We start from the raw sequence: 42,418 nt of genomic DNA, 5'->3' as shown, positions 1-42,418 counted from the left end.
GCGTTTTTAGGAAAGTTTTTTTGGCTGTTGCAGGGGTGGATCGTTGGGACAAGGGAAACAGCCTTAAAAGGCTGGGTGCGCAGGGCCAGTGTGCGGTGGATTCGGGGTTGGGTGTCGGGATTGTGCAGGAAGACCTTGGAGATGGGGCTGGACAGGCTTTCCTTTTGAAGAAATGTGACACTATATATAGAATGTTGGCATTAATGCGGTCAGAGACCGCCAGCACCCAGTCGTAGTCTGGAGACTACGACCAACAACACCGACCAACAAACACCCAACAACGCACTATAGCCCAACAAACAGTATAGCACCCAACAACAACACACTATAGCCCAACAAACACTCTAATGCGCAACGATACCAAACAATATGTGCAGGATTCCCGGATAAGTCGCTACTAACTCCTAGTCAGCCTCAGAATCATGAACCATTACCAATACTAGAAACAGGGAGATACTAATGAAGCAAGCGAAATGTAAAGCTGGATCTCGGATACCAATCCTATTGACAGTACCAGGGAAATACATTATGAAAGAACACAAACTAATTTAAACACCCGCCTCCGAATCTTTCTGCCGTTTAGCCAGCATGCGTTTACTTATATAATGATCTGCAACCATCACAATGAAAAGCATTAATCCAACTCCAAGGATATTTTTACTATCCGACCAGTTTTGATACGAGCTAAGCGCTCCAAGTAGTAAAAGGGAGATCGTCACAAGCATGAGTACTGCACGAAGAACGGTTTTATATGTTTTCATTGGCCTGTTATCTGTTTATTCAACAATCTAATTTCCTTGCTGCTTAATATATTGTAAATCTTATAACGATCGGAGACCGATGACGCCGGGACGTAGTCTGGAGACTACGCCCAACAAATCTGGAGACTACCCTCCAGCAAAAAATCAATCCCCAACAAAAAACAATTCTACGCCCAGCAAGATTAATCCCAGTAAAAATCAATCCCAACAAAGGATTACACCCAACCGAACTACACCTGGTTGAACAAAACATCCAAAAATCATTCCATGTGTACAAATTAACTACACGATATTTCAACAACGAATTAGGTTAATATCAGATTATGTTCAATACCCCCAATCTTAAACATTTATCTATACATAAGCCTCCCCAAACGAAAACAGGCTCCAACTTAAAAAGCTGAAGCCTGTTTTTATTCTTACCACCGGTTCAAATCAAGACCCGCATGCTTCACATCCTTCCGGATCATCCAATGAGCACTGCATATCCGAGCGGCTGTCACGAGGTGCAACCGGTTTCGTATGATCTTCGGCATATTGTACATAATTCAGTTCCTTTTCTGCAACCACTTCGGTAGCCGGCTCGATTTGCGCCTCAGCTTGTTTGCCCAATGTAAACTGAACCGGGGCAGACGCGGCACGTGTACGTAGATAATACATACCCGTTTTCAGTCCTTTTTTCCAGGCGTGGAAATGCATAGAGGTCAATTTTCCGAAATTCGGTTCTTCCAGGAAGATATTCAGAGACTGCGACTGGCAAATGTAAGCGCCGCGGTCAGCAGACATATCAAGGATGCTGCGCTGCTTAATTTCCCATGCAGTTTTATAAAGATCTTTGATGTTCTGCGGAATATTTGGAATGGCCTGAACCGAGCCGCTGGCACGAACCAGGTTGTTTTTCATTTCTTCATTCCATAAACCAAGCTTCACAAGGTCTTTCAACAAATACTTATTCACCACAACAAATTCTCCCGAAAGAACACGTCTTACATATATATTGGATGTAAATGGTTCAAAACATTCATTGTTCCCTAAAATCTGACTTGTAGAAGCTGTTGGCATCGGCGCAAGCAATAATGAGTTACGCACACCATTCTGAATAACTTCTTTGCGCAGCTTATCCCAATTCCAATTCTGGCTTTCAGGTGTTACATTCCACATGTCAAACTGGAATATCCCCTCTGAAATCGGGCTGCCTTCCCAGCTTTCATAAGGACCGTGAAGTTTGGCCAGCTCCATGGACGCTTCCATCGCTCCATAATAAATGGTTTCGAAGATATCTTTATTTAATTGACGCGCTTCGTCAGAATCAAATGGCATACGCATCATGCAGAAAGCATCCGCCAATCCCTGTATCCCGATACCGATCGGACGGTGTCTTTTGTTACTTTTCTCAGCTTCCGGAACAGGATAATAATTAAGATCAATAATCTTGTTCAGATTGCGGGTGATCACTTTCGTAATCTCATATAATTTCTGGTGATCGAAACGGTAATAACCGTCTTCTTTCATCTCCACAAATTTTGGCAATGCAATCGAGGCCAGGTTACACACGGCTACTTCATCAGGAGCAGTGTACTCCATAATTTCAGTACAAAGGTTCGACGACTTGATTGTCCCCAGATTCTTCTGGTTTGACTTAGAGTTCGCATGATCCTTATACAACATATAAGGTGTACCTGTTTCAATCTGCGATTCAAGAATGGCAAACCAGAGATCCTGCGCTTTTATCGTCTTACGGGCTCTGCCTTCCAGTTCATACTGCTCATACAGTTTTTCAAATTCCGCACTGTGCGTATCAGCCAGTCCCGGACACTCATGCGGACAGAATAACGACCATGTGTCATTTGCCTCCACGCGCTTCATAAACAAATCCGGAATCCACATCGCATAGAAAAGATCCCGTGCGCGCTGTTCCTCTTTGCCATGATTTTTTCTCAAATCAAGGAAATCAAAGACATCGGCATGCCAGGGTTCCATATATATAGCAAAAGAACCTTTACGTTTTCCGCCGCCCTGGTCCACATAACGGGCTGTATCATTAAATACGCGAAGCATCGGAACAATACCATTGGACATTCCATTGGTACCTTTAATATAAGAGCCGGTTGCCCGCACGTTATGTATACTCAGACCAATACCACCAGCCGACTGTGAGATCAGCGCACATTGTTTCAATGTATCATAAATACCATTGATGCTATCCTCTTTCATCGTTAATAAGAAACAGGACGACATCTGCGGTTTCGGTGTACCCGCGTTAAATAAGGTTGGCGTAGCGTGCGTGAACCATTTCTCAGAAAGTAAATGGTACGTTTCAACCGCTGCCTGCACATCGTCCTGGTGGATACCAATCGCAACACGCATCAGCATTTGTTGAGGACGCTCTACAATTTTTCCGTCAACTTTAAGTAGATAAGATTTTTCCAGGGTTTTGTAGCCAAAGTAATCGTAGGCGTAATCCCTGTCATATATAATGGTAGAATCAAGCAAAGACGCATGCTGACGAATAACCTCGTAAACTTCCTTGGAAATCAACGAAGCATTTTCGCCGGTTTTATCATCTATATAAGTATAAAGACGTTTCATTGTAGCCGAAAACGACTTCAATGTGTTTTTATGGAGATTTGAGATTGCTATCCGGGCCGCCAAAATAGCGTAATCAGGATGCTTGGTAGTCATCGAAGCTGCTGTTTCAGCAGCAAGGTTATCCAGTTCGGCGGTGGTTACCCCGTCATAGATACCGGATACGACCTTTTTGGCTACCTCTATGGGCTGGACGTAATTGTTATCCAGGCCGTAGCTCAGTTTCTCAATACGGGCAGTCACTTTGTCGAATTTTACCGACTCACGGCGACCGTCACGCTTTATAACGTACATAGACATGTCAATTTTTTTCTGAGGTGAAAGAGATTTAAAGTTGTTAATGATTTAAGGGGAGGGAGAAATAAATTTCCATGAAATAACTGAAAATAAATCAAAAGTGCAACTGGTAATTTAACCTAAAAAATCACTTTGTAAGGATAGTGCAAATTATCAAATTGTTAATATTCTTAAAACAAGTCGATTACCAATGCGGAGGTATATTTGGTTTATAGAAAAATTATTTTTCATATTTCTATAAAAAATATTTGTACACTTTTTTTTCGCAGGAGTCTAGGAAATACCAAAAGTTCAATGTAATAATATCTGATATTCAATATATTACCGTATAATAATTTATCGATAAAATTTCAAATTTGTAAACTTTTTTCTATCACCCCTATTTTTTATATACATATTGTCCTGATTCTTCCTTTTTAATAATACATATACTTTTAAAAAATAACCGATATGGATCAGCCATTTGAGTCTCAGTCAAGAAGGACATTTTTGAAACAATCTGCCGGGATCTGCGCTGGTTTGTCCCTGGGCGCAGAAAGCCTTGTGCGGGCAGCTTCTCAGGACGATTTCGGAGCTAAATTTTCCCTGCCGCTGGGTGTTTATGCATCCTATGAAAAAGCGGCACTGTTAAAAAATTATGGATGTTCTTACATTGAGGAATCTGTCGGCGGATTCCTGATCCCGAAAAACGGGGATATGCAGTATGCAAAAAATCTTCAGCAGCTGCAATCCGACCAGTTCCCTATCCGCTCTTATGTAATCCTGCTGCCTGGCGATCTGAAGACACTCGGACCTGACGCCAACCATGAAGCGATTTTACAACGCACGGATCTGGCTTTAAAAAGAGCAAAAGAATGTGGCTCCAAGTACATTGTTTTTGGAAGCGGCGCATCCCGGGTTATTCCTGAGGGTTTTGATCGCAACAAAGCAAAAGCGCAGCATATAGAACTGAGTAAAAGAATGGCTCCATTGGCAGAAAAGCACGGTGTGACGATTGCACTGGAACCTCTGAACCGCGGAGAAACCAATTTTATTAACAGCTTATCGGAAGGAGTGGAAATTATCAATGAGGTGAATAGTCCGTCTTTTCAGCTGCTTTGTGATATATACCATATGTTAAAGGAGGACGAACAGGCCGATCAGATCGTCAAATTTGGAAAACATATCGTGCATTGTCATATTGCCGAAAAACAAAACCGGACTCCGCCAGGCGTGGCAGGCGACGATTTCAGACCTTATCTTTCCGCCTTGAAAAAAATAAAATACAAAGGCGGACTTTCTATTGAATGTTTCGTGTATCAGGATTTTGATAGTCAGTCTAAAAAAGGAATAGAAGTACTTCAAAAACAGATCAGTGAAGTGTAGAAATGATCTGACGGTTATCTTTTTTATGAAAAAGCCGTTATTATCCGGATACTTGATACGGATAATAACGGCTTTCTGATATCGTTATTATTGTTCTGACGGTGGTGCTGTTTTACCCCGGTTTTCGTTCGGCTGATTCCCCATGACCATCACCAGCTTTCCGCCTTTCATCAACTCATCCCGATAAAGCCAGCAGTTGTCCAGAACTTTATCGTTAAACCTGGCCGACTGGACATATACATTTTCCTTTGTGTTATTCTGTGTTTCAATCACCAGAATCTTGCCATTGCCCAACCGGATCGACGCTTTATCAAAAACAGGGCTACCCAGTTGAATCACCGGTCGCAGATCGGTAAGACCTTTCACATCAAACAGCCCGAGAGACGCCATGACATACCACGCGCCCAGCTGCCCCTGATCCTCATCCTGCCCGTAACCATAACCATGAATACTTTCCGTTCCATAAAACTCATCGCAGATTGCCCGGGTCCATTTTTGCGTCAGCCATGGTTTACCGGAGAAATTGAACAGCCAGCTCACATGAAGATTAGGCTGGTTACCATGATTGTACAACGACTTAATCCCCGCAAACGCGTCAATTTCCTTGCCTCCTCCGAAACTGTTCTTTTGAGCTGTCTCAAAAATACTGTTCAATTTTTCATTGAAAGCTGATTTCCCCGTCGCCGTTATTAACCCAGCCGGATTGTGCGGGACATAAAAGGTATACTGTATCGCATTACCTTCCTGAAACCCTATCCATGGCTCCATCGCATCAAATTTATCGATGAATTTCCCCGCAGCATCTTTCGGATGTATCACTTTTTCAATCGGGTCAAAAAGTAATTTCCAGCCCTCCGAATATTTTATCAGCTTTTGATAATCATCCTTTTTACCAAGTGATTTAGCCATTTGTGCAGCGGCAAACGAGCTGAAACTGTATTCCAGCGTATGTGACGCGGAAAAATGCGACCCGGTCGAGTCCGTTACATTTTTTACCAGATAAGGTGAATATCCATACTTAATAAATGCCGACAAATCCATTTTCCCCGAGCCTTCCAACCTGTTTCTGTACGATAGTTCGTTATTTTTTACCGCCTCATAAGCCAGTTTTGTATCATAATCTCTGATTCCCGAGGCGTAAGCGCCCGCGATCGCAAGCCCGACCATATTGGTACCAACGCCGGAAACAAAGTTCCCATTGACAACACCATCTGCAAACCATCCTCTTGCCTTATAAATTTCAAGCTGAGACTGAACATAGTTATTGTAGTGCTGCGGATAGGAAAGCGCCCACAACTGGGTAATGTTCCAATAGGCGCCCCAGATGGCATCCGTATTATAAATGCTGTAACTGAAATTCCCGTTTTTATCCCTGGGCAGTTTCCCGATCGAACCATCATGTTTTGGAAATGACCCATTCACATCACTGGACGTGCCCCTTCCCAGCAACGCATGATACAAACCTGTATAAAATTTAACCTTATCTTTTTGATTGCTCCCTTCTACATACAACTTGCCCAACTCAGCCTCCCAGGTATTCCGGGCATTGATTTTTGCCTTTTCGAAAGAGAGGTTTTTAGCCTCGGCCATTAGATTTTCCCTGGCATTGGCAACAGAAGTATAAGACTGGCCAACCTTTATTTCAATCACTTCTCCGACTGTTGTTTGATATTCAAGATACAAACCCGCACCTTTTCCCTTCGCCGCATTCGATTTCGGCTGAATACCATTGGCTGTAAAAGCGCCTACGTTAACCGGTTTTTTACTGATTTCTCCGTAGATATACATGGAAACCTGCCCTTTCGGGTCGTACGTTTTTACATATTTGGGATAAGTTATCACAAATCCCTCAAAATGCGTGGCGTCCGTCATCCTGATTTCCGCGTTCCGTACCTCACCGCTTTCACCCTGCTCATTTCCGATATCCAGCAAAATCCTCGACTCCTTATTTTGCGGAAATGTATAACGGTGAAATCCCACGTGTTTGGTTGCCGTAAGTTCGGCGGTAATCTGATAATCTTCCAGCAAAACTTTGTAATAACCCGGCTGTGCAATTTCATTTCTTTTATCAAACCCCGACCGATAGCCCTCTTCTTTTCTTTCCAGATCACCAGGTTTTACCCTCAAAGGACCGGTCGCTGGCATAAAACTGATACCGCCGACCTGCCATTCGTGAAAATGGACAAAACCTTCAATGGAGTTGTGGCGCGTATCATAACCCACAGCCTCCCAACCGGATGGATTGCCATAATGTCCATTCGTGGAAGGTGCCAGTTTGGCCATTCCATAAGGCACAGCAGCAGGTGTATAGAAAAACCATCTGCTATGCGCTGTCCCGATTTTAGGGTCAACATATTTAAATACACCGTCTCTTTCATTACCTGCAAAAGCAGTCGTCAATACCGACAGCCCAATAACCACGCTGTTAAGCAGCTTTCTCGATCGTTTCATTTATATGAATTCTGGATAATTGATTCCGTTATATTTCATCATGTATTATTGTTTACACATATCTGATTACATCTTTACAATTTCTGCCTTCATGGGCATTGCAAGGTATATTTCATCAATATGTTGTAATGTACAAACATATTAACATTTAAGATATTTTCTAATATTTAATTTGATTATTTATTCAAAAAACATAAAGTTTTGTATTTATTGCTGATCTAAAACCATATGTATCGACAAGTCAAACGGGAAAATTTCTTACTATTGTACCAATAACCGCTCTCAAAGTTAGATGAAGTACTCTATTGACCACAAAAGTCCGATACCGTTGCATGCCCAGGCCGAAACACTCCTGAGACAATTAATTGCCGAGGAGCAATTCCAAAACGGCATGGTATTACCCAATGAAGTTGACCTTGCGAAACAGCTGGCCATATCCCGGACAACGTTAAGACAGGCTATAAATAAACTGGTATTTGAAGGCCTGCTGGTGCGCAAAAAGCGAACCGGTACAAAGGTTTCCAATGCAGCAGTAAGCTCAAAATCCAACAACTGGCTTAGTTTTTCTCAGGAAATGAAACTGAGAGGGATACCGATCAAAAACTTCGAACTGCACGTAACCTGGGTTTTCCCGGATGAATATCTTGCCAACTTTTTCGAAATAAAAACAGACCGGAAAGTGTTAAAAATGGAAAGGGTGAGAGGAAAACCTGACGAACCCTTTGTCTATTTTGCTTCTTATTTCCACCCAAGAGTTGGTTTAACAGGTGATGAAGATTTTAAGCGTCCATTGTACGAGTTGCTGGAAAATGATTATTCTGTGATTGCAACGTTATCCAAAGAGGAAATCAGCGCTAAAGCAGCGGATTCTTTCATTGCGTCAAAGCTCAAAATACCGGACGGAAGCCCGGTTTTACTAAGAAAAAGATTCGTTTTTGATCAGGGCGAAAGACCGATCGAATACAATGTGGGTTATTACAAGGCTGACAGCTTCATTTATACCGTTGAAAGTACGCGATAACTTATTGTTTCCGGCGAATTTGACGGATTGAAAAAAGATCCGGAGACGGGTCGCTGTTTTTTGCCAATTCGTCCAATGTTGTGGTATCTAAAACACATTGACAATCAATTTCTTAAAATATTGTATAAGATTATTTGCTCCGTCAGTTTATAATAATTACTTTTGCAATCCTTTTTGAGAATTGTATCGAAACACATAATTGCATATACAAATGAAAAATGATATTCATCCCAATTACAGAGAAGTAGTATTCTGGGATTTATCCAGCGATTTTAAATTTATTACACGCTCGACAATCGAAACCAGCGAAAACATTACCTGGGAAGATGGAACAGTTTATCCTGTATACAAAGTCGAGGTTTCTTCTAAATCACACCCATTCTACACAGGTAAAAATGTACTTGTAGATACGGCTGGACGTGTTGATAAATTTAGAAAACGTTACGGAACGAAAGAAGCTTAATCTTATTTTTAGGTTAACCGTCGTAAGGAAAGCAGTCTCAAAGCGAAAGCGATCACGAGACTGCTTTCTTTTTTTGTCCGAACCAAAAAAATGGCCGAACTTTGACGATACATACTTAAACACGATATGCGTAGTATCATCCTATTCGACGATCAAGAACTTCGATTACAATTATTACCTTTTACATACACACGTCCCATTGCCGGAATCCGCTGCGGAATCCGGACCATCGCTGAGAAATGGAATGATTGGCTGGCATCTCCGGTTTCTTATCAAACGGAGGCATATCTGAGCCCGCGATTTCCTTCGATACATTCAGAAGATCAGATTTATATCAACGGCGCAGTTTGCCCTGATGTTTTGCTGGTGAAGGCTATCGAAAACCTGGCCACTGAATCAGTTCTTATTTCAACTGGAAACGAAATACTGGCTGTCAGGACTTCCACTCACGACTGGACACCTGCACAGGCTTCCACCCATTACAAAAACATAATCCATGCCGAACCAGTTGTTGTGATCCGGAACATCTGGGATATTTTCACCAACAACGGCGCGCAGATCAAACTGGATTTTGAGAGAATCAAAGGCTCACGGCGATCCCAAAAACTCACAGATCCGCTTACACACTGTTATAACCCTGAAAATATTTTTATTGAAGAAGGTGCAGTCATCAAAGCATCGGTTTTAAATGCTGAGAACGGCCCAATTTATATCGGCCGTAATGCTTTGATACAGGAAGGCTCCATGGTTCAGGGACCGTTTGCGATTGGCGACAATTCTGTTTTGGCGCAGGGCACAAAAATCCGCCCCAATACCACGGTTGGGCCTTTTTGCAAATTAGGCGGAGAAGTAAGCAACAGTATCTTGTTCGGATATAGTAATAAGGGACACGATGGTTATCTGGGCAATTCCGTGTTGGGTGAATGGTGTAACCTTGGCGCTAATACCAACAACTCAAATCTTAAAAATGACCATACGCCGGTGAAACTGCACAGTTATGTGACAGAGCAGCTGGAAAGTACGGGTTTACTTTTCTGCGGATTGTTTATGGGCGATTATTCCAAAGCAGGAATTTCCACCATGTTCAATACCGGGACGGTAGTCGGTGTTAATGTCAATGTTTTTGGCGCGGGTTTTCAATCCAAACATATCCCCTCCTACTCATGGGGCGGCAATGCCGAAGGATTTACAGAGTACCGGTTTGAAAAAGCCATGGCAGTAGCACAGGATACGGTAAGCCGCCGTGGTGTGACCTTTGATGAAACCGACAAAAAAATACTTCGCGAGGTATTTGAACAAACTCAAGACCAGCGGAAATTATCATAAATTAAGAATTCAGATTAACCCAAACCACCGTGCTTTTCAGAGATATTCCGGGACTGGAACATATAAAATCAACACTGAGACGATCCGTGCAAACGAGCCATCTGGCGCATGCACTGCTTTTCGACGGTGCCAGCGGAGGCGGAGGTCTGGCTTTGGCGCTGGCATTTTCCACCTATATCAACTGTGAAAACCGAAGCGAAGAAGATGCCTGTGGTGTGTGCGCCTCCTGCGCGAAAATGAATAAATTAATCCACCCGGATTTTCATTCGATTTTTCCTATCGCGACTTCCAAAAAGATAAGCGGCAATACCAGCGAAGCTTTTTTGCCACTTTGGCGTACCTTTTTACTGGACACGCCCTACCGGGTTCTCCCCGAATGGCTGGACTTTATTAACGCAGAAAACAAGCAAGGGAACATATCCGTGGAGGAAGCTCGGGGTATCCTAAGAAAACTTTCTGTTAAATCTTATGAGGGTGAATATAAAATTCTGTTAATATGGAAACCCGAAATCATGAATGCCTCTTCCGCCAATGCGCTGTTAAAAATACTGGAAGAGCCGCCTTATAAAACACTTTTTTTACTGGTAAGCGATCAATCCGACCGCCTGCTGACTACCATCATTTCCCGCACACAACGCGTGGCCGTACCTGCTTTTTCTGACGAAGACGTGCGTGCATTTTTAAAACAACAATCTGTAAGCGAGAGCATTGCGAATCAGGTTGCCTATCTTTGTGACGGAAACCTGTCAGAAGCACTCAGGCTGGTGCATGAAACGTCGGATGACCGCTCCGCCTGGTTTGCCGAGTGGATGCGGTATTGTTACAAATACGATGTGGCTAGTCTGGTTAAACTGGCGGACGCGTTTGATGGGATGAACAAGGAAAAACAAAAAGGTCTTTTTGAATATGCGCTGAGACTTTTCCGCGATATGCTGGTTTGGAGTCAGGGCGCGGCGGAGCTGTTGCGGGTTCCGCAGGAAGAACTTACATTCGTACAAAATTTTTCCAAAGCAGTTAATTTCGACGCTTTGGAAAATATGGTTCAGGAAGTAAACGTTGCTTATTACCATATCGAAAGAAACGTAAGAGCAAAAATGGTGTTTCTTGACCTTTCCTTAACTATTGCACCATTTTTTCAACGTAGATGAAAAAAAAGATTGAGCTCATCGGGGCGACCGACATCGTGGATTTACCGGAACTTGCCTGGTACAACGTCCCTGTGCGTGTCGACTCGGGTGCTACCACATCTTCCATACATTGCGCACGTGTCCGGCTCATTAAAGATGGCGATGAAACCAGGTTATGTTTTTATCTGGATGCTAAAAAAGGGGCGCCGCAGCAATCATTTTCCGTCAGTGAATTCAAGGAAACCGTTGTCAGGAATTCTTCCGGTAAAGAAGAAAAAAGATACGTTATAAAAACACAGATTATCATTTTCGGCAGAAAGATACGTACCGAGTTTTCGCTGGCTAACCGTAAAAAAATGAGTTACCCGATTCTCCTGGGACGTAAGTTATTAAAAGGCCGTTTCCTGATCGATGTGTCACAAAAAGACCTTTCCGCCAAGCATAATGCTGAAAAAGCCAGACATAAGAGCCATGATCCGGAGGCCAGCCCTACTCTTTTAATCCACTAGATTTATATGAAAATCGCCATATTATCCACCAATCCTGACCTTTACTCAACGAGGCGTCTGGTGGAGGCAATCAAACAGAAAGGTCACCAGGCTGTGGTTATTGACCACGTCAAGTGCTTTGTCATGATTGAAGGAGGAAAACCAACTGTCATTTATAAAGGGAAGCCTATAAAGGGTATTGATGCCGTGATCCCGAGAATCGGTACGTCCGTCAACGCTTTCGGCTGTGCGGTAGTAAGGCAGTTCGAACTAATGAAAATTTTCACGACTGTGAAGTCGCAGGCCATATTACGTTCACGGGACAAACTGCGCAGCATGCAGGTTCTGGCGAAGTCCGGCGTGGATATCCCTAAAACTGTTTTTGCAAAAAATCCTGCGCAGGTTAATGAGCTTATCCATATGGTTGGCGGTCCGCCGGTGATCATCAAATTGCTGGAAGGCACACAGGGGGTTGGCGTTGTTTTGGCTGAAACAACAAAAGCCGCGAAATCCACGATTGAAGCATTTTACGGCTTGCGAGCCAATTTCCTTATTCAGGAATTCATTGCCGAATCCAAAGGAGCTGATATCCGCGCATTTGTTATCGGCAACAAAGTAGTGGCCGCTATGAAGCGCCAGGGGCATGAAGGAGACTTCCGTTCCAACCTGCATCGCGGCGGCGAGGGATCTCTGGTTGAACTGACTCCGGAAGAAGAACATACGGCCATTGCTGCGGCGAAAGCACTGGGTGTGAGAATTGCCGGCGTTGATCTCTTACAATCCGAAAGAGGCCCTTTGGTTATGGAAGTGAATTCTTCCCCAGGCTTAAAAGGAATAGAAGAAATCAGCGGGATCGATATTGCTTCTTTGATTGTTGCTTATATTGAGGAGAAAATCGTTACGGATGAAGGGGATACGGTTGGGGTTTAAGCTTAGAAACAAATTCTTAAATTTGTACTCCACATACCTCAAAGCAAAGAATTAAGTAATAAGTGCTAATGGCCTTTAACCATTAGCTGAAAGATAAAAACATGCATATTAAAATAGGAACACGCGGTAGTAAACTTGCTTTATGGCAGGCATATTATGTTGAAGAACTTCTTAAAAAAGGAGGCGTTACCACAGAAATCGTTATCATAGAAACCAAGGGGGATAAAATCCTGGACCGGTCGTTATCCAAAATCGGCAGTAAAGGTGTATTTACCCAGGAATTGGAGGATCAGCTGAGAAGCGGCGATATCGATATCGCGGTACACAGCGCCAAAGACCTGCAATCACATCTGGACGATGATTTTGAAATCATCGCTTTTACCGAACGTGAGCATGCAAACGACGTACTGGTTAGCCACAACACTAATCTCTCGTTAAACAGCGGGGAAGTGTTCGTGGTGGGCACCTCATCAACGCGCCGGATCGCCGTGCTGAAACATTATTATCCCCATATCAAAACGGTGGATATGCGTGGTAATTTGCAAACCCGTTTGCGCAAACTGGAAGAAGGCCAGTGTGACGCGTTGCTTCTGGCTTATGCAGGCGTGCACCGTATGGAATATGACGACAAAATCGCCGAACACTTATTGCTGGACGAATTTACACCGGCAGTCGGTCAGGGCAGTGTTGCGATTGAAAATGTAGTTTCACTTTCGGATGAAAAGAAAGCGATCCTTAAAAAATTGCTTAACCACGAGCCAACGGAAACTTGTCTGCGTGCAGAACGCGCTTTCCTGAAACGTCTTCAGGGCGGATGCAGCATTCCGGTATTTGCACTGGCCATATTAAACCACGACGAAATAAATATCTCAGGCGGTATCATCAGTCTGGATGGGAAAGAAATCATCCGCCATTCGGAAAGTGGTTCCATAGCATTCCCTGACGAACTTGGTACTTCTCTGGCCAATGAACTGTTATCAGCCGGAGCTGACAGAATTCTCAAAGATATTCGCGCTCAGAACGCAGCGGTATAAGTTTTACCTGATAAAAGAAAATCCCCACATGCCAGGCATATGGGGATTTTTTCATAAATAACCGATTCTGATTTTTAATCGGAGGAATAGTATCAGGGTTTCTTTGAAGTACTATCGGCAGGAGTTTGAGGGATAACTGCCGGTATTTTTTTAGTGCTGTCCGGAAGAACAGCAGGCACAGCCGTTTCCGGCTTTCTTCCCGTGCTGTCCGCAGGCACTCTTTGTGTGCTATCAGGTCTCTGCGGCATATTCATGCCAGGCTGTCTGCGGGAAGTACTGTCGGTTGCGCTTTTCTGAGGAGGCGTAAATCCACCTTCTCCCTGTGGCCTGTTACCTGCGCCAGCCGGACGGCCAGTGCCCGCTCCGCCTTGCGGTGTCACGGTTGGTGTAACGGCCGGAGCCGCCTGCTGCATTTGTCCGCCGCCATCATTTCCGCCTCCATCACTTTTCTGATCATCGTTACTTACTGATTTTCTTCTGCGGGTTTTCTGTTCAACAAAGGTCATTTTACCAAGACGGTACGAGAAGTTGATACGGAAACCACGGTTGTAACGATAGGTTGTACTTACCTGATCAAACGTTGATGAAGAAAGGTTGGTTTTCATTTTAAGCGCATCGGTGAAGAAGTTCTCCATCGCCAGACCTATGCTTCCTCTCTTATTCTTGAAATCTTTTTTAACACCAAGGTCATACATTCTGAATCCGCCTTGTGAACCTTGCAGCTGAATTTCTTTACCACGTGCAAATCCACCACCCTGGATTCCCCAGCCACCTTTCAGCGTAAGACCAGTACGGAAACGACCGCTGATTACAACACCATCATTGTGGGATTGAAGTGCCAGTACAGGGCTATTGTTTTTCAGATTTACATAATAGGCATCAATACCTCCGCCAACAGACCAGATTTTGAACAAAGTAAGGTTTCCAAAAATGTTGGCACCATAATTCTGTTTTGCTCCGATGTTACCGTAAGTCGTCGTGATTACGCCTTCCGCACTTGTTGTACGAATACTTTCGATCGAATTGTTTGTAAAACGAGCGAACGTAGCCACGTTGATGTATAAACTATTCTTGAAGAAACTTGTTCCCAATTCAACCTGGTCTGTAAGTTCAGGATCCAGATTAGGATTTCCTTTCGTAATATTCTGAGGGTTTGATGTATTCACGTTCGGATTCAGGAACTGGATACCCGGGCGTTGCAGACGACGGTTATAACCCAGCTTGATCGTTTGACCTTTGCCAAAAGTTTTAGACAGGTTCAAACTTGGAACCAGATTACCATAGGCAGGCAGATTAAGCTCAACCTCACCCTGTTTTGCATTGATACCCGTATATTCATAACGCGCACCCGCCTTCAAAGTGAATTTATTTTTTGTAGTAACGGTGTAAGAAAGATATCCCGCTGCAACATTCTGATCATAGTCAAGACTGCTTGATGGATCCGGCGTGCTGACCGTGTTGTAATAGTCATAACGGCTAAGCACCTGGCGGAATATCCCCTTACCCCCCATTTCCAGTAACTGATTATTTTTAATCGGGGTCTGGTAGTCAATCTGTAATGTAGTTTCCTGATTGGAGCTCTTATTGTTATTACCCGATTGACCGAGCAACTCCGAGACGCCGCTTTTGTAATTGTACAAGTCAGCGTCAAAATCGTTGGTACGGTTATTCCGGCTGTATTGACCAAGAATACTTAACTCCTGCTGTGGTTTGTTTAATGTTTTGATATAATCCACGTTAACATCCCAGGTTCCGGATAAGTCCTTCACATCCACATCACGGTACGAAGTTGTCGTTACGCCGGCTTTTGTATTTTCTGTTAAAATAGACTGAGGTGTTTTTTGGTTTCTCAACCCATAACGGATACCCGCAGAAATTGACGTGTTCTTATCAATTTCATAATCCGTACCAAAGTTATACGATCCGAAGGCACCTTTATTTTTTGAAGTCGTTGTTTGTTTTACAGAGAAATCCTCCACCTTACCCGTTTGCAGGTTATCCGTGCGACCCGGCTGGTGATAGTTGAATCTTCCAAAACCACCCAGACTAAACCCAAGTTTACCCGTACGGTAGTTTCCTCTCAGACCCAGGTTTGATCCTCTGTTTCCTACACCCGTATCGAGGTTTAAAGTTCCACCCTGAATGGTACTCTTTTTAGTAATAATATTGATGATACCGCCAGAACCTTCCGCATCATATTTGGCAGAAGGCGAAGTGATCACCTCAACCGACTTGATCATATCGGCCGGGATTTGCTTCAACGCATCCGCAACGCTGGTTGCCACCATCGTCGACGGTTTGTTATTGATCAAAACCCGTACATTGGAGTTTCCTCTTAAGGACACGTTTCCATCAAGGTCAACCGAAAGCATTGGCACTTTCCGCATCACATCACTGGCGTCACCACCTTTACTGGTGATATCTTTTTCAGCGTTAAAAACCAGACGGTCAACTTTTTCTTCAATCAGCTGTGCCATCCCCACCACCTGAACTTCATTCAACTGAACTACATCAGGAGACAAAACGACAGAACCCAGATCTAGCTCGGTTTTCTTATCAATTTTAATACCTTTTAACGTTTTCGTTTTATATCCGATAAAAGAGATCAAAATCTTGAAATTTCCCGAAGCCACCTTGGTCATATTAAAAGCACCTTTTTCATCCGTGGTTGTTCCATCCACCGGCGTATTTGTTTTATCGTCAACCAAAGCCAGGGCAGCAAACTCCACAGGTTTGTTAGAAACTGAATCAACCAGAATACCTTTTATTCTTCCGTTACCTTTTGGTGCATCATCCACAGTTCCCGGAATGACAGCCTGTCTTTGTCTGTCTCCTCCGCGCTGAAAATCTCCACCTCCGCCACCCATGCGGCCACCGCCTCCTCCGCCACCGCCGCCAAACTGTGCGAACGCCGTGGTTGTCAATCCAAGGATAAGTCCTAATAATGTAAATCGTTTTATCATGTTCATGGTGAATCGGGCAATAATTATGTATAAATCAAGTTCAAAATAAGTATCAATTCTACGGTTAAAAAAAGGCAATAGATGGAAAGGTAGGTTCTACCGATCAATGGGCATTTCTGAACGATGAGAAGGCAAAAAGAATTGATGAAATCAGCGGGCTAAAATTTGGCAAATGCCTGCTTTTCAATATGAATACAAGAATTGTTCCTGCAAAATATTTCCTATTTTCGCCGAATACGCTCATAGAGCCTCAACGCCGATCTGTCGATTATTAGCTTACTTTGATCGAATCGGCTAGGCTGTTAAGATTTTTCCCTGTATGATTGTATTGTGATTAAAAGGTTTAATGGCATTGAAATAAAATTTTTCATGAACAACCAGACAGTTCGAAAGTATCCTCCCTTTTTCCTGCATCTTTTAGGCTGGAGCTTTCTGGCATTATTTCTGATGTGGCAGCCTCTGAGCTGGCAAATCCAGTTTCCGATCACTTTCTGGATCAAGCAGGCCGTGTTGTTCTCGATGCTTATCACCGTTTTTTATCTCAATTTTTATTTCTGGTTCCCACGTTACCTGGCCAGGAACAAATACTGGCGTTTTATCATCTTCAATATTGTGTCGGTTGTGGCATTGGCCGTTCTGATGGAGCAGGTGAAAATTGCCATTAACCATGGTGAGCAGATGGACAAGGCCTTCAAAATGGCGCGGGAAGCCAATGGGGATAAAAAACATCAGGATCGTTTAGATTATTTCGCGTTACTTACTGCGCTTATTATTATTGGGATAAGCACCAGCGTCGCAGCCGTTCAAAACGCCCAGCGCGACAAACAATACCGGCAAAATCTTGAACAGGAAAAGATCAATTCGGAGCTCTCGTTTTTGAAAGCACAGATTAATCCACACTTCTTTTTCAATACGCTCAACAATATTTATGCATTAACCATCATCGATGTGGAAGCTGCGCGTGAAGCACTGCACAAGCTTTCCAGGATGATGCGTTATGTGTTGTATGAAACACAGCATGGCACCGTTTTACTGAGCCAGGAAATTGCCTTTGCGCAGGATTACATTCAACTGATGCAACTCCGGTTAACAGATAAAGTAACCGTCAATCTGCAACCTCCTTTGCCATTACATGATGTTTCCATTGCCCCGATGCTGTTTTTACCTTTTATCGAAAATGCGTTCAAACATGGTGTAAGTGCGGTACAACCAAGCCATATCGACATCAGAATCTGGCAGAAAGGTCCGAAAGTTTATATTGAGGTAAAAAATACGCTGTTCACTGAAAAAAGGACAGTGCTCGACGAAAGCAATGGTATTGGGCTGACCAATACCCAAAGGAGACTGGATTTGCTGTATCCGGGAAAATATCAGCTGGATGTCAGCGAAAATACGGACGAAAAAGAATTTGAAGTACACCTGGAATTGCAACTCGCATGAATGTATTACAATGCATAGCCGTAGACGACGAGCCTCTGGCACTCGGGCTTGTTTGTGCTTTTATTGATAAAACGCCTTTTTTAAATCTGGCTGGACGTTATTCCAGCGCCGTTGAAGCTTTGGAAGGGATTCATCAGCAATCAGTCGATTTGATCTTTCTGGATATTCAAATGCCTGATCTGACCGGGATTGAGCTTGCCAGGATTATTGAAAAATCGGGCAATCAAGGTCCGAGAATTATTTTCACAACGGCTTTTAACCAGTTTGCTCTCGACGGGTTTCGTGTTGACGCGCTGGATTATTTACTGAAACCGTTCAATTATGAAGAGTTCCTGAGAGCGGCGTCCAAGGGAAAAGCATATGTGGAACTTGTGCAACGGGCTGCAAGTGGCCCCGCCGCTCCGGAACAAAAGGAAGATTACTTATTCCTGAAAGTAGAATATCAGCTTGTTCGTATCGCATACGACGATATTCTTTATGTGGAGGGGCTGAAAGATTATGTAAAGGTTATTTTAAAATCGGATACCAAACCCGTTCTTTCACTGACCAGCCTGAAAGCTTTGGAAGAGAAACTGCCTTCCGCCAAGTTCATGCGTGTGCACCGTTCTTTTATTGTTAATCTGGATAAGATTGGCGCAGTGACCAGAAATACGATTCAAATTGGCGCGGTAACCATTCCGGTGAGTGACCAGTATAAGGAGAATTTTAGTCAGTTTTTGAGTAAATGGATGTGAAGAAATTATCTTTTGCCGAAATTTAAAGCATTCACTTCGTCCTCATTATCAAAAATTCTTCCGCTGTCATTATTGGCAAGCTTGATTCTTTAAAGTCTTTGGCGTTTCTTGTTATAATAATTTTGCAGTTTGATTTTAACGCGCTAAAATATTGCACCGCGTCTTCAAAATCGGAGAAATTCGAATTGAGTGCCTTCTCAATTATTTCCTCGTCAAGACTGGCCACTTCTGAAATAATCCGAAACTTTCTAAGTTTATCTTTAATTGTTTCCGGCGGATCTATTTTTGTCAATAAGTAATTGACCGTAGTATATGATAGTGCTGAAACGATCAATTCAAGTTTTCCCTTATCCGCCAGGGAGGCGATTTTTGCTATGAAATTATAAAAAGGCGGTCTTTCGGATAGCAAATCCATCATAGCATTTGTATCAAGAAATATTCTGGTTCTCACCTATATTTTTCTTCTAAATGATCACGATATTCTTTTTTATAATCGAAACCATCCGGAAGTTTCGATCCTGAAGATATACTTTTTATAAATGGCGTTATCTCAATATCGTCCATATCCTTAGATTCATCAAGACCGGTGAGAGATTGCAAATAAGACTCTATAATACCTGACAAACTTCGTTTATGAGCAGAAGCATATTCTTTTGCTCGTTCAATAATATCTTTATCGAGTTTTAATGTAAGTTTCGTATCCATGTCAGCCGAATTAAGTACGTGCAAATATATAAAATAGGTACGTAAAAAAAAGAAGAGTCAAGTAATGAAACTTGACTCTAAGTGAATAATTTAAAGAAGTCAAGTTTTGAAAACTTGACTTCTTTAACACGCCAAGACTCCCTACCCCTTCAACTCCTCTTTCAGGAAAAATCCGGTATAACTGCCTTTTACTTTCGAAACTTTTTCAGGCGTTCCTTCCGCGATAATCTTTCCACCCAGTGCGCCGCCTTCCGGCCCAAGATCAATTACATGGTCTGACACTTTCACCACATCCAGGTTGTGCTCAATGATCAGGACGGTGTTACCTTTTTCAACCAGCTTGTCCAACACGACCAGCAGGTGTTTTATATCCTGAAAATGCAATCCGGTTGTCGGCTCATCCAGAATATACAAGGTTTTACCCGTATCACGTTTTGACAATTCTTCCGATAATTTCACCCGCTGTGCCTCTCCACCCGAAAGTGTCGTCGCATGCTGTCCAAGGGTAATATAACCCAGACCTACATCAAAAAGCGTTTGCACCTTTCTCAAAATACGGGGCTGGTTTTCAAAAAATTCCAGTGCCGTTTCAACCGTCATATCCAGAATATCCGCCACGGATTTGCCTTTGAAGCGTACTTCCAGCGTCTCGCGGTTAAACCTTTTTCCTTTGCAGGTTTCACAGTTCACGTGTACGTCTGGCAGGAAATCCATTTCAATTCTTTTCATCCCCGCTCCCTCACAATCCTCGCATCTTCCACCTTTTACATTAAACGAAAAACGCCCCGGCTTGTATCCACGAATTTTCGCCTCTGGCAATTCAGCAAAAAGTGTGCGGATATCGGTAAAGAGATTCGTATAAGTTGCCGGATTTGAACGTGGTGTACGTCCGATCGGTGATTGATCCACCTCGATCACCTTATCAATATGTTCTAAACCCTCAATGGATTTATAAGCAAGCGGCTCTCTTCTGGATTTATAAAAATGATGGTTTAACAACGGGAAAAGCGTTTCGTGAATCAACGACGATTTTCCGCTGCCACTCACCCCCGTAACCGAGATCATCGTCCCCAAAGGAAATGCCATTGTAACGTTTTTAAGGTTATGACCGGTACATCCTTTCAGCGAAAGATAGTTGCCGTTTCCTTTTCTCCGCACCTTTGGAATTTCTATTTTCTGACGCCCGCTGAGGAAATCCGCTGTGGAAGAACCATTGGCCAGAAACTGTTCCGGCGTTCCTGCCCCAACAACATGTCCGCCATGGCGACCAGCACCCGGGCCGATATCTACGATATAATCCGAAGCAAGCATCATATCCTTGTCATGCTCAACTACCAGAACTGTATTACCAAGGTCACGCAGGCTTTTCAGAGAATTGATCAGTCTGACGTTATCCCGCTGATGAAGCCCGATACTTGGCTCATCCATAATATACAATACGCCGGTAAGCTGTGTTCCTATTTGGGTAGCAAGCCTGATACGCTGGGCCTCTCCGCCCGAGAGTGTCCGCAACGAACGGTTCAGCGTCAGATAGTCCAGCCCGACATCCAGCAAAAAGCCAACCCTTTTACGGATTTCCTTTAACACCTCATGCCCGATAACGCGCTGTCTCTCTTCCAGGCGATCTTCCAGATCAACCAGCCAGTTGGCAAGTTCCCGAACATCGCGGTTGGAAAGGTCTGCAATATCTTTTCCGTCGACTTTAAAATGCAGCGATTCTTTCCTCAAACGCTTGCCGTTACATTCCGGGCAAACGTTGGTGGTCATGAAATCTTTCAGCCAATCCTGAATTTTATCATTCCCTGATTCCTGCTGACGTTTTAAGAAATTGATAATCCCGTCGAATTTCGTATCCCATTCCGTTCCCGGATATTTTTTCGAAGGCACCGCCACCGGTTCTTCGCTTCCAAACAAAACAATTTTAATGGCCTCTTCCGGAAATTTGTCCAGCGGGGTATTAAGATTAACCTTGAAAGGTTTTAACAAAACCTCCATTTGTTTGAAAATCCACGAGTCGCGGTATTCGCCCATGGGCGCAATTCCGCCCTTACTAACCGACAAAGAACGATCCGGCATGATTGAATCCTCCGTGATCTCATCGATCATACCCAATCCCTGGCAAGTAGGACACCAGCCGTAGGGTGAGTTAAACGAAAAGTTGTTTGGGGAAGGATCGTCATAACTGATCCCCGATTCCGGGTCCATCAGGTTTTGTGAAAAATAGTAGGTCTCCCCTTTTTCATCCAAAACCATCAGCGCACCTTTCCCCTGTTTGATGGCCGTCGCAACGGATTGGCTCAAACGGTAACGTGACTGCGGATCGTCGGATTCTTTTTTAGGGACCACCCGGTCAATCACAATTTCAATATCGTGTACCTTATAGCGGTCCAGCTGCATTTTAGGAACGATGTCCTGAACCTCTCCATCCACACGCACTTTGGTATAACCCAAACGGGCAATCTGTACGAAAAGCTCACGGTAATGCCCCTTTCTGCCTTTTACAGCAGGTGCAAGCAGAATCGTTTTCTGCCCTAGAAACTGGGTCATCAACTGGTTTACAATCTGGTCCTGCGACTGTTTCACCATTCTTCTGCCCGTCACATAGGAATATGCCTCCCCCGCTCTTGCGTATAACAACCTCAGAAAGTCATAAATCTCGGTGACCGTACCAACGGTTGACCGCGGATTACGGGAAGTCGTTTTCTGTTCAATGCTGATCACGGGCGATAACCCGCTGATCTTATCCACATCGGGCCTTTCCATTTCACCGATAAAACCACGCGCATAAGCAGAAAAACTCTCCATATAACGTCGTTGTCCCTCTGCATAAATTGTATCAAAAGCCAGAGAAGATTTTCCACTGCCGCTTATACCCGTTACCACCACCAGCTTGTTGCGGGGGATACTCACATCAATATTTTTCAGATTATGCTCACGGGCTCCCTGCACTTCGATCAGGTCCTGCTCAGCAACTTCAATTCCATTCAAATGTTCCAAAATGATCCTATTGATTTATAACCGTGTAAGGCACTATTTAGAATAACCACAAAAGTACGTGTTGAGTTGCAAATTTTTTCTGTGATTTTCCTTCAAATGGCGTATTCAGTGTCTGCTGATCCAGGCAAATTCCTCCTACCAGATACAAACATATCCAAATCAATATAGCACCCGCTCATTCACTTTTGCAACCATTAGTATATTTATATTTTTTCTTATTAAAAGAATGAAATATTAAAATAAATCCAGACTAATGTTTAGCTTTGATACTAAATTGACATTAAGTAATATTTTTTTAACATCTCATCCCTTTCATATCTATGAAGCAAAATTTACGATTCGTAATGTTTGCTGCTGCGCTATTGCTTACAGCAATATTTTGTGGCACAGCAAAAGCCCAAGACAAAACGATTACAGGAGGTGTAACTTCCTCGGCGGATGGTAACGCAATTCCCGGTGTCAGCGTGACCTTAAAAGGATCTACAACCGGGACCGTCACAGACAGTGACGGCAAGTATTCCATCAATGTAAAAGCAGAAAGTGTCACCCTGGTATTTTCTTCAATTGGATTTATCAAGCAGGAAATAGTCGTTCCTGGCGCCCAGTCAGTAGTTAATCTTGTTCTTGTTGATGATGTTAAAGCATTGACTGAGGTCGTTGTTACCGGTTACGCCTCTCAGCGCAAACAGGACATTACCGGTGCGGTCACTGTGATAAGCCCAAAAGAACTTACTGCACTGCCAGCGGCCAGCGTGACACAGATGCTTCAGGGTCGCGCCGCAGGTGTTACTGTTGGAAATGATAATTCTCCGGGCGGTGGAACCATGGTACGTATAAGGGGGTTCGGATCAATCAATAACAATAGTCCTTTGTATGTCATTGACGGAGTTCCGACTCAGGGGACCCTCAACCAGCTCAATCCGAATGATATTGAATCCATGCAGGTACTTAAAGATGCGTCTGCTGCATCCATTTACGGCGCCCGTGCTGCCAATGGTGTGGTGATCATTACCACCAAGAAAGGTAAACCCGGAGCTCCAAGCATCACATTTGACTTTTATACCGGAACACAGCGCCCTGGTAAAATGCTGGATTTGCTGAACACCAGAGAGCTGGGAGAATATCTGTATCAATCCGATCTTGGTGCAGGTAAAAATCCTTCTGTTACTTCTCCTTCGGTTCAATACAAGTTTGATGAAAACGGTAACCAGACCGTCGCAGACTACATTTACCCAAATGTATTTGGAGCGCTTCCGGCTAACTACACCTATACCAACGACATTGCAGATCCGAACCTGGGAAAAACAGCTTTTAATATTACCAAAGCCAACAAGGAAGGTACCGACTGGCAGGATGCTATTTTTGATCCGGCTCCCATTTCAAATTATCAACTCGGAGCAAGCGGAGGTTCAAATACCGCGAAATATGCTATTTCTGCAAATTATTTTAAACAGAATGGTATTTTGAAGTATACGAATTACAAAAGATATTCCATCAGGGCCAATACGGAATTCAAAAAAGGAAAGGTAACTGTGGGAGAAAACCTTACTTTTTCTTACGATGAACGCCAGGGTATCACGAATAATGATGAGAGTAACCCGATCATGTTCGCCATCCGTGTTCATCCTATTATTCCGGTCTTTGATATTACAAATGGCCCCCAGGCACTGGGAGGAACTAACACATCCCCATACAACGGTTTCGCCGGCAGTCGGGGAAGTAACCTTGGAAATGCGCCTAATCCATTAGCGCGCTTGTACCGTGAAAAAGATAACATCACAAAAGGAACCCACGTATTTGGAAACGCTTATGCACAGATTGATATCTTACCCGGGTTAACCGGCCGCAGCAGCTTTGGTCTGGAATATAATCAGTCGAACCGTTCTGAGTATTTTCACAGAGATATCGAGGCGGCCGAAGCAAGAAATGCGAACAGTTTGAATGTTATCAATAACCTCGATCGCTCATTTACCTGGTTTAACACATTGAATTATGCCAAAATATTTGGGTCGCATAATGTGAATGTGCTGATAGGAACAGAAGCAGTTAAAACGTACGCAGCAGGTTTTCAGGCTAGTAGAAGTGGATTTGCGTTTGATGATGTAGACTACCGTTATCTGGATGCAGGTGCAGCAGCCGGATTAGCCAACGCAGGTGCCGGCGCAACAAGAAGTGCACTCTTCTCTCAGTTCGGTAAAATTAACTATGGCTATAAAGATCTCTTTCTGGCAGATTTCACACTGCGCCGTGATGGGTCTTCACGCTTCTCTGAAGCATATCGTTATGGTATTTTTCCTGCATTTTCAGTTGGAATGCGTATGACAGAGCTGAATTTCATGAAACCAACACGAAAAGTACTGGACGATTTGAAACTACGTTTTGGATGGGGAAAAACGGGCAACCAGCTGATACCCAACGTTTACAATGCCTATACACTCTATGCCGCTGATCCTCAGAACAATGGTTATGACATCAATGGTACAGGCTCGTCCATTGTTGGAGGATTTGACCTTGTACAATTCGGTAATGCCAATGGTAAATGGGAAACAAATACTTCTACAAACATAGGTATAGATGCCGTTTTGTTTAACAGTAAGCTTGAAGTTGTGGTGGATTTATACAGCCGTAAAACAACAGATATGTTGACTCAGATCGCTATTCCTCGTACTGCCGGTACAGGAACGATCCCTTATACAAATATTGGAGAGGTCACAAACAAAGGTTTCGACATTGGTCTTAATTTCAGGGATAGAAAGAATGACTTCTATTATGCCTTAGGGGTTAATTTCGGACATTATAAAAACAATGTTGTTAAGTTGAACAATGATCCCAATTCAACAATTTTTGGATTTGCAACCCGTCTTCCTGCGATGTCAGCTACAAGGGCTGGCTATCCAATTGCCAGCTATTATGGCTATTTTGTTGATGGCGTTATTAAAGACCAGACCGAAGCGGATGCTGCTCCGAAATTTGGTTCGTATACACGTGAAGGCGTTTTCAAATTCAGGGATGTAAATGGCGATGGTATCATTACTGCTGCTGATCGAACGATCATAGGCAGTCCACACCCGGATTTCAACTACGGTGTTAACCTGAATGTTGGATATAAAGCATTTGACCTTACCGTATTTGGGCAAGGAGTATATGGTAACGAAATCTTTAACTATACAAGATACTGGACTGATTTCAACGTTTTCCAAGGGAACAGATCAAAAGACATGCTCTATAATTCCTGGAAAAAATCAGGCGATGATGCAAAATTACCGAGGTTAAATTCAGGAGATGCCACAAGCCAGCAAGTCTCTTCATACTTTTTGGAAGACGGATCTTATTTCCGCATCAAAAATGTACAGTTGACTTATACACTTCCTTCTGCACTGCTGAAAAAGATAAAGATCGCATCTGCACAGGTTTATCTGCAAGGACAAAATTTATTCACGTTTACCAAGTACACCGGACTTGATCCTGATATTAACCTCAGAAGATCGGGTAATGATAATGAGGATAAGCATTTAGGTGTGGACGAAGGCGCCTATCCTGTGGCTAAATCATATCTCGTAGGTGTGCGCTTCGGTTTCTAATATTCTGGTATTAACAAAAATTTCATATACTAAAATGAAAAAAATAGCTTTAATAATTTTCATGACCGCGATCAGCTTCGCTTGTTCAGACAGCTTTTTTGATCTAAAACCGCAAGGCCGCGCTTCGGTTGAACAGTTGAGTAATAAAAATGGTGTCAATGCATTGTTAATCGGAGCCTACTCGCTTGTGGATGGTGTCGGATCAGGCAATACGGGCCGCCAGTCGACTGTTTCAAATTATGTTTTTGGTGGAATTGCCAGCGATGATGCCGTAAAAGGTACCGACGCAGGCGACCAGCCTGAACAGTCGTTTATCGAGCAATACAACTGGCTATCTGACAACACGTATTTTTTAGGAAAATGGTGGCATCAATATGATGGTGTTGCCCGGTGTAATGAAGTCATCCAGGTCGTGAACGGAGAATTGGTTAAGGACATGACTGATGCTGAAAAATTACAGGTAATTGCCGAAGCACGTTTTCTAAGAGGATTCTTTCATTTTGAAGCGAAGAAAATGTGGAACAAAATCCCTTACATTGATGATAAAGTCTATGTTTCGTCAGATGCAAATTCGACTAAAATACCTAATACACAGGACATTTGGTCTAAAATTGAAGAAGACTTCGATTTTGCAGCTAAAAATTTGCCTGCGACGCAGTCTCAAAAAGGAAGAGCTACACAATGGGCTGCAAAATCTTTCCTTGCGAAAACATACTTGTTTCAGAAAAAATGGGCACCTGCAAAGGCATTACTTGATGATGTATTAACTAATTCAGGAAAGAAACTTGTGGCTAACTATCATGACAATTACCGAACTACCGGAAATAATAATAGTGAATCTATTTTTGAAGTGCAGTTTTCGGTAAATGACGGAACGAATGGTAACAATGGTAATGCGGGAGATAACCTAAACTGGCCCTATTCAGCAGGTGCCCCCGGACGTGGCTGCTGCGGGTTTTACCAGGCATCACATAACCTTGTGAACGCATTCAAGACGGAAAGTGGATTGCCCTTAATTGGCGATGCAGCCGATGGTACACTTGATACATATAATAAAGTAGATCTACCGAACGATCAGGGAATAGCGGCATCTGCACCATTTACACTGGACAAAACAATTCCTGTCGATCCTCGTCTTGACTGGACAGTAGGCCGTCGTGGTGTAAATTTCCTGGATTGGGGACCTATGCCAGGCTCTTCCTGGATTCGCGATCAAACTTATGCAGGACCATTCACCGGCAAAAAGTGGATGTACTACCTTGGTGAAGAAAACAGTACAACGCATTCGACCAGCAAACGGAACGTTAACAACAATTTCAGGATGATCAAACTTTCTCACGTATTGTTATGGTTGGCAGAATGTGAAATTGAGCTTGGAAATCTGGCTGTTGCAGAAGGTTATGTAAACCAGATCCGTAATCGGGCAAAAACAGGATCTGTGCAAGATGCATCCATTACCTACAAGGTGGAACCTTATCCGGCAGGAACCTTTGCAAGTAAAGGTGCAGACTTTGCCCGAAACGCAACACGTATGGAACAGCGCCTTGAGTTTGCGATGGAAGGTCACCGTTTCTTTGACCTGGTACGCTGGGGAATTGCAGTAAAAGTGTTAAACAAATATGCAGCGGAAGAGGCAGTAGCTGGTAAAGAGCCATCAGGACGGACATTTAGCAAAAGAGGATATATGGCAGGAAAAACATTTACTGACAAAAATCTTTACTTTCCGTTACCTCAGGATGAAATCCTGAACAGCCAGTTGGATGGAAAGCCAACATTAACACAGAATCCAGGATACTAATTGAAGATTTATTACCTAAACTGAATCCAAGAGCCGGCCTTCGGGCCGGCTTTTTGTCTTTGTTACCAATAAAATTATATTTGTAAAATATTAGAAAAGAATCAGACATGGTATTAAAAAACGAAAGTGACTACGAAAAAGCTTCTGAAAGAATTGATGAAATTTATGGAGCAAAAGCAGGCACTCCCGAGAAGAAAGAACTGGATGAATTATTGAAAGCGGTAAAAGATTATGAGGATGATTTCATCAAATTCCTGAAAGATAACGGTTAAACCAGTTCAACTTTCAGTTCCTCCACTTTTTCAACGCGTGTCATAAATCGTTCGAGTAAGGTGGTCCTTACTTCCACAATCAGAGAGCACTCCATTTCGAAAAGCTGTTCACTGACCGGCAACTCCAATTCTTTCACGATCCGCATGACATCGTTCATTTGAACATAAGAAAAGCTGAGCTTATACAAGCTGAAAAGGTGTTTCACAACAATCTCGGCATTTTCCAGCGCATCTTCGGTTGCAGATCTGTACGCGTTAATCAAGCCGGGAATTCCCAACAATGTTCCTCCAAAATAACGTACAACGATAACCAGCACATTGGTGATCTCTTTGGAATAAAGTGTGTTGAGAATCGGCCGGCCGGAAGAACCTGATGGTTCGCCATCATCACTTAACCGATATTGCATCCGATCCATACCCAGCCGGTACGCATATACATGATGATTGGCTCTGGGATGTATTTCCCGCAATTCCAGCAAGTGTGCCTTAGCCTCATTTTCTGACGAGACGGGAAAGACGAAAGAAATAAATTTACTCCCTTTATCTTTAAAAAACCCCTCAACGGGTTCTGCAACGGTACGGTAAGTATCCTCAAATAACACGGCTGGCTCTTTTTTTATGTCTGTATAAAAGAATCGAATAAATTAAAGCGCCAGCGGCAAACGCGGCCATATATAAAAACACGACGGGAAGGTTTTCTCTTTTATTGGCAAAAAGTGCAGCAGAAAGAAATGCCCCCAACCCTATTCCCGCTTCCAGAGAAATATACATGGTTGCAATGGCTCTTCCACGATTATGATCACTGCTTAAATCCACAGTCCATGCGGAAAGCACTGGCGATAATATTCCCATCGAAACCCCGAAAAAGGCCGCGCCGGTAAGGAAAGAGGTAACGGAATCGGCATAACCGGTGATGAACATCGAAAGAATTAGAATGCTGCAACCCGCTATCGTAACCGGGATCCTCCCCTTTCTGTCCGAGATTTTCCCTGCTACAAAACGGATCAGTATGGAGAACAAAGTGAACACCATAAAATACATCCCTCTGTTTGAGATACCAAGATAACCGCTGAAATCGGGAGTCAGGGTCGCGATCGCACCAAAACTAAAATAAGCCAGAAATGTAACAAAAGCCGGACTGAAAACATCAGGCTCGAAAATATCCCGCCACGTAATTTTGAACGCATTAGCTGAAAGCCTCTCTTTTTCCACGAGCGTTTCCTTCATATTGAAAAGGATGACAATTGACAGCAACGCAAAAAATGACGAAGTATAAAACAACGCATTCATCGAAAATGCCTGGCTGATCATACTGCCAATAGCAGGCCCAAAGGCAGAACCAACACCCATGCACATACCATGAATCCCCAAAGCTTCGCCCCTGCGGTTGGCCGGAATAATGTCTGCGATATAGGCCGCTGTTCCCGTTGGTTTAAAGCCTGTTGAAAATCCATGGACCAATCTTAATAACAAAAACGGCATTACCGTTGTGAAGATCGGATAGAGAAATCCGCACAGAAAACATACCAAAGAGCCGAAAGCCATTACCGGGACACGCCCCACACGGTCTGTCAAACGCCCGCTGAAAGGCCTGGATATGCCTGCCGTTAAAGTGAAGAGTCCGATGATAAATCCTTTATATTCGGCACCACCCATTGCTGACAAATAACCGGGCAGCTCGGGGATAAGCATATTAAAACTGGAAGAGAATAAGAAGGAACTCATACCCAGCAACCAAAATTGCAGTGTAAATATTCCGGGAGAAGCCGTATTTTGCATCCCACAAAATTACAACTATCTTGGAGAAAAGTTGAAAGTGGAGAGTGGAAAGTTGAGAGTAGCCTGGCTTACTTATGATCACTTTCACCCGTGCGGCCACTCTCAACGCTCAACTTTCAATTTTGAACTAGACTAATGGTTAGAATATTTTATAAAGAAGGACGATCAATCAAGCGCGAGAATGATATCCGCGAGCTGGGCAAGGTGGAAAACCTGGTCTGGGTTGATCTGCAATCCCCTTCGGCAGAAGAAGAAGAATGGGTTGAAAATAAATGTGATATCAGTTTTCAGACGCCTCAGGAAATCGTAGAAATTGAAAGCAGTTCGCGTTTTTTCGAGCAGAATGAAACGATAAACGCCAACTCCAACTTTTTAAGTATTGACCGGGATGGTTATAAAACCTATCCTGTTTCATTTATTTTACACAAAAATATTCTTTTTACTTACCGTCGCGGCGACTCAAAAACTTTCGCCGACACGGTAAAGAAAATGAAGGTAAGTCCGGATACTTTTCAAACCGGGGTCGATTTTATGCTAATGCTTCTTGAAACAAGAATCGAGGCAGACGCTGACTCCCTGGAAGCTATTTCACGTGACATTTCGGTGATCAGTAAAGACCTGGCGCATGAGCAGAAAGCCCGGCAGGAAGTCTTGCTCCGGATCAGTGCCCTGCAGGAAACCACCATGATGCTTCGGGAAACCAGTATTGATAAGCAACGTGTACTTTCGGGTATTTTACGCAGCCAGTATTTCCCGGAAGATCGTAAAGAACATTTACGGATCATCTTAAAAGATATAAACTCACTGCTGGAATATACCACGTTCAACTTCGAGCGGCTGGAATATTTACAGAATACCTTTATGGGTTTGATCAACCTTGAACAAAGTCAGGTGATCAAGATATTCACGGTTGTAACCATCATCTTTATGCCTCCGACATTGATTGCAGGTATTTTCGGGATGAATTACAGCCACATTCCTTCGACGGAAGAGCCCTGGGGTTTCTGGGTATCACTGCTCCTGATGGTGTTATCTTCGCTTGTCGTTTTATGGTTTTTCAGAAGAAAGCGATGGATTTAGATCCGTCGGAATGAACAAATTGAAGTTAAAAAAGCAGGCATGAATAACAATAACACTTTTCAAATAGAATTTTCATATGCTAAAACTGATCGGGATATTGAACAGATTTTAGCTCTGCAACAACTTAACCTTAAGACCAATATTTCTCAGGACACCAAAGAGCAACAAGGTTTCCTGACCGTTTGTCACACAAAGGAGCAACTGGAATTGATGCGTGATACGACGCCACAGATCATTGCCACTGTGGACGGGAACGTTGTTGGTTTTGCCCTGGCCATGTTACCTGCCATGGGCGAGCTGATCCCGGATCTTCAACCCATGTTTGAGATCTGTGATAATATCCCGTGGAACGGCAAGCTGATCGGGCAATATAAATATTACGTGATGGGACAAATATGCGTTGGTGAACCTTTTCGCGGCCAGGGTGTGTTTGACAAACTATATCAGACACATAAAACCTTGTACAGTCCGCAATATGACCTTTGCGTTACAGAAATTTCAACCTCGAATAAAAGATCGCAGCGCGCACATGAACGTGTCGGATTTGAAACAATCCATGTTCACCTGGATCATGTCGACGAATGGAATGTGGTAGCCTGGAAATTACGGGATTAAATAAATATCTTTTCACACTATAAACTGACAAAATTTTGGAATCATTTAGTATAAAATATTACTTTCCGAACAATACGAAAAAATTTTATTACGTATAATGTATTATTTTTTAATATTGTGAAAATCAAGACTTTCTTTTAGCTTATTCTGTAAAATGTTCAATTCATATCTGGAATATCAATATGGTTTTACACTAAGTTAATTTTTAGAATTTTTCCCTCTTCCAACCCTTTTTAATAAACCAGTGTCTTAACATTATTGGCATAAAACTTGCAACAGATTCCTGTAAAATCTGGTATGGATTATTATGAGTTCGATAATTCTTAACAGATGGGGATCAAAGGTTTATGTGTAATGAACTGTGGCTGCATTCGATATGGCTCAAAGTAATTGATGAGCTTTATTAATTCAGATACAATGATTCTTGTAGAAAAGGCGTTTCAATCCCAGCGTGAGAATCATCTGCCATAGGCTGTTTTAGTAAAAAACCACAATGCGGAACGTCAATAACGGCAGTTCGTCCGCTTGGGTTATTAAAAATTAGTTTAACTAAATAACCGATTGAATGAAAAGCATCTCAGTAATCATTCCAAATTATAACGGAAAACATTTATTTGAAAAGTATTTCAAACATAATTTCCAGGTGCTTACCTCTATTAAAACAGAGGTGGAAATCATTGTTATTGACGATGCATCAACAGATGGTTCTGTGGAATATTTGGAACAACATTATGGGGATACCATCACACTTCTAAAAAAAGAAAGCAATTCGGGATTTTCCGAAACGTGTAACCTGGGTATTAAACAGGCAAATATGGATCTCATATTTTTGCTGAATACCGACGTAACACTGGAACCGGGATACCTTGAAAAGTTATATAAATTTTTTGAAAAGGAAGATACATTCGGCGTCATGGGTCGCATCATCGGGATGGATGACGACCTGATCAGGGAAGCCGCCAGAGAGCCGAAGATCATGGGGCGGAAGATAAAATCGTCCGATTTGTTCCATCTTCAAAACATGGACGCTTTTACACCAACATTTTATTTGTCAGGATGTAACGCACTGCTCGACACAAAAAAGCTGAAAACGATCAACGGTTTTAACGAAATGTTCAATCCGTACTACGGTGAGGATCAGGAGCTTTCGATACGTGCATGGAGAATGGGCTGGAAATGTTATTATGAACACAATGCCGTTTGCCGCCACGAAGTTATGGCCAGCACCAAAAACCATAATCACAAACGCGCCATCAAAAGAATCCATTTCCGTAACCGGTATTATGTACATTACCTGCATCTCCAGGGAGCAGATCTTGCCTTATGGCATTTACAGATCCTGCTTTGCGATGTGTTCGTAGGACTTTTCACCTGCCAGTTTTACAAAATCGAAGCTTACCGGGATTTTCTGAACAACCGGAAAGGGTTACGCATTAAAAAGAGTGCTTTCAACCGTCAGATGAAGAAAAACCATTCCAATATTGGTATTCTTGACGTGATCGAAAACATTAAAATGATGATCAAGTATCAGCACGTGATTAAGCTTTAAACACCAATCTGTTTTATCTCAATATAAACTCCGGTATAAGGCAAGATACTTGTCTGCCGCCTCCTTCCAGGAAAATGATCTGCCACGTGCCTTGATCTTTTCCGCAGGTTGGGTTTTGTTATAATCTTCCAGACTTGCTGTGAGGACTTTCTGCATATTTTCAGGCTCAAAATCCTCAAAATAATAGGCACAATCTCCCCCAATTTCGGGCAGGGAAGTACATTTTGACAGGATCACAGGTTTGCCATAATACATGGCCTCTATCACAGGTAGGCCAAAACCTTCGGCGGTGGAAGGGAACAAAAATGCCAGGCAATTTTCCAGATGCCATTTTTTGTCATTTTCCGAGATCGCACCCGTAAAGATAACCCTGTCCAAAACGCCCCACTTACGCGCCACTTCTTCTATTACCTGTCTGAAATTTGACTTGCCTTCAATACCGGCAATCACCAGCAACAAATCATTATTGGCCAGCAGTGGTGGTAATACCTGAAAATTCTTATGCTCGGTAATAGTCCCGATGGTGAATAAGAATGGCTTATCATAAACCTTTTCCGGCACTGCAATTGGTTCATTGTCATTAACATTACACCCATTGTAAATAATAGAACTGGCCTTTCCCGCCAGAGACAGATTTCTCCTCACATCTTCCATCACATAATTGGATATCGCGACAATATGACTCGCATGATCAATTTTGCGCTGAAGTCGCGCCAGGTACTTTTTCTTTTTTGTTTCAGGTAAATTTAAGTCATACAGGAAATTCAGATCGTGAATTGTGAGGATAACAGGGATATGCTTATCAAACGGATAATAATTTGTCCCCTGATAAGTACAATGCCAGAGACTGACATGACTAACCCTTGGGAATAAATGTTTATGTATAAAGTGCTGATGAATTTCGTCAGCATCTTTGCCGAATATCCCCTTCTCCGTTTTGGGGAGGTAAAATCCGATCTCTTCGTTTTTATCGTCAGCCCTATGCTGCAATGCTCTGCCCAATTGCAAACAGAAATGATACAAACCGGTATTTGTATACCGCATTCGTTCACAATCAACAATTATTTTTTTAGACATTAGTCTTGTCTCGGCGACGGTAAGTTCTTTGTAAAATGAAAAAATATAGTAACAATGCGAGTTTTAGCATTAACTAACTTTATGACAGACTGTTCTAAATATAAAACAGAACATTGTTAAAAATTAGTAAATTTGAGATTACAAAAAAATCAATATTTGCCACTTCGACAGATATCTTAAACACAGCGAAATTAGTTGAAATTTATATTGCTTGTGATGATTTTGTGAAATTCTTAGCACAGTATCAACTTCATCATGCGTATAGCTTAGAAGCAATGAGACTCACTCATCATTCCGGTTTCAAGTGTTTTAAATATTTATACGACTATATAGTGCAGGAAATAGTACCTTTCTATTTTTCAGAATCTTATAGTTATTACAGGTTTGTTGATTTAGGAAAGACTCCATAATGTTGCAAAAAGTATATTAAAATTGATATGATATTTCACAAAATCGTCTTAGAAATTAAAAGAAACAAACTACCATACTACATAAAAAACTATGTAAGAAAGCTTATTCCTTCTATTCTGTTTCAAAAATCGCTACGTAGAAAAATCCTATCTCAAAACGAATATGATATTGATTATTTAACTAGCCGGTTGAATTATTATAATAAGTTGAGTTCCCCAAAAGAGATCGGAGAAAATGCCGTACTATTGGGAGAAATGAATAAAATTAAAGGTTCGAGTGTGTACTATTTTGACACATATGAACATACGAGATATTTTAAAAAATCTTTACAGGCAAATTGCCTGTTTAAAGATGTCATTCATATTCCCAATGTTCCAACTCTACAAAAAAGTAGGCCAATTGGAGACAATAACGAAAATGCCGTGATTCTTAAACTGGAAAAAAAGAGACATTTTTTCTTCGTGAAAGATCCCTATCAATATTCGCAAAAAAAAGACATGTTGATAGGACGTGGTTCCATAAACGCCCCAAACTCCCCTCAGCCGCACCGTGTTCGTTTTATGGAGACCTATTTCGATCACCCATTATGTGATCTGGGGCAGGTAAACAAAGTAGGCGGAAATCCTGCTTGGCTGAAGCCTAAAATTTCCATTATTGACCATTTAAAATACAAGTTCGTACTTAGTTTGGAAGGTAACGATGTTGCTACCAATCTAAAATGGATCATGTCCTCCAATTCAATCGCCGTGATGCCTAAGCCAAAATATGAAACCTGGTTTATGGAAGGCACGCTAATTCCTGATTTCCATTTTATTCTGATCAACGAAGATTATTCTGATCTGGGTAAAAAACTCCAGTATTACATAGATCATCCGATTGAAGCGCAGCGCATTGTAAAAAATGCTAATGCTTATGTTAAGCAATTTTTGGATGACAAATTAGAAGATCTTATCTCTTTTTTAGTGTTGCAGAAATATTTTTATTACACCAACCAAATAAGTGATGAGGAATATATTCAACTCAAATCTTAAAACAGGGTTAGCATGTGCAAATGAATGCCTAATCGGGGTATTTCGGCAGTACTTTTTCTAGATGCCGCAGCTATAAATAAGAATTGCATTTGCTCAAATCTTCTTGAAATTCCGAACCAAAGCGTGTAGATTTGTTTTTGGCAGCAACTACCCTCAAAAATTTCTGCTATGCTGCAATTGATATCTGGTCTGTATTCATAAATAATTAACTATGTCACAAGAAATTGTAAAACAGGAACCCCTGTTGATAGAGGATCCATTGCGTTTTGTCTTATTTCCGATCAAACACATGGATATCTGGGAAATGTATAAGCGCCATGAAGCATCCTTCTGGACTGCCGAAGAAATAGATTTGTCGCAGGATCAAAAAGACTGGGATAATCTGAGCGACGGCGAGCGCCATTTCATTTCTCATATTCTTGCATTTTTTGCTGCTTCGGATGGTATTGTAAATGAAAACCTGGCGGTGAATTTTCTTAGCGAAGTACAATATGCCGAAGCAAAATGTTTTTATGGTTTTCAGATTGCCATGGAGAACATTCACTCCGAAACCTACTCTCTGCTGATCGATACTTATATTAAAGATCCTGCCGAAAAAGACCACCTTTTGCGTGCCATCGATACAGTTCCTTGTGTGCAGAAAAAGGCGGAATGGGCATTAAAATGGATCAACAGTCCGGTTTTTGCAGAGAGAATTATTGCATTCGCCGCTGTCGAAGGGATTTTCTTTTCGGGATCATTCTGCTCTATATTCTGGCTAAAAAAACGTGGTTTAATGCCGGGACTATCTTTTTCAAACGAATTGATTTCCCGCGACGAAGGACTGCACTGTGAATTTGCATGTTTGCTTTACACGCAGCACATTGTCAACCAATTGCCGCAAGAACGTGTAATCGAGATCATGCTCGATGCAGTAAAAATCGAACAGGAATTTGTAACGGATGCACTTCCGGTTTCGTTGATCGGTATGAATGCGGACCTGATGAATCAGTACATCGAATATATCGCCGATTTCTGGCTGGAACGTCTGGGATGTCCAAAACAATTCGGCTCGACAAATCCATTTGACTTCATGGAATTGATATCACTTCCAGGAAAAACGAATTTCTTCGAAAAACGTGTAGGCGATTATCAAAAAGCAGGCGTTATGAGTGGTTTGCAGGATAAAGATTCAGGGCACAAAATCTCTTTTGATTCAGATTTCTGATCAGCAAAATATACAAAAGCGAAAGCGGGGCGCAGTTTCAACTACGCCCCGCTTTCGCTTTTGTATCATCACGATTTTGAAAATTATGGTAAAATCTTCACCACAAGATCAGCACTTTTCTCCCACTTCCGGATGACAGACGCTACTTCTTTTGGGGAAATCTGGTTCATACACTCACACTTGGATATGTCCTCCTGGCATTTATTACAATCCGTTTTTCCAACCAGAAAAGAAGCCTTTGGGCCGATTGGCGCCCATCTTTGCGGAAATATGGGCCGCATAGGCGGGTACAAACCCAGCGCATTATTCCCCAAAGCAGCCGCAATGTGCAACGGTCCGGTGCTTGCAGCGATAAGGCCATTGGAATGATATATAAAGGAAATAAATTCTTTCAGCGTCATCATGCCTGTTACATCCACCACGTGTTCGGGCAGCTGATGCAGCCAGTCTCTCATCAAAGCCCCTTCTGCCTTCGTTCCCGAAATAAAAATCCGGTATTTCTCCCTTGGTAAAAGATTGATAAGGTCTGCAAAATTCTGTAAGCCCCACTCCCTGGCACTCTTATTGGATTTTGGGTGAAGAATAATATTTAGCCTGTCCTTTTGAAGATAAGCATACAAGCGCTGAGGAAGCGGAGCAATCCTGCTCATTTTAAAATGTTGAAAAATGCTTTCCAGCGAAAATTCCTTCTCGATTTCCAGCGCTTTCAGCAATTTTAAATTCAGTTGCGCTTCGTGCAAATCAGATTTTTTTCTGCTTAACTGCACGAGCCGGTTGCAGGTCATCCAGTGAAACCAGCGGTTGGTTGTCCCGATCCTGATTGGGATTTTCGCATCCTTTGCCAGCCGCGCGATTTTTATATTGGGCAAAACATGAATGATTGCATCGTAATTCTCGTCTTTCAAAGACTGAACCTGTGCAGCATAATCCAGTTTTTCAAGCAGATCAATATTTACAAATTTGTCAATGACTGAGCAGGTCTGAATAACATCCTCGGTATAGGAACGTCCTAAAAAGTGCAGCTCAGAAACCTCAATATTCTCCTTTAAAATATCACAAATAGGGATCGTCAAAATAACATCTCCGATGGCATCTGTTCTGCTAACAAGAATTTTAAGCTTCTTTCCTAACATTTTTTAATTGTCATTCATGAGTTGCCTTCAGACAACATTTCCCAGTGGCTTTATTTACTATGTACTATAATAACCAATATCAGCCGATTTTCTTTTAAAAACCTGATTTATTTTTCCTTTCAACTTAAATTCTAATCCCAATTTAACTCAAAAAAACTTATTCATTTAAATTCTCCACAGTTTTCCAGACCAGCTCGCTTTCATATCCTTTACCCAGCGCAAAGCGAACGAGTTTTTGTTTAAGCTTGAATTTGTCAGGTTCAGTTCGCAGAAGCTGTGTCTTTTTTTTCATCAGAACTTCCTTCAAACCTGTCAGATACGATTCCTCGGGGATTTCCTTCATGCCTTGCTGAATACTGTATTCCGAAAGGCCGCGGCGATGAAGTTCCTGTTTGATCTTCATTTTACCCCAGTTTTTCATCCGGAATTTCCCTCCCGCATAAGTTTTCGCAAAGCGTTCCTCGCTAAGATAGTTTTGCGAAATGAGTTCTGCAATAATTTCGTCAGCCTCGTCGCCCCAGACTTCCCATTTTTGCAAACGCTTCCGCACCTCATCCTGAGTTCGTTCCTGATATGCGCAATATGAGGCGGCTTTTTGAAGAATAAGGCGATCCATGCGGCAATATTAACTAATATTTATATTTGATATGCTGTCACAAGATTAAAGATAAATTATCAACTCTGAATAACTATTTTTGATAAAACATCTGGTACCAACAATACGCCCCATTCCAAACGATTAACCCATATGATTTTTGAAAGACGCTCCTTTTTGAAATTTTTGCCTGCCATGTCGGGACTATCCTTTCTCAATTTCCCGGAACAAAACACCAAAGCAGGGAAACTTGCGCTGCGTTTCATCGTGGCTTCTGATGGACATTTTGGACAGCCTAATACTGAATACAAAACTTTTCACAGCGATTTGATCAGCTGGATCAATCAGGAAAAATTACAAAAAGGTGTAGACTTCACAGTAATCAACGGAGACCTTATCCATGATGATCCTACCCTTTTGTATGACGTAAAATCAACTTTTGAAAATTTACGCGTACCTTTTTATGTAACCCGCGGCAACCACGATAAAGTTGGGCTGGATGTATGGCAAAGCACATGGGGATATCCTACCAATCATAGTTTTGCGAAAGGGGAATATGCTTTCATTCTTGGAGACACGTCCAACGAAAAAGGTGAATATATCTGTCCGGACATCAACTGGTTACGCACTGAAATAGCTAAGTATTCCACTGCGAAAGGCATTTATATCTTTTTGCATATCACACCTGAAAAATGGACCGACAATGGAATTAACTGTAAAGAAATAACCGACCTCTTTTCAAAAACACCCAATGTAAAAGCCATTTTTCACGGCCACGACCATGATCAGGATAGCCAGAAAACCCTTGGACAAAAACCTTATTTCTTCGACGGACACTTTGGTGGAAGCTGGGGTACAGCTTATAAGGGATACAGGGTCGTGGAAATCTATCAGGATGAAACCTGGCAGACGTATCAATATAATCCAACTGCGTCGCCTGTGTTAAATTCTTTTAACGGCAAGAAGTAACCGGGAACGGTTTTTGTAATATCATGATCTGGTATACAATAAACCTTCCTTATGGACTTACTTAGTGGTCAGCCTTATTGGTTTTACAAAAATGGCGTATTAGAATCCTTTCCGGCTTTGGGAGAGGATCTGCAAACGGATGTTGCCATCATGGGTGGAGGCATTACCGGCGCGCTACTCGCATGGACTCTTACGGAAGCCGGCATTCCAGTCGTGGTCATTGAAAAACGGCATATTGCGCTCGGCAGCACTTCCGGAAGCACGGCACTTTTGCAATATGAAATTGACACTCCGCTTACTGAGTTAATTGAACTCGTAGGAAAAAAGGATGCGGTCAGAAGTTATAAGTTATGTGTGGAGGCCATTTACAAGGTTCAGGAAATCATAAAATTGCTGGGCAGGAACGTTGATTTTTCCCTCAAAGACAGTATTTATTACGCTTCAAAAAAAGATGATCTCCCGGATCTGAAAAAGGAATATCAGGAGCGAAAAAATCAGGGAATTGATGTGGAATGGTGGGAACAGGACGAACTCAGAGGCCACTTTCCTGCCTTGAAGAAAAGCGGAGCGATTCTCTCCCATGACGCCGCACAGCTGGATCCTTACAAAATGGCCCATGCGCTTTTAAACGCATGCGTGTTAAAAGGTGCAAAAGTTTATGATACGGTAAAAGTTGAAGTGATCAATCACCACAAAAAAGGTGTCACCCTGCATCTTGACAATGGTTCGCAGATTAAAGCTGGCAAACTCATTATCGCCAGCGGATACGAATCTCAGGATTATATTTCCAAAAAAGTCACCCGGCTTCATTCCACTTATGCTATTGTCAGCAAGCCAGTCGTCCAGGACGAGCCGTTATGGTATAAAAATGCACTTTTATGGGAAAGTGCCCGTCCTTATCTCTATGTCAGAACAACGGAAGATAACCGTGTTTTGATCGGTGGGAAAGACGAAACTTTCCAAAGTGCCGGAAAACGAGACCGGCTGCTTCATTCCAAAAGTAAACAACTGGCGTCCGCGGCGGCGAAGATGTTTCCGAATCTGCCTTTTGTGATCGACTATGAATGGTGTGGTACTTTCGCTGAAACAGAAGATGGTTTGCCTTTTATAGGAGGAGTCAAAGAACATCCGAATACTTACTTCGCGCTGGGTTTTGGCGGAAACGGCATATTATTCAGCGTGATCGCAGCAGATATTATCAGAGACGCTATTATTGGCAAGAAAAATCCCGACGCCTCGATCTTTCGTTTCGAACGGGTGTAAAGCAAATGGGACGGTTCTGAAAAGCTCACCTATTTGATCCGGCAAAACGGCAACCGAAATATTTTAAATTTGAGTATAGATTTAGGTAATAAATGGTTACAATATTTAGGGAAATATCTATCTTTCGCGTTGAATAGTGATAAAAATCCTATCCCGTAAATACCTCTATCAAAAGACCCTTAATTTGAAATTATTTTTTACCTGTACTTTCTTTTTAGTACTGCTCAGTATACTGTCCCACGCGCAAGAGCGTGTTGACATCACAACCTGTGACGGAACAGGAACCGGTATTGTTTGTGTAGCACCCAGCGACTCACTTTACAGCTTATGTGTAAAGGTCACACCCGGTCCGTGTGCCAGTAAATCGTACACAATTGATTGGGGTGATGGAACTATCGAGCCAATAACGCTTAACGCCGCGCTTACTTTAAATCATAAATACGACTTAAAGAATTTCGTAAGAAACTGCTCCAATGGCGAATTCAAGGTTAGCATTTTTGTAGAAAATGCAACCTGCCCTAACGACAACAAAGGTTTCCGGGTTACTTTCAACAAAAAACCACAGGCCAACCCGACTGTCCAGGCGGCTTGTGAAGGTTCGTCTCTCTCAATTAATAACAACAGTTGTCCCACTTCCTCTGATATCAATTTTCTTTGGGAGTTCAGTGACGGGCGGACCAGTACTTCCGTATATCCCTCCATTTCGTTTACCGATCCGAATCAAACATACAGGGTAAAACTGACGGCTGCTTCCAAAACCTGTGGTACCAGCTCAAAGGAAATCGATTTTAAACTGAGCAAAAAACCTGTTGCAAATTTTAGCGCAACCGGCTTTTCCATTGCCAATAAAGATACCGCCATTTGTATTTCCAATGGAGCAACCTTAACCATGGACGGCACAATTTCGACAGACGAGACTAGCTATTTCTGGTCGATAAGTGGCGGCTCCTATGAGTTTGTTGATAAAACTTCCTATAACTCCGGTATTGTTAAAGTTAAGTTTAAAGAAAAAAAGGAATACACCATTACACTGACAGCAACCAATGCCTGTGGAAATTCCATCCCAATCGTTCGGAAATACAAGGTAATTGACCCGGAAGCACCAAAATTGACGCCTCAATCCGACGCTTGTGAACCTATTCAGTACAAGATCAGCAATCCGGTATCGGGCGCGACATACACTTTAAATGGGAAGCCGATTGCACCGGAACAATCTATTGCCTTACCTCTAAGTGATATACCGTACATCATCACCGCCAGTATGACAAATGCCTGCGGTGCTCAAATGATCAGCGATACGTTTTCGGTAGCAGCTGCTAAGCCTGTCAATATTTTAACATTCCTAAAAGACACCGTTCTATGCGTAAGCA

General features: G+C 42.5%; 34 protein-coding genes (1 of these 34 cut by a window edge). 22 read left to right on the top strand and 12 right to left on the bottom strand.

Annotation, left to right across the window (positions count from 1 at the left end):
• Nucleotides 1–236: hypothetical protein (locus M1L62_RS12535; protein ID WP_254413381.1), on the top strand; the 236-nt coding region annotated here is incomplete at its 5' end.
• A 312-nt stretch (nucleotides 237–548) separates the two neighbouring features.
• Here M1L62_RS12535 and M1L62_RS12530 read toward each other — a convergent pair.
• Nucleotides 549–761, bottom strand: coding sequence for a hypothetical protein (locus M1L62_RS12530; RefSeq protein ID WP_254413380.1), 213 nt, complete (start codon nucleotides 759–761; stop codon nucleotides 549–551).
• 435 nt (nucleotides 762–1,196) lie between these two features.
• The gene (locus M1L62_RS12525) at nucleotides 1,197–3,641 is read right to left on the bottom strand and encodes a ribonucleoside-diphosphate reductase subunit alpha (RefSeq protein WP_254413379.1); all 2,445 of its coding nucleotides are present in this window, start codon (nucleotides 3,639–3,641) and stop codon (nucleotides 1,197–1,199) included.
• Between the two features lie 453 nt (nucleotides 3,642–4,094).
• Between M1L62_RS12525 and M1L62_RS12520 the strand changes: the two genes are divergently transcribed.
• Nucleotides 4,095–5,009, top strand: coding sequence for a sugar phosphate isomerase/epimerase family protein (locus tag M1L62_RS12520; RefSeq protein ID WP_254413378.1), 915 nt, complete (start codon nucleotides 4,095–4,097; stop codon nucleotides 5,007–5,009).
• A gap of 87 nt (nucleotides 5,010–5,096) precedes the next feature.
• Here the strand turns inward: M1L62_RS12520 and M1L62_RS12515 are convergent, their stop codons facing one another.
• Nucleotides 5,097–7,460 carry a GH92 family glycosyl hydrolase gene (locus M1L62_RS12515; RefSeq protein WP_254413377.1) on the bottom strand — a complete coding sequence of 788 codons (2,364 nt, stop codon included), beginning with the start codon at nucleotides 7,458–7,460 and terminating at the stop codon, nucleotides 5,097–5,099.
• Nucleotides 7,461–7,752: 292 nt separating this feature from the next.
• Between M1L62_RS12515 and M1L62_RS12510 the strand changes: the two genes are divergently transcribed.
• From M1L62_RS12510 to hemC, 7 genes are all read left to right on the top strand, one after another.
• Nucleotides 7,753–8,481: a GntR family transcriptional regulator gene (locus M1L62_RS12510; protein WP_254413376.1), complete on the top strand. Its 729-nt coding sequence runs from the start codon at nucleotides 7,753–7,755 to the stop codon at nucleotides 8,479–8,481.
• 211 nt (nucleotides 8,482–8,692) lie between these two features.
• Nucleotides 8,693–8,944: a type B 50S ribosomal protein L31 gene (locus M1L62_RS12505; RefSeq protein WP_254413375.1), complete on the top strand. Its 252-nt coding sequence runs from the start codon at nucleotides 8,693–8,695 to the stop codon at nucleotides 8,942–8,944.
• 126 nt (nucleotides 8,945–9,070) lie between these two features.
• The gene (locus tag M1L62_RS12500; protein ID WP_254413374.1) at nucleotides 9,071–10,270 is read left to right on the top strand and encodes a putative sugar nucleotidyl transferase; all 1,200 of its coding nucleotides are present in this window, start codon (nucleotides 9,071–9,073) and stop codon (nucleotides 10,268–10,270) included.
• A gap of 29 nt (nucleotides 10,271–10,299) precedes the next feature.
• Nucleotides 10,300–11,418: a DNA polymerase III subunit gene (locus tag M1L62_RS12495; RefSeq protein WP_254413373.1), complete on the top strand. Its 1,119-nt coding sequence runs from the start codon at nucleotides 10,300–10,302 to the stop codon at nucleotides 11,416–11,418.
• Nucleotides 11,415–11,906 (top strand): ATP-dependent zinc protease family protein, encoded by a 492-nt coding sequence (locus M1L62_RS12490; RefSeq protein WP_254413372.1) that lies wholly within the window; start codon nucleotides 11,415–11,417, stop codon nucleotides 11,904–11,906. Before M1L62_RS12495 ends, M1L62_RS12490 begins: the two co-directional genes overlap by 4 nt.
• 6 nt (nucleotides 11,907–11,912) lie before the next feature.
• Complete coding sequence (gene rimK, locus M1L62_RS12485) at nucleotides 11,913–12,815, top strand: 30S ribosomal protein S6--L-glutamate ligase (protein WP_254413371.1); 903 nt, start codon at nucleotides 11,913–11,915, stop codon at nucleotides 12,813–12,815.
• 101 nt (nucleotides 12,816–12,916) lie between these two features.
• Entirely contained in the window at nucleotides 12,917–13,849 is a 933-nt protein-coding gene (gene hemC, locus M1L62_RS12480; protein ID WP_254413370.1) for a hydroxymethylbilane synthase, read from the top strand.
• Between the two features lie 92 nt (nucleotides 13,850–13,941).
• Here the strand turns inward: hemC and M1L62_RS12475 are convergent, their stop codons facing one another.
• Entirely contained in the window at nucleotides 13,942–16,818 is a 2,877-nt protein-coding gene (locus M1L62_RS12475) for a TonB-dependent receptor (RefSeq protein WP_254413369.1), read from the bottom strand.
• 363 nt (nucleotides 16,819–17,181) lie between these two features.
• On the opposite strand from M1L62_RS12475, the gene M1L62_RS12470 reads away from it, so the two are divergent.
• Together M1L62_RS12470 and M1L62_RS12465 are read left to right on the top strand one after the other, a co-directional pair.
• The gene (locus tag M1L62_RS12470; protein WP_254413368.1) at nucleotides 17,182–18,252 is read left to right on the top strand and encodes a sensor histidine kinase; all 1,071 of its coding nucleotides are present in this window, start codon (nucleotides 17,182–17,184) and stop codon (nucleotides 18,250–18,252) included.
• Nucleotides 18,249–18,986 (top strand): LytR/AlgR family response regulator transcription factor, encoded by a 738-nt coding sequence (locus M1L62_RS12465; RefSeq protein ID WP_254413367.1) that lies wholly within the window; start codon nucleotides 18,249–18,251, stop codon nucleotides 18,984–18,986. The genes M1L62_RS12470 and M1L62_RS12465 overlap by 4 nt, the downstream gene beginning before the upstream one ends.
• A 31-nt stretch (nucleotides 18,987–19,017) precedes the next feature.
• Here the strand turns inward: M1L62_RS12465 and M1L62_RS12460 are convergent, their stop codons facing one another.
• From M1L62_RS12460 to uvrA, 3 genes are all read right to left on the bottom strand, one after another.
• Entirely contained in the window at nucleotides 19,018–19,437 is a 420-nt protein-coding gene (locus M1L62_RS12460) for a type II toxin-antitoxin system VapC family toxin (RefSeq protein WP_310589970.1), read from the bottom strand.
• Nucleotides 19,434–19,691: a DUF6364 family protein gene (locus M1L62_RS12455; RefSeq protein ID WP_254413366.1), complete on the bottom strand. Its 258-nt coding sequence runs from the start codon at nucleotides 19,689–19,691 to the stop codon at nucleotides 19,434–19,436. Before M1L62_RS12455 ends, M1L62_RS12460 begins: the two co-directional genes overlap by 4 nt.
• A 141-nt stretch (nucleotides 19,692–19,832) precedes the next feature.
• Nucleotides 19,833–22,688 carry an excinuclease ABC subunit UvrA gene (gene uvrA, locus M1L62_RS12450; RefSeq protein WP_254413365.1) on the bottom strand — a complete coding sequence of 952 codons (2,856 nt, stop codon included), beginning with the start codon at nucleotides 22,686–22,688 and terminating at the stop codon, nucleotides 19,833–19,835.
• 320 nt (nucleotides 22,689–23,008) lie between these two features.
• Here uvrA and M1L62_RS12445 point away from each other — a divergent pair, with 320 nt between their 5' ends.
• The 3 genes from M1L62_RS12445 to M1L62_RS12435 all read left to right on the top strand — a co-directional run bounded on the left by M1L62_RS12445 (nucleotide 23,009) and on the right by M1L62_RS12435 (nucleotide 28,339).
• The gene (locus M1L62_RS12445) at nucleotides 23,009–26,269 is read left to right on the top strand and encodes a SusC/RagA family TonB-linked outer membrane protein (RefSeq protein WP_254413364.1); all 3,261 of its coding nucleotides are present in this window, start codon (nucleotides 23,009–23,011) and stop codon (nucleotides 26,267–26,269) included.
• A gap of 34 nt (nucleotides 26,270–26,303) precedes the next feature.
• Nucleotides 26,304–28,067: a RagB/SusD family nutrient uptake outer membrane protein gene (locus M1L62_RS12440; protein ID WP_254413363.1), complete on the top strand. Its 1,764-nt coding sequence runs from the start codon at nucleotides 26,304–26,306 to the stop codon at nucleotides 28,065–28,067.
• A 107-nt stretch (nucleotides 28,068–28,174) separates the two neighbouring features.
• On the top strand, nucleotides 28,175–28,339 hold the full coding sequence (locus M1L62_RS12435) for a hypothetical protein (RefSeq protein WP_254413362.1): 165 nt from the start codon (nucleotides 28,175–28,177) through the stop codon (nucleotides 28,337–28,339).
• Here the strand turns inward: M1L62_RS12435 and M1L62_RS12430 are convergent.
• Together M1L62_RS12430 and M1L62_RS12425 are read right to left on the bottom strand one after the other, a co-directional pair.
• Nucleotides 28,336–28,941: an IMPACT family protein gene (locus M1L62_RS12430; protein WP_254413361.1), complete on the bottom strand. Its 606-nt coding sequence runs from the start codon at nucleotides 28,939–28,941 to the stop codon at nucleotides 28,336–28,338. The genes M1L62_RS12435 and M1L62_RS12430 overlap by 4 nt on opposite strands.
• On the bottom strand, nucleotides 28,931–30,064 hold the full coding sequence (locus M1L62_RS12425; protein ID WP_254413360.1) for an MFS transporter: 1,134 nt from the start codon (nucleotides 30,062–30,064) through the stop codon (nucleotides 28,931–28,933). Before M1L62_RS12425 ends, M1L62_RS12430 begins: the two co-directional genes overlap by 11 nt.
• 189 nt (nucleotides 30,065–30,253) lie before the next feature.
• Between M1L62_RS12425 and corA the strand changes: the two genes are divergently transcribed.
• The 3 genes from corA to M1L62_RS12410 all read left to right on the top strand — a co-directional run bounded on the left by corA (nucleotide 30,254) and on the right by M1L62_RS12410 (nucleotide 33,362).
• A complete protein-coding gene (corA, locus tag M1L62_RS12420; protein WP_254413359.1) occupies nucleotides 30,254–31,198 on the top strand; it encodes a magnesium/cobalt transporter CorA in 945 nt (314 codons plus the stop codon).
• Between the two features lie 39 nt (nucleotides 31,199–31,237).
• Nucleotides 31,238–31,813 carry a GNAT family N-acetyltransferase gene (locus M1L62_RS12415; RefSeq protein ID WP_254413358.1) on the top strand — a complete coding sequence of 192 codons (576 nt, stop codon included), beginning with the start codon at nucleotides 31,238–31,240 and terminating at the stop codon, nucleotides 31,811–31,813.
• Between the two features lie 565 nt (nucleotides 31,814–32,378).
• Nucleotides 32,379–33,362: a glycosyltransferase family 2 protein gene (locus M1L62_RS12410; RefSeq protein ID WP_254413357.1), complete on the top strand. Its 984-nt coding sequence runs from the start codon at nucleotides 32,379–32,381 to the stop codon at nucleotides 33,360–33,362.
• Between the two features lie 18 nt (nucleotides 33,363–33,380).
• Here M1L62_RS12410 and M1L62_RS12405 read toward each other — a convergent pair whose 3' ends face one another.
• Nucleotides 33,381–34,406, bottom strand: coding sequence for a glycosyltransferase family 4 protein (locus tag M1L62_RS12405; protein WP_254413356.1), 1,026 nt, complete (start codon nucleotides 34,404–34,406; stop codon nucleotides 33,381–33,383).
• Nucleotides 34,407–34,876: 470 nt separating this feature from the next.
• Between M1L62_RS12405 and M1L62_RS12400 the strand changes: the two genes are divergently transcribed.
• The gene (locus M1L62_RS12400) at nucleotides 34,877–35,881 is read left to right on the top strand and encodes a glycosyl transferase family 90 (protein WP_254413355.1); all 1,005 of its coding nucleotides are present in this window, start codon (nucleotides 34,877–34,879) and stop codon (nucleotides 35,879–35,881) included.
• Nucleotides 35,882–36,092: 211 nt separating this feature from the next.
• The gene (locus M1L62_RS12395; protein WP_254413354.1) at nucleotides 36,093–37,088 is read left to right on the top strand and encodes a ribonucleoside-diphosphate reductase small subunit; all 996 of its coding nucleotides are present in this window, start codon (nucleotides 36,093–36,095) and stop codon (nucleotides 37,086–37,088) included.
• An 83-nt stretch (nucleotides 37,089–37,171) separates the two neighbouring features.
• Here M1L62_RS12395 and M1L62_RS12390 read toward each other — a convergent pair whose 3' ends face one another.
• Both M1L62_RS12390 and M1L62_RS12385 read right to left on the bottom strand, forming a co-directional pair.
• A complete protein-coding gene (locus M1L62_RS12390) occupies nucleotides 37,172–38,221 on the bottom strand; it encodes a glycosyltransferase family 9 protein (RefSeq protein WP_254413353.1) in 1,050 nt (349 codons plus the stop codon).
• A gap of 157 nt (nucleotides 38,222–38,378) precedes the next feature.
• Complete coding sequence (locus M1L62_RS12385) at nucleotides 38,379–38,837, bottom strand: regulatory protein RecX (protein ID WP_254413352.1); 459 nt, start codon at nucleotides 38,835–38,837, stop codon at nucleotides 38,379–38,381.
• Between the two features lie 132 nt (nucleotides 38,838–38,969).
• On the opposite strand from M1L62_RS12385, the gene M1L62_RS12380 reads away from it, so the two are divergent.
• The 3 genes from M1L62_RS12380 to M1L62_RS12370 all read left to right on the top strand — a co-directional run.
• Nucleotides 38,970–39,785 (top strand): metallophosphoesterase family protein, encoded by an 816-nt coding sequence (locus M1L62_RS12380; RefSeq protein WP_254413351.1) that lies wholly within the window; start codon nucleotides 38,970–38,972, stop codon nucleotides 39,783–39,785.
• A 51-nt stretch (nucleotides 39,786–39,836) separates the two neighbouring features.
• A complete protein-coding gene (locus M1L62_RS12375; RefSeq protein ID WP_254413350.1) occupies nucleotides 39,837–41,048 on the top strand; it encodes an NAD(P)/FAD-dependent oxidoreductase in 1,212 nt (403 codons plus the stop codon).
• A gap of 184 nt (nucleotides 41,049–41,232) precedes the next feature.
• A protein-coding gene (locus tag M1L62_RS12370; protein WP_254413349.1) for a PKD domain-containing protein crosses the window boundary here: on the top strand, nucleotides 41,233–42,418 show its 5' portion. It continues 2,195 nt past the right edge of the window; 1,186 of the gene's 3,381 nt are visible here — the first part of the coding sequence; its start codon is at nucleotides 41,233–41,235; the stop codon falls past the right edge of the window.

This window comes from Dyadobacter diqingensis (assembly GCF_024220585.1).
GTDB classification, from domain to species: Bacteria; Bacteroidota; Bacteroidia; order Cytophagales; family Spirosomataceae; genus Dyadobacter; species Dyadobacter diqingensis.
This window is presented reverse-complemented; position numbering and strand designations above follow the sequence as displayed.

What these genes read in the sequence shown, in the direction of transcription:
- M1L62_RS12530 (WP_254413380.1), bottom strand. Translation starts at nt 761, where the DNA reads ATGAAAACATATAAAACCGTTCTTCGTGCAGTACTCATGCTTGTGACG.
- M1L62_RS12525 (WP_254413379.1), bottom strand. Translation starts at nt 3,641, where the DNA reads ATGTACGTTATAAAGCGTGACGGTCGCCGTGAGTCGGTAAAATTCGAC.
- M1L62_RS12520 (WP_254413378.1), top strand. Translation starts at nt 4,095, where the DNA reads ATGGATCAGCCATTTGAGTCTCAGTCAAGAAGGACATTTTTGAAACAA.
- M1L62_RS12515 (WP_254413377.1), bottom strand. Translation starts at nt 7,460, where the DNA reads ATGAAACGATCGAGAAAGCTGCTTAACAGCGTGGTTATTGGGCTGTCG.
- M1L62_RS12510 (WP_254413376.1), top strand. Translation starts at nt 7,753, where the DNA reads ATGAAGTACTCTATTGACCACAAAAGTCCGATACCGTTGCATGCCCAG.
- M1L62_RS12505 (WP_254413375.1), top strand. Translation starts at nt 8,693, where the DNA reads ATGAAAAATGATATTCATCCCAATTACAGAGAAGTAGTATTCTGGGAT.
- M1L62_RS12500 (WP_254413374.1), top strand. Translation starts at nt 9,071, where the DNA reads ATGCGTAGTATCATCCTATTCGACGATCAAGAACTTCGATTACAATTA.
- M1L62_RS12490 (WP_254413372.1), top strand. Translation starts at nt 11,415, where the DNA reads ATGAAAAAAAAGATTGAGCTCATCGGGGCGACCGACATCGTGGATTTA.
- rimK (WP_254413371.1), top strand. Translation starts at nt 11,913, where the DNA reads ATGAAAATCGCCATATTATCCACCAATCCTGACCTTTACTCAACGAGG.
- hemC (WP_254413370.1), top strand. Translation starts at nt 12,917, where the DNA reads ATGCATATTAAAATAGGAACACGCGGTAGTAAACTTGCTTTATGGCAG.
- M1L62_RS12475 (WP_254413369.1), bottom strand. Translation starts at nt 16,818, where the DNA reads ATGAACATGATAAAACGATTTACATTATTAGGACTTATCCTTGGATTG.
- M1L62_RS12470 (WP_254413368.1), top strand. Translation starts at nt 17,182, where the DNA reads ATGAACAACCAGACAGTTCGAAAGTATCCTCCCTTTTTCCTGCATCTT.
- M1L62_RS12465 (WP_254413367.1), top strand. Translation starts at nt 18,249, where the DNA reads ATGAATGTATTACAATGCATAGCCGTAGACGACGAGCCTCTGGCACTC.
- M1L62_RS12455 (WP_254413366.1), bottom strand. Translation starts at nt 19,691, where the DNA reads ATGGATACGAAACTTACATTAAAACTCGATAAAGATATTATTGAACGA.
- M1L62_RS12445 (WP_254413364.1), top strand. Translation starts at nt 23,009, where the DNA reads ATGAAGCAAAATTTACGATTCGTAATGTTTGCTGCTGCGCTATTGCTT.
- M1L62_RS12440 (WP_254413363.1), top strand. Translation starts at nt 26,304, where the DNA reads ATGAAAAAAATAGCTTTAATAATTTTCATGACCGCGATCAGCTTCGCT.
- M1L62_RS12435 (WP_254413362.1), top strand. Translation starts at nt 28,175, where the DNA reads ATGGTATTAAAAAACGAAAGTGACTACGAAAAAGCTTCTGAAAGAATT.
- M1L62_RS12425 (WP_254413360.1), bottom strand. Translation starts at nt 30,064, where the DNA reads ATGAGTTCCTTCTTATTCTCTTCCAGTTTTAATATGCTTATCCCCGAG.
- corA (WP_254413359.1), top strand. Translation starts at nt 30,254, where the DNA reads ATGGTTAGAATATTTTATAAAGAAGGACGATCAATCAAGCGCGAGAAT.
- M1L62_RS12415 (WP_254413358.1), top strand. Translation starts at nt 31,238, where the DNA reads ATGAATAACAATAACACTTTTCAAATAGAATTTTCATATGCTAAAACT.
- M1L62_RS12410 (WP_254413357.1), top strand. Translation starts at nt 32,379, where the DNA reads ATGAAAAGCATCTCAGTAATCATTCCAAATTATAACGGAAAACATTTA.
- M1L62_RS12405 (WP_254413356.1), bottom strand. Translation starts at nt 34,406, where the DNA reads ATGCGGTATACAAATACCGGTTTGTATCATTTCTGTTTGCAATTGGGC.
- M1L62_RS12400 (WP_254413355.1), top strand. Translation starts at nt 34,877, where the DNA reads ATGATATTTCACAAAATCGTCTTAGAAATTAAAAGAAACAAACTACCA.
- M1L62_RS12395 (WP_254413354.1), top strand. Translation starts at nt 36,093, where the DNA reads ATGTCACAAGAAATTGTAAAACAGGAACCCCTGTTGATAGAGGATCCA.
- M1L62_RS12390 (WP_254413353.1), bottom strand. Translation starts at nt 38,221, where the DNA reads ATGTTAGGAAAGAAGCTTAAAATTCTTGTTAGCAGAACAGATGCCATC.
- M1L62_RS12385 (WP_254413352.1), bottom strand. Translation starts at nt 38,837, where the DNA reads ATGGATCGCCTTATTCTTCAAAAAGCCGCCTCATATTGCGCATATCAG.
- M1L62_RS12380 (WP_254413351.1), top strand. Translation starts at nt 38,970, where the DNA reads ATGATTTTTGAAAGACGCTCCTTTTTGAAATTTTTGCCTGCCATGTCG.
- M1L62_RS12375 (WP_254413350.1), top strand. Translation starts at nt 39,837, where the DNA reads ATGGACTTACTTAGTGGTCAGCCTTATTGGTTTTACAAAAATGGCGTA.